Below are 57671 nucleotides of genomic sequence, written 5' to 3'. Positions count from 1 at the left end.
TCGCCCAACGCGCCTTCCTGGAGAAGCCGGCGGACCGTACCCACCTGGTCGTGTTCATCTCGGATCTCACCGACCTGGACGACAAGGTGGTGGCCCGGGTGCATGCGTTAGCCCGGGTCGGCGCGGCCGGCAACGTCCACCTGGTGCTCGCCGGCGCACCCGCGAGTTTCCTGCCGCACGCGACATCCGACGGCTCGCCCGACGGGAACTGCACCACCGCGGTCTACCTGTCCCGCGGTGTGGTCTACGTACACGAGACCGGTTTCCTCACGATGATCAGGTACGACGCCGCACCCGGCGCCGACCTCGTGACCGGGCTCTGCCGCGCGCTCACGCAGAAGTCGGCGTACGGGATCGGTGATCTCGTACCGGCCGCACTGTGGCAGGAGTCCTCGGCGGACCGGCTGGCGGCGCCGATCGGGCGCAGCGGCGGCGACGAGGTCGTGGTGCGATTCGATGATCAGACCCCGCACTGGCTGGTCGGCGGCCGCTCCGGTGCGGGCAAGACGAACTTCATCCTGAACGCCGTGTTGAGTCTGTGTTCCCGCTACTCACCGGACGAACTCGAGCTGTACCTGCTGGACTTCAAGGAGGGCGTCAGCTTCCACGAGTTCGCCCCGACCGGGCCGGACCCGGTCTGGCTGCCGCACGCGCGGGCCGTGGGCATCGAGGCGGACCGCGAGTACGGCCTCGCCGTACTGCGCCACCTCCGCAGCGAGATGAATCGCCGGGCCGACGACATGAAGCGGGCGGGGGTCTCCAGTATCGGGGCGTTGCGGGCGGCTCGACCCACGGTCCGGTGTCCCCGGACGGTGGCGATCGTAGACGAGTTCCAGGTGCTCCTCAGCGGGAACGACGCCGTGGCACGGCGAGCGGTGGAGATGCTGGAGGAGATCGCCCGCAAGGGCCGCTCCTACGGCATCCATCTCGTTCTGGCGTCACAGACCCTCGCCGGCATCGAGGCTCTGTACACGAAGAACGATTCGATCTTCGGGCAGTTCGCGTTGCGGATCGCGCTCGCCGGTGGTGGCGGGGTGCTGGACAAGCTCAACGACGCGGCGAGCACCCTGGTCCTCGGCGAAGCCGTCATCAACCCGCTGGCCGGCATCGCCGAGGCGAACCTCGTCGCCCACGTACCGCACGCCGAACCGTCCGAGGTGACCAGGTACGTGTCGCAGCTGTGGGCCGCGCGTCCCGCCACCCTCGGCCCGCCGCCGGTGTTCCAGGGCTTCGCGGAGCAGCTCCTGGACGACGACCCGACATTCCGCAGGCTCACCCCGGACCGGTCTCCGCCGCTCCTTCTCCTCGGGCGCCGCATCGACGTGCGCGGGTCGACCGCGACGGTTCCGCTACCCGCCGACCCCGGACGCCACCTCGCCGTGGTGGGCACGTGGCGGCAGGGCGGGGAGGTGGTGGCCGCCGCGGTTCGCGGGCTGGCGCGTCAGCACCGGCCCGGCTCCACCCGGTTCCTGCTCGCACCGTTGACGGCCGACACCCGGGCGATCGCCGACGAACTGCACCACGAGCTGGCCCGGGCCGGCCATTCCACCCGGCTGGTCACGGTGGAGCGGGTGACCGCCACCATCGCCGAGCTGGCGGCTGCCGACTCGGCGCCGGCCTACCTGGTGCTGTTCGGCGCGGACGCCGCGGGACCGTCACTCGCCGCGGGCGGCTCGGGCGCTTTCCGTACCGGCCGGGACGCGCTGAAGGCCCTGGTGCAGCAGGGGCCCTCGCACGGCGTCCACCTGATCGGCTGGTGGCGGCTCCTGGGCCGGCTGACACAGGACGTCGGGCCTACCGCACGCGAGGACATCGGGTGCATGGTGGCCCTCAACGTGCCGGAGGAGGATCTCCAGCGGTACTCCGGGGACTTTCACCTGCGGTACACGCCACGCCGCAACCGTGCGTTGGTGCTCGATCGGCACACCCGGACCACCGCACCCGTCGTGCCGTTCGGTTCGCCGGACGGCCGGATGGACGAGGACGACGAATGAGCACCTGGGAAGCCCACGTCACGGCGCATGCCGGGATCGCCGCGGCGCGGCGCGCCAAGGTGGACGCTCTGCGCGATCCGGCCCACCAGGAGGCGCTGGAATCGGTGGCGAGGCGCCGCGCGGAGGTCGCCTCGTGGACGGACTCGGTGGTGTCGCAGGAGGGGGACATCCGCGAGGTGGCGGCTGCCGTCCGCACTCTCGTCCCGCTGAGCGACATTCGTTTCGGTCCGGCGCCGCCGGCCCTGCCGTGGGGGCAGGCCGTCGACCACCTGCGGGCGGAGCTGGCCGCTTCCCGGGACGCCACCGGCGAGGTCTACCGGCTCGGCTACCGCGCTCGCCTCTTCCCCGGGTTGGCACAGACCTCCCGGGCCGTGTTGATCTTCCTGCTCTGCTCGATACCGATGGTCGTGCTCAACGCGATCGTGATGATCCAGGTGCTGGGCAGCGCCATCCAGCGCCCCGGTGAACCAGCACCCGAGCCCTCCTACAACGCCGTGCTCCTGCTGTGCAGCGGCATCGTGCTGCCGGCGCTCACGTCAGCCGTGGCGGCTCTCGTGACGGCCACCGTCGGGCGTCCTCGGATCCGCTTGACGAACAACGTCCTTCCCGGCATGGCGATCGGCACGGTTCTGTGTTTCGTCCTGAGCATCGTGTCTATGTGCCTGAGCCAGCCGCTGTCGCTGCTGTGACGATTTTTTCGCAATTTCGATGCCGGTCTATCATTTGCAGGTGGGACGCGGATTCGGCTCTGATAACGAACTGAGTCCTAAATTCTTTACTCCAGCTTTACACGCATCCGCGTAAGTATTCGACAACCAACTAATGGCGTCCGTAAATGGACGCAAGAAGGGGATGTTGGATGCGCACCCTGCGAGCACTGGCGGCCACCGCCGCCCTGGCAGTAGCCCTCACTTCCGCCTGGCCCGGCAGCGCGGCCGCGGCCGAACCGCCCCGGCCCCCGGTCGCTTCGATCATCGGTGGCACCGAGGTGCCGGACGGCAAGTACCCGTTCATCGGCTCGCTGCAGCTCCAGTGGGAAGAGGGGGTCTGGGTGCACAACTGCGGCGCCACCCTCATCGACGCCCGCGGCCTGGCACTCACCGCGGCACACTGCGTGGCCGGCGCGACGGAGGAGGACCTGGCGAACCTGCGCCTGGTGATCGGGCAGACCACGCAGTCCGCGACGCACGGTCAGGTGCTCGGCATCGCGGAGGTGACCGTCTACGAGAAGGCGGACGCGGCCCTGCTGTGGCTTGACGGAGCGGTGTCCGGCATCACCCCGGTCCAGCTGGTCACGCCGGGCACGGACGCCCTCGAGCGCCCCGGCCGCAACGTCATCACGGCCGGTTGGGGCAGCACCATCCTGGACCCGTTCAACCCGGGCGTGGGCGGCCCCGGTGAGCTTGCGCCGGACCGGATGCAGGAGGTGAGCGTGCCGATCGTGTCCGACGACGAGTGCAAGGTGGCGTACCCGAACCTCAAGCGCAACACCGAGATCTGCGCCGGGCGCCACGGCAAGGACTCGTGTCAGGGCGACAGCGGCGGGCCGCTGTTCACCAAGGTGCCCGGCACGGACCGGTACCTGCAGCTGGGAATCGTGAGCTGGGGCTTCGGCTGCGCCGCGCAGGGTCTGCCCGGCGTGTACACCCAGTTGAGCAACAAGAGGCTCGGCGAGTGGATCGCCAACTTCGGCACGGAGCGGATCGCCACACGGCGCTGACATTCATCGAAACAGATTCCTGGGGGCGTGCCGCGAGGCACGCCCCCAGGGTGCTGAAAAGTGAGCGTTCACCTGGCTCGCGTAACACTTTTGGCCTCGAAGGACCGTTCTGATTTCCGTTCTTGACCCACAAAATGTGAAGGCTAACATCGATCAAATTGAGTACCTGAGCGCCGAGGCCCGCCCCGGCATCTCTGCATAGGAGCGCGTGACATGTCTTCCTCCGCCCTCAGCCGGCGCCGTCTCCTGCAAGCCACCGGGGCCGCTGCCGTGGTCACCGCCACCGGCGCCGCCCTCGACCAGCGTCCGGCCGCCGCCGCGGTGGTGCCGCCGGTCCGTGCGGACATCGGCGCGGCGGCGTTCGCCTTCGAGCCGGGCCAGGTGCGGTTGACCGCCGGCCGGTTCCTGGACAACCAGACCAGGACGCTGAGCTACCTGCGGTTCGTCGACGTCGACCGGCTGCTCTACGTGTTCCGGGCCAACCACCGGCTCTCCACCAACGGCGCCGCGGCCAACGGCGGGTGGGACGCCCCGAACTTCCCGTTCCGCTCCCACATGCAGGGCCACTTCCTGACCGCCTGGGCGTACGCCTACGCCGTGCTCGGCGACACGACCTGCCGGGACAAGGCGAACTACATGGTCGCCGAGCTGGCCCGATGCCAGGCGAACAACGGGGCCGCCGGGTTCGCCAGTGGCTACCTCTCAGGGTTCCCGGAGTCGGACTTCACCGCGCTCGAGGCGCGCACGCTGTCCAACGGCAACGTGCCCTACTACGCGATCCACAAGACCCTCGCCGGCCTGCTCGACGTGTGGCGCTACACCGGCAACACCCAGGCGCGCACCGTGCTGCTCGCCCTGGCCGGCTGGGTCGACACCCGCACCGCCCGGCTGAGCGCGAGCCAGATGCAGTCGATGCTGGGCACCGAGTTCGGCGGCATGAACGAGGTGCTCGCCGACATCTACCAGCAGACCGGGGACGCGCGGTGGTTGCCGGTGGCGCAGCGCTTCGACCACGCGGCCGTGTTCAACCCGCTGGCCGCGAACTCCGATCAGCTCAACGGGCTGCACGCCAACACGCAGGTGCCCAAGTGGATCGGCGCGGCCCGGGAGTACAAGGCCACCGGCACCACCCGTTACCGCGACATCGCCACCAACGCCTGGAACATCACGACCAGGGCGCACACGTACGTGATCGGCGGGAACAGCCAGGCGGAACACTTCCGGCCACCGAACGCCATCGCCGGCTACCTGGCGAACGACACCTGCGAGCACTGCAACTCGTACAACATGGTGAAGCTCACCCGGGAGCTCTGGCTGCTCGACCCGGCCAACGCCGGCTACTTCGACTTCTACGAGCGGGTGCTGCTCAACCACCTGATCGGCGCGCAGAACCCGGCCGACAGCCACGGCGGCGTCACCTACTTCACGCCGCTGCGGCCCGGTGGCCGCCGGGGCGTCGGCCCGGCCTGGGGCGGTGGCACCTACTCCACCGACTACAACTCGTTCTGGTGCTGCCAGGGCACCGGCCTCGAGACCAACGTGCGGCTGATGGACTCGATCTACTTCTACAACGACACCACGCTGACCGTGAACCTCTTCGTGCCCTCGACGCTGACCTGGGCGCAGCGCGGCGTCACCGTCACGCAGACCACCACGTACCCGGTCGGCGACACCACCACCCTGACGCTGTCCGGCACCATGAGCGGAAGCTGGACCATCCGGGTCCGGATCCCGGGCTGGACGGAGAATCCGGTCATCGCGGTCAACGGCACCACCCAGACCGTCACCGCGACACCGGGCAGCTACGCGGCCGTCACCCGTGCCTGGGCGGCCGGCGACACGCTGACGGTCAAGCTGCCGATGCGCGTCGTGATGCGGGCCGCCAACGACAACCCGAACGTCCAGGCGATCACCTACGGGCCCGCGGTGCTCTGCGGCAACTACGGCAACACGGCCCTGTCCGCGCTGCCGTCACTGAACGTATCGTCGATCACCCGGACCAGCACGTCCAGCCTCGCCTTCACCGCGACCGCCAACGGCGCCGCGGTCAGCGTCGGGCCGTTCCACGAGGCCCACGGCTTCAACTACACCGTCTACTGGAGCACCAGCGGCGGCAGCGGCACCGCGACCACCTACAAACTGGTGAACGCCGGCACCGGGCTGGTGCTGGGCGTACAGGACATGTCGACCGCGGACGGCGGCCTCGCCGTGGTCTGGGGCGACACCGGAACGGCAGACCATCAATGGGTACGGGTCACCGACGGTGACGCGGTCCGGTTCCGCAACGTCCACAGCGGCAAGGTCCTCGGCGTCGAGAACATGTCGACCGCCGACAACGCCCGGGTCCTGCAGTGGTCGGACACCGGCACCGCCGACCACCGCTGGACGCTGGCCGCTCTCGGCAACGACACCTACAAGATCCGCAACGTGCACAGCGGCAAGCTTCTCGCCGTCCTGAACGGCGCCGGGACCTGGGGCACCCAGGTCGTGCAGGAGCCCGACAACGGCACCGCCGACAACGTGTGGCGCCTGGTGCGGATCGGCTGAGAAAGGCCGGCGCCGGCCGGCCGACCGCCATGGGTCCTGCCCGTTCCAGACGGGCAGGGCCCGCCGTGCGTCCCGGCCAAAAGTTCCGAAAAGGTTTCCATTCCCCTCCGCGCCGCGGAGGCGACTTGCGCTGCCCGGAAAGCGTCGCGTTCGCAATGATCAATATCTTGACATGTCGATTCATCTCTTCGTAGTTTGAGCGACAAGTTCCGGAAACACAGCGAAACTTTCGAAACCAGAGGTGCACCTTATGGCACTGAATAGAACCCTTGCCGTGGCTACCGTGGTGGCGCTGAGCACCATGGGCCTCGCCGCCTGCGGTGGCGGCGACGACGACGGCAGCTCGGGCGGCAACGTCACCATGCAGTTCTGGCACAACGCCACGTCCGGCCCCGGCAAGGTCTTCTGGGACAAGACCGTGGCGGACTTCCAGACCGCCAACCCGAACGTCAAGATCAAGATTCAACAGGTGCAGAACGAGGACCTCGACGGCAAGCTGCAGACCGCGCTGAACTCCGGCTCCGCGCCCGACATCTTCATGCAGCGCGGTGGCGGGAAGATGGCCGCGATGGTCGAGGCGGGCCAGCTGAAGGACGTCAGCGCCGACCTCACCGCCGAGACCAAGGAGGCGGTGGGCGAGGCGGCGCTGCAGACCGGGCAGGTCGACGGCAAGCAGTACTCCGTGCCGACGTCGATCCTGCTCGGCGGGTTCTGGTACAGCAAGGACCTGTTCACCAAGGCCGGCATCACGGCGCCGCCGACCACGATGGACGAGCTCAACACCGCGGTGACCAAGCTCAAGGCGATCGGTGCGCCGGTCGCGCTCGGCGGCAAGGACGCCTGGCCGGCCGCGCACTGGTACTACTTCTTCGTACTGCGGGCCTGCAACCAGGCGTCGCTGGACGCCGCCGCCAAGAACAAGGACTTCAGCGACCCGTGCTGGACCAAGGCCGGCAACGACCTCAAGGCGTTCGCGGACACCAAGCCGTTCAACAACGGATTCCTGACCACGTCCGCGCAGCAGGGTGCGGCCAGCTCGGCGGGCCTGATCGCCAACCGCAAGGCCAGCATGGAGCTGATGGGGTCCTGGAACCCGGGCGTCATCGCGGACCTGACGAAGGACAAGAAGCCGCTGCCCGACCTCGGCTTCTTCCCGTTCCCCGCGGTGCCCGGCGGGCAGGGTGACCCGGCCGCCGTCATGGGCGGCGCGGACGGCTACTCGTGCTCGGCGAAGGCGCCGAAGGAGTGCACCGACTTCCTCAACTACATCGTGACCAAGGACGTGCAGGAGGCCTCCTACAAGGCGTTCAACTCGCTGCCGGTCAGCAAGGCGGCGCAGGGTGCGGTCACCGAGGACTACCTCAAGGCGGTTCTCGACGCCTACAACAAGGCGCCGTACGTCTCGCAGTGGCTGGACACGGTGTACGGCCAGAACGTGGGCAACGCGCTGAACATCGGCGTCGTGAACCTGCTCGCCGGCAAGGGTGACGTCCCCGGGATCATCAAGTCCGTGAACGACGCCGCCAAGAAGGGTTGAGGGGTAACCCGGCGATGAGCAGCACTGTGGATGCGCCGGGCGATCGGGTACGGAGCGGGGGCGGCGTTCAGGCGCCGCCTCCGCTCCGTCCACGCCGGCGCGGCATCGGCTGGGCCCAGCGCTTGGAGATCGTGGCGCTGTCCGGTCCGGCGATCCTGATGTTCGTCGGCTTCGTGATCTTCCCGGTCGTGATGGCCGCCTACTACGGCTTCTACCGGTGGAAGGGATTCGGAAGGCCGACCGACTTCGTCGGCCTGGACAACTACGTCACCATCCTGCAGGACACCGCCTTCCAGGAAGCGCTCTGGCACAACGGGCTCATCGTGGTGCTGTCGCTGGTCTTCCAGGGCCCGATCGCGATCGTCCTCGCGCTGCTGCTCAACCAGAAGCTGCGGGGCCAGTCGCTCATCCGGGTGCTCATCTTCGTCCCGTACGTGATCGCCGAGGTCATCGTCGGGACGGCCTGGGCCCTTCTGCTGCAGACCGAGGGCGCCGTCAACGGCGTGCTGCGGTCCGTCGGCCTGGGCTGGCTGGCCGAGGACTGGCTGGCGAACCCCAGCCTCGCCATCTGGACCCTGATGCTGATCCTGACGTGGAAGTACATCGGGTTCGCGGTGATCCTGTTCCTGGCCGGGATGCAGAACATCCCGGAGGAGCTCTCCGAGGCGGCCGCGGTGGACGGGGCGTCCTACTGGCAGATCCAGCGGCGGATCACGGTGCCGCTGCTCGGGCCGACCATCCGGATCTGGGCGTTCCTGTCGATCATCGGCGCGCTGCAGCTGTTCGACCTCGTGTACATCATCTGGGGTCAGTACGTGTCGTCGACGGCCGGCACCTCGACCATGGCGACGTACATGGTCACCGAGGGCCGCAACGCCGGCAACTACGGGTACGGCAACGCGGTCGCGGTCGTGCTGTTCGCCATCTCCATGTTCATCGCGCTCGTGTACCAGCGCTTCGTGCTGCGCCGGGACACCGAGGGCGCGCTCACCGAAGGGGGGTAGGGCATGGCCACCACGACCCGTTCCCGGGGAAACCCGATCGTGTACGTCGCCACCATGATGCTGATCGGTCTCATGCTCGGACCGGTCATCTACATCATCATCGGGGGGTTCCGGACCAACTCGCAGATCACCACGGACCCGGCCGGACTGCCGGACCCGTGGGTCGCCGCCAACTACACCGACGTGCTGAGCGGTGAGACGTTCTGGCGCCAGGTCGGCAACTCGACGATCGCGGCCGTGGCCACCACGATCGGCGTCGTCGTGCTGGGTGTGATGGCGAGCTACGTCCTGGCCCGCTACCGGTTCCGCGGTCGCGGCGCGATGTACGCCCTGTTCGCCGCCGGCCTGATGTTCCCGGCGACGGTCGCCATCACGCCGCTGTACATCCTGATCCGGGATCTGGGTCTGGTGAACACGCTGCCCGGCGTCATCCTCCCGCAGATCGCCTTCGGACTGCCCACGACGATCATCATCCTGGTGCCGTTCCTGCGGGCGATCCCCAAGGAGATCGAGGAGGCCGCCGCCATCGACCGGTGCAGCCGGCTCGGCTTCTTCTGGCGGATGGTGCTCCCGCTGTCGGTGCCGGGCCTGATCACCGTCGGGATCCTCGCGTTCATCGGCAGCTGGAACAGTTACCTGCTGCCGCTGTTCATCCTGAACGACCAGGACACGTTCACCCTGCCGCTGGGCGTGCAGGCGTTCTCGTCGCAGTACTCGGTCGACACCGCGAAGGTGCTCGCGTTCACCTCGTTGTCGATGATCCCGGCGCTGGTGTTCTTCAGCCTGTTCGAACGCCGCATCGTCGGCGGCCTCACCGGTGCCGTCAAAGGATGAGCCGATACACCCGAAGTGCGGTCTGTCCCCAGATCAGGTCCTGCTGCTCCTGGTGACATCCGGTCAACAGTTCATGCAGGGTCCGAACCCAGTCGTGGTAGCCGGCGGCCAGCAGGCACACCGGCCAGTCCGAGCCGAACATCAGCCGGTCCGGTCCGAACGTCTCGAGGGCGTGGGACACGGCCACGGCCAGGTCGGCCGGCTGCCATGACGACCAGTTCGCCTCGGTGACCAGGCCGGAGACCTTCGCGGACACGTTCGGCAGGGCCGCCAGCGCCCGCAGGTGACCGGCCCATCCGCGGAGGTCCTGGCCGGCCAGCGGCGGCTTGCCGAGGTGGTCGAGCACGAACCGGGCCTGAGGCAGGCCGGCCGCCAGGTCGGTGGCCGCGGGCAGCTGATGGTGCCGGATCACCAGGTCGAAGGCCAGGCCGGCGTCGGCCACCGCGGCGATCCCGCGGCGGATGTCGGCGCGCTCGAGAAACGCCGGGTCGGGTTCGCTCTGGACGAGATGGCGGACGCCCACCAGCCGGTCGCCGCCGGGCCCGGTCCGCAGGCGGCCGATCCGGTCGGCGACGTCCGGGGCGGTGAGGTCGACCCACCCGACGACGCCTTTGATCAGGTCGCTGCGCGCCGCGGTGCTCAGCAGGTCGACCGTCTCCGCCTCGGAGTGGATCGTCTGGACGGCCACGGTGCCGCGGACTCCCGACGGTCCGGCCTGCGCGGCGAGGTCTCCGGGTCCGAAGTCGGCGTCGATCGCGGCCATCCGCACCGGGTCGATCCAGGGCTGCGGATGGCGTCCGCGGTCCCACAGATGGTGGTGGGCGTCGATGACGCCTCCGGGCACGTTGCGCCATGGCTCCATGACGGCGTCCTCTCGTGGTGGCCGGCGGCCCGGCGCTACTCCTGTGCCTTGCCGCCGGTGATGCGGGAGACGACCAACGCGACGATGATGATCGCGCCGTTCAGTGCGCCGATCCACTGGGCCGGCACTCCGGCGAGGGTCAGCACGTTCTGAATCATGAAGAGCAGCAGGATTCCGGTGAACGCGCCGAACATGGTGCCCTTGCCACCGTTGAGGCTGACCCCGCCGATGACGGCGGCGGCGAAGACCGTGAAGATGGCCCCGTTGCCCTGGGAGGCGGCCACCGAGGCGAGCCGGCCGGAGAGCATGAGCCCGCCGAGCGCGGCGAGGACGCTGGCACCGACCAGGGCGATCCACAGCACGCGGTCGGTACGGATGCCCGCCGCCTTCGCCGCGTCGACGTTGCCGCCGATCGCGTACAGCGCCCGGCCGAAACCGGTGTAGCCGAGCAGCACGATGCCGGCCGCGAGCAGGATCACGCAGATCCAGATCGACGCCGGGACGCCGAGCCAGACCGCGGTGCCCGGGTACATCATCGACTCGGGCAGGTTGAAGAACGTCTGGCCGCCGGAGATGCCGGTGAGCAGGCCCCGGAGGACGATCAGCATGCCCAGCGTGACGATGAACCCGTGCAACCCGAAGCGGACGATCAGGGCCGCGTTCGCGATCCCGATGAGCGCGCCGACGAGCAACGTGATCGGGATCGACCAGGCGCCGGAGAGCAGGCCGGTGCCGTGGCCGGCGCCGACCGCCACGGTCATCCAGGCCGCCACGCCCGGTGCCAGCCCGAAGGTCGACTCCAGCGACAGATCCATCTTGCCGGCGATCAGGACGATCGTCTGGGCCAGCACGAGCAGCGCGATCTCGGCCATGGTCTGACCGATGTTGATCAAGTTGTCGGGTTGGAGGAAGACCGGGTTGACGATCTGCCCGACGATCGCGATCAGCACGATCGCCGGCACCAGGGCCAGGTCGCGCAGCCGGGCGACGGCCAGCCTTCCGGTGGTACGGCGAGGTGGTGGTTCGGCGGCGGCCGTGGCGCTTCCGGTGGCGGTGGTGACGGCCTCAGGCATCGACGGTCAGTCCTTCCATTGCGGCCACCAGATCGTGTTCCCGCCAGCCGCTCGGCAGCTCGGCGACGATCCGGCCCTGGAACATCACCAGAACGCGATCGCAGACGCGCAGGTCGTCGAGTTCGTCGGAGGCCACGACCACGGCAGTGCCGGCGGACGCGACCTGGTCGACCTTGTCCAGCAGGAACTCCTTCGACCGCACGTCCACCCCGGCGGTGGGGGTGATGAGCACCAGCACCCGGGGATCGTTCGCCAGGGCCCGGGCCATGACGACCTTCTGCTGGTTGCCGCCGGAGAGCCCGGAGACGGGCAGATCCGGGCCGGGCGTCTTGATGGCCAGGTCATCGATCAGGGCACCGGCGACGGCGTCGCGGCGGCGGGTGTTCAGGAAGCCCGCCGTGCCGAGCCGGTCCGGGATGGTCAGCGTGGCGTTGTCGGCGATCGACATGCCGGCGACCAGGCCCTGGTGGTGCCGGTCCTGGGGCACGAACCCGACACCGCGGGCGAGGGCGTCACCGACGTGGCCGGCTCGTGGCGTCCGACCGTCCACCGTGATCGTGCCGGCGTCGGCCACCCGGAGACCGACGATGGTCTCCGCCACCTCGGTCCGGCCGCTGCCGCCGGCGCCGGCCAGTCCGACGATCTCGCCGGCACCCACCCGGATCGAGACGTCGTCGAACCGGCCGTCGAGACGCAGGCCGGCGACGTCGAGGACCGCGCCCGCCCGCGCGGCCGGCGCGCTCCGCGACCGCGGGGCGGCGAGCGCGGTGGCCTCGCCGGTCATGGCGGCGACGAGGGCATCCCGCGGAAGGTCGGCGACCGGCGCGGTGACGATGTGCCGGGCGTCGCGGAAGACGGTCACCATGTCGCAGATCTCGTAGATCTCCTGGAGGTGATGGCTGATGAACAGGAAGGTGACGCCCTGGCCCTGCAGATCGCGGATGTGGCCGAACAGCCGGGCGATCGCGCCGGCGTCCAGCTGGGCGGTCGGTTCGTCGAGGATGATGAACCGGGCGCCGAACGACAGTGCCCGGGCGATCTCCACGAACTGGCGCTGTTCGACGCTCAGATCGCCCGCCCTGGCGTCGACGTCCATCCCGATCGACCAGACGGCCAGCAGGTCCCGGGCACGCCGGCGCACCGAGCGCCAGCTGATCAGTCCGCCCCGGTTCCGGTCGTACCGGTTGAGGAGGAGGTTCTCGGCCACGGTCAGCTGCGGGATGATGGTGGACTTCTGGTAGACGCACGCCACGTGTCGCCGCCACCTGTCCCGGTCGGACAGCCGGGGCGCCGGCACGCCGTCGAACTGCACCCGTCCGGTGTCCGGTGCCTGCAGTCCGGTCAGGATCGAGACGAGCGTGGACTTGCCCGCGCCGTTCCGGCCGACCAGGGCATGGGTCTCCCCCGGCAGGACGCGAATTCCGGCCCGGTCGAGGGCCACCGTCGAGCCGTAGCGCTTGCTGATTCCTACCGCCTCGGCCACCGGACGGCCCGATTCCTCCGTGCGGCTCATGCCCGCACCCCTCCTCCCGCGACCGGTCAGCCGATGTTGTTGCCCCACAGGGTCTTGTCGTCCGGTTTCCGGCTCGGCACGCCGCTGTAGTCGCCGCCGTCCGCGGTGACCAGTGGGGCGGAGAGCTGGTCCTCGAGCAGGCCCTCGCGTACCTGGAGGATGGTGCTGTCGTGGTCGGTCGGCCCGGGCTGGAACGTCCTGCCGTCGATGGCCGCCTTGAGGTAGTAGAGCGCGTACTTGGCGTAGAGGTCGGCCGGCTGGGAGACGGTGGCGTCGATGTTGCCGGCGGCGATCTCCTCCAGTTCCTTGGGGATGCCGTCGTTGGAGACCACGAAGACGTGCTTCGGATCGCCCGGCGGGACGAGCAGGTTGCGCTGCTTCAGCAACTGCAACGTCCCGGCCAGGGCGAAGCTCGACTGCATGTAGACGCCCTTGATGTCGGGGTGCTCGGTCAGCCGGATCTGGAGTTTCTGCGACGCGACCGCCCCGTCCCAGTTGGTGGCCTCGCCGAAAATCGTGATCCCCGGGTAGTTCTTCCGCATGCAGTCGTTGAACGCCTCGGTGCGGTCGCGGCCGTTGATCGACGCCAGGTCGCCCTGCAACATGACGACCTTGCCGCTGCCGCTCAGCTTCGTACCGAGGAACCGGCAGGCCTTCTCGCCGTAGGCGCGGTTGTCGGCGCGTACGACCATGAAGACCTCGCCCTGGTCCGGGCGGGTGTCGATGGTGACGACCGGAATCTTCTTGGTGGCCAGCGTCTGCAGGGCCGGTGCGATCGCGGCGGTGTCCTGCGGGGCCATGGCGACGCCCCGGACGCCCTGGCTGATGAACGACTGCACGTTGGAGGTCAGCTTGGCGACGTCGTTCTGCGAGTTGGTGGTCTTGAGATCCAGCCCGAGCTCGGTAGCGAACCGGGGGGTGTACTTGATGTACGAGTTCCAGAAGTCGGTGTCCGACCTCGGATAGTCGACACCGACCACCGCGGCCGCGCTGCCGCCGTCTCCGGTCGCCGGATCGTCGCCGCCGCACGCGCTCAGCAGCGCCGCGGCGGACGTCAGGACCAGGGCGGTCGAGGCGATGCTTCTCGGGTTCATCACGACTCCTCGCTCATCTCCCGGGCTGCCACTGCGGACCGCCGGGGTACGTGTACGCGGTCACCGATTCCGGGCGCATCCGCGCTCCGACGCCGGGGCCCTCTGGGGTGACGTAGCGGCCGTCCCGGATGACAACCGGATCGACGAAGTGCTGGTGCAGGTGGTCGACGTACTCGATGACCCGCCCCTGGGTGGTGCCACTGACCGCCAGGTAGTCGAACATCGCGAGGTGCTGGACCATCTCGCAGAGGCCGACGCCACCGGCGTGCGGGCAGACCGGCACGCCGAACTTGGCGGCCAGGAGCAGGATCGCGATGTTCTCGTTGACCCCGGCGACGCGGGTGGCGTCCAGCTGCAGGATGTCGATCGCCTGGGCCTGCAGGAGCTGCTTGAACATGACCTGGTTGTGGCAGTGCTCGCCGGTGGCGACCTTGATCGGTGCGACGGCCCGGCGGATGGCGGCATGGCCCAGCACGTCGTCCGGTGACGTCGGTTCCTCGATCCAGTACGGCTCGTACGGTGCCAGCGAGGTCAGCCGGCCGACCGCCTGTCCGACGCCCCACGCCTGGTTGGCGTCGATCGCGATCCGGATGTCGGGGCCCACCGCGCTGCGGGCCAGGGCCATCCGCCGGAGGTCCGCCGCCTGGTCGGCGCCGACCTTGAGTTTGATCAGGTCGAAGCCGTCGGCGACCGCCTCCCGGGCCAGGCGGACGAGTTTCTCGTCGGTGTAGCCCAGCCACCCGGGCGTGGTGGTGTACGCGGGGTAGCCGCGCGCCACCAGGTCCCGCTGCCGCTGCTCCCGTCCGGGGCGGGCCCGCCGCAACAGGTCGAGTGCCTCCTCCGGGGTGAGCGCGTCGCGCAGATACCGGAAGTCCACGAGACCGACCAGTTGTTCCGGCGACATGTCGGCCAGCAACCGCCACAGCGGCTTGCCCTCGCGGCGGGCGTACAGATCCCAGGCCGCGTTCAGGACGGCACCGGCGGCCATGTGCATCACGCCCTTGTGCGGACCGAGCCAGCGCAGTTGGCTGTCGCCGGTCAGCCGCTCGGAGAACGCCCGCAGGTCGCCCAGGACGTCGGCGACCGGCAGGCCCACCACCAGCGGCGCCAGCGCGCGGACCGCGGCGACCTGGACGTCGTTGCCGCGCCCGACGGTGAACGCCAGCCCGTAACCCTCGTCGTCACCGCTGGTCCGGATGGTCACGTACGCGGCCGAGTAGTCCGGCTCCGGATTCATCGCGTCCGATCCGTCCAGCTCCCGGGAGGTCGGGAACCGGACGTCGACCGCATCGACCGCGGTGATCACCTCAGACACTACCGGTCCTCCGTCGCCTCGCCGCCGGAACGCACGTCATGGGATGTCTTTATAGACCTCGACCTCCGTCGCGTCTAGACACATCTCTGAAACAAACGTCTCTAGCAGGAAGTTCGCACTCGCAGTGCCGTCCGTCGCGCATCCATGACGAGACGAGCCCTTCCGAGACATGGGATCACGCTGTTAGCGTGGGTCACCGCCGCCCGACCACCCGCACACCGGTCCGGCCAGTCCAGGAAGATCACCAGATGTCGCAGACGGACAAGGCGCTGACCCGCCTCCGCGAGATGATCCAGTCGGCCGAGCTGCCGCCCGGGTCCAAGCTGCCGCCCGAGCAGCAGCTCGCCTCGGAGCTGGGCGTCGGGCGCAACATCATGCGCGAGGCCGTGCGGGCCCTGGTGGCGGCCCAGGTGCTGGAGGTACGTCGCGGCAACGGCACCTTCGTCACCAGCCTCGAGCCACGCCTGTTGCTGCAGGGCATCGGCGGCGCGGTGGAACTGCTGCGGGGCGAGACCATGCTCGAACTCACCGAGGTGCGCCGGCTGTTCGAGAGCGCGGCCACCGGCCTGGCCGCGACCCGCATCTCACCTCGGCAGCTGGCCGAGGTCCGGGGTCATCTCGAGGCGATGCGGGCGGCGGCCGACGACGTGGAGCTGCTGAACCAGCACGACGCCGCCTTCCACCGCGCGGTGGTCGCCGCGACCGGCAACGAGACGCTGCTGACGGTCCTCGAGGGCATCTCCAGCCGCACCCTGCGGGCGCGGGTGTGGCGGGGGCTGGTCGACGCGGACGCGGCCGGCCGGACGCTGCTCGAACACGAGGCGATCTACGCGGCGCTCGCCGCGGGCGACGCCATCCAGGCGCAGGCCGCCGCCCTGATGCACATCACCACCACCGAATCCTGGCTGCGTGCCCACCTGCGCGACGATCCCGGCGCGCCGACCGGCACCTGAGCCGACCGACCGGCCTCCCCCGCCGACCAAAGCGAAGGGTTTCCATGCGTGCAGCCTTGTACACCGGCAACTCGACCATCGTGGTGGAGGAGCGGCCGCCCGTCCCGCCCGGCTCCGGCGAGGTTCAGATCGACGTCGCGTACACCGGCATCTGCGGCACGGACCTGCACATCCTGCACGGCGGCATGGACGGCCGGGTCCGGATTCCCCAGACCATCGGCCACGAGATGTCCGGCCACGTCGCCGCGGTCGGCGCGGACGTCGCCGGCCTCCCGGTCGGCACGCCGGTCACCGTCCTGCCTCTGCGGTGGTGCGGTGCCTGTCCCGCGTGCCTGGCCGGTCACCAGCACATCTGCCATCGGCTCGACTTCATCGGGATCGACTCGCCCGGCGCGATGCAGCAGCGATGGACCGTCCCGGCCGGCGTCGTGATACCCCTGCCGGCCGGCCTCGCGCTCCCCCACGGAGCCCTGGTCGAACCGACCGCGGTGGCCGTGCACGACGTGCGCCGGGCCGCCCTGCACGCCGGGGCGAAGGCGGTCGTCATCGGTGGCGGGCCGATCGGCGTCCTGATCGCCCTGGTGGCCCGTTCCGTCGACGCGGACGTGGTGCTCGTCGAGGTCGACGCCCGGCGGCGGGCGATCGCCGGAGAACTCGGCATCCGCACCCTCGACCCGGCACACGACGACGTCGGCGGCGAGGTGGCGGAGTGGACCGGCGGCGCCGGTGCGGCCGTGGCCTTCGAGGTCTCCGGTTCCGCGGCCGGCGTCACCACCGCCGTCGACCTGCTCGCGGTACGCGGCCGCTTGGTCGTCGTCGGCCTGCACAGCCAGCGGCGCGAGATCGACCTGTTCCGCTTCTTCTGGCGCGAACTGACCATGGTCGGCGCTCGGGTCTACCAGCGCCGCGACTACGCCACCGCCATCGACCTGCTGCGCGCCGGGCGGGTCGGTGCCGAAACCCTGATCACCCACGTGGTACCGCTGAGCGACGCGGCCGGCGCCTTCGACGCCCTGCGCGGTGGCGGTGGCGTCATGAAGGTCCTCGTCGACTGCCGGGACGCGGCATGAACCCGTTCGACCTGTCCGGCCGGCTCGCCGTCGTCACCGGCGCCCGGCGGGGCATCGGCCTGGCCGTCGCGGACGCGCTGGCGGCCGCCGGCGCCGACATCGTCGCGGTCAGCGCGCGGCTGGAAGCCACGGGCAGCGAGGTCGAGGAACGCGTCCGCGACCACGGCCGTGGTTTCACCGGGCACCGGGTGGACTTCACCGACCGCGCCGCCGTCGCCGGTCTCGCCGCCCGGTTGGCGGACGGCGAGCGGCCGGTCGACATCCTGGTCAACAACGCGGGCACGATCAGGCGGGCACCGGCGACCCAGCACACCGACGCGATGTGGGACGAGGTCCTCGCGGTCAACCTGTCCGCGCAGTTCGCCCTGAGCCGGGAGGTCGGCCGCGCCATGGTCGCCCGCCGCCGCGGAAAAATCATCTTCACGGCGTCGCTGCTGAGCTTCCAGGGTGGGGTGAACGTGCCCGGTTACACGGCGGCCAAGTCCGGCCTGCTCGGGCTCACCCGCGCACTCGCCAACGAATGGGCACCGCACGGCGTCAACGTCAACGCCATCGTGCCCGGCTACATCAGCACCGACAACACCCAGGCGCTGCGCGACGACCCGGCCCGCCACACCGCGATCCTGGACCGGATTCCGGCCGGCCGGTGGGGCGTACCCGGCGACCTGGCCGGTGCCGCGGTGTTCCTCGCCTCGGCGGCCGCCGACTATGTCCACGGCGCCGCCATTCCGGTCGACGGCGGCTGGCTGGGACGGTAGGCCACCGATGAGATCTGTGGCCGTTCCGCGCCGGCCCGGCGTCCGCCTCACCGCACTCGGCTTCGGCGCCGCCCAGGGCGGCAACCTGTACCACGCCCGGAGCGAGGAGACGGTCGCCGCCGCGGTCGATGCCGCCTGGGCGGCCGGGATGCGGTACTTCGACACCGCACCCCACTACGGGCTCGGCCTGTCCGAGCGGCGCCTCGGCGCCGCCCTCCGCGCCCGACCACGCGACGAGTACGTGGTCTCCACCAAGGTGGGACGCCTGCTCGTGCCGTCTCCGGAAACCGCACACCTGACCGACGCCGAGGGTTTCGCGGTCCCGGCGGACCACCGCCGCGTCTGGGACTTCAGCCGCGACGGCGTGCTGCGCTCCCTGGAGGCCAGCCTGACCCGCACCGGCCTGGACCGGATCGACGTGGTGTACCTGCACGACCCGGACGAGCACTGGGAGCAGGCCGCCACCGAGGCGGTACCGGCCCTGGTCGAACTGCGGGAGCAGGGCGTCGTCCGCGCCATCGGGGCCGGCATGAACCAGTCGGCGATGCTCACCCGCTTCGTCCGGGAGACCGACATCGACGTGGTGATGTGCGCCGGCCGGTTCACCCTGCTCGAACAGGGTGCGCGACACGACCTGCTGCCGGCCGCCGACCTGGCGGGGGTCGCGGTGGTGATCGCCGGCGTCTACAACTCCGGCCTGCTGGCGCATGACCGGCCACCGGCCGACGCGACCTACGACTACCGGCCGGCCCCGGCCGGCCTCCGCGACCGGGCCATCCGCATCGCCCGGATCTGCGAACGCTTCGGCACCACCCTGCCGGAGGCCGCGCTGGCGTACGTGCGCACCCATCCCGCGGTCGTCAGCACGGTCGTGGGCATGGGCGACGCGGGCCAGGTGACGGAGACCGTCCGGCGGGCGGGTGCGGAGATCCCGGCCGCCCTCTGGCCCGCGCTGGCGTCCGCGGGGCTCCTCGTCCCGTAGGGGGTGTTCCGGCCGAAAGCAGCTGTTGATCAGCCCGGTTGTCCCCGGCGTGCATGATCGACCCCATGCCCGACATCAAGTTGCGCCCGGTCCGGCGGGAAGACCTTCCGCTCCTGCACGTCGATCACACCGAGGATCCGGTCGACTCGTTCGGCTGGACCGCCACGAACGCGCTCGAGCGGGCTTACGCCGCCGACGGACTTCTCGCGTACGACCAGGGCACCTTGATCATCCAAGACGCGGACGGCGCGGCGGCCGGCCGGGTCAGCTGGCGGCCGGTGCCGCATGGGCCGAACCTCCCGTCCCGGGCGCTGAGTATCGGCACCCGGCTGCGCCCGGCCTTCCGCGGCCGCGGGCTCGGCACGGTGGGCAAGCGGTTGGTGGCCGCCTACCTGTTCGAGACCACCACGTTCGAGCGGTTGCAGGCGGAGACCGACGTCGAGAACGTCCCCGCCCAGCGGAGCCTGGAAAAGGCCGGCTTCACCCGTGAGGGCATCGCCCGGCATGCCCAATTCCGTGGCGGCGCGTACCACGACCTGGTCGTGTACAGCCGGCTGCGCGGCGACTCCTGACCACGGCGGCCAGCTCACCAGTCGGCCGAGCGAGCGCGCTGCCCACCTCGCCGGGGCGGCGGGAGATCACCCCTTGACCTTGTCGTAACTGGAGGGCGGACCATGAGGTCATGTTGTCCATCAGCGAATTCAGCTTCATGTGTCAGCTCTCGCCGCAGGCGCTGCGGTTCTATCACGCCGAGGGTCTGCTCGTCCCGGCCGCTGTCGACGAGCAGACCGGCTATCGCTGGTACGAACTCCCGCAGGTCGAGCGGGCCATGCTCATCTCCGTGCTGCGCAGCACGGGCATGAGCGTCAAGCTCGTCCGGCGTGCCGTCGAGGAGCCGGACGCGGCCCGCGACCTGTTGGCGCAGCACGTCACGGAACTGCAGCGCCGGCGGCAGACGCAGGACGCGGCCATCAGCGACGCGCACGCATTCCTCACCTCCTGGCCGGAGGTGCGCAGGGTGCACGCACCCGCGACAACCGTGGTGTCGGCAGCGGTGCCGGGCCTGGCATCCGGGAGCGACCGGTACAGGTGGGCCGCGGTCGATGCCGCCTGCACCGCCGCCGCGGCGGACCTGGTCCGCACCGTGACGTCGTGTGGTGCGGTCGTGTCCGGGACACCGTGGCGATCATGGGCGATGGGGATGCCCGAGCTGATCGCCGGCAGCGAGTCCCCGGGAGGACCGCAACTGCGGGTCACGGTTCCCGTCAGGGCGGCCGAGGGCTCCCTGGCGGAACTTCCGGACGATGTCGAGGTGCGGACGTTCGAAGCCCACGACGAGCTGTCGATCCTCGTCCCGGGGCGGACCTCGATGGCGAAGTTCGGCACCGCGTTGTCACGCCTGCTCGCACATCCCCTCGAGGACGCCGTCCTCGACATCTCCCGCATGCGCCAAGTGCCGCACCCCGACGGCATGGAAACCACCGTGGCGATCGCCGAAGCGGCCCACGACGATCGGGAGCACGAGTTCCCGAACCTGACCAACCGCGCGCACACGGTGCTGGACCTGGCCATCGGTCAGGCCCGGGCAGAGTTCTCACCCCACGTCGGAACGGGGCACCTGCTCGGCGGCATCTTCGCCGAAGGAGCCAACCTGGCGCTCGCCATGCTGCGTGCCGTCGAGATCGACCCCGCACGGGTACGACGGGACCTGGCGCAACGCACGGAGCCCGAGCCCGGCGGTTCGCAAGAGGCGGCGTCACCATCGTTGAGCACCGCGGCCGCCCGAGCGTTGGCGTTGGCCACCTCCGAGGCGGCGGCGCAGGGGTCCACGTACGTCGGGTGCGAACACCTGTTGCTCGGGCTGCTCGGCGAGACAACCGGCAGCGCCGGACACGTACTGCGGGCGTTGGGCGCCGAGATCGGATCGGCCCGCCGGGTCCTGGCCGCGGCGCTGGCCGGCGTAGCCACTCGAACGGCAGGGCGAGCTGCCGTCAGCGACCTGGCCGGGCCGGACCAGCCGGGGCACGGGCCGGCGCGGCAGTCGCGCAGTCCACCGTGATGTCGGAGCTGCCGCTGCTGTGGTAGCCCTCGGTCGCCATCACCATGAAGTTGGGGGTGCCCGGGTTCCTGCCGGCCCGGAGCCCCTACTCCGAAAACACGCCCTGACTCAGGCCCGGGCCCAGCGCTGGTTGGCTCCGCCGTGGCAGCTCCACACGATCACCGCGGAGCCGTTGGCGGTGCTGCCGCCGTTGACGTCGAGGCACAACCCGCTCTGCGCGTTGCTGATGGTGCCGTTGCCGTTGACGGCCCACTGCTGATTCGCCCCACCGCCACAGTCCCAGACCCGCACCGCGGTGCCGGCGGCGGCGTTGGCCGGCGCCTCCAGGCACTTGCCCAGCACCTGCAACGCCGGTCCGTTCTGAGTGAACTGCTGGTTCGTGCCGCCGTGGCAGTCCCAGACGATCGACGGTGTGCCGTTGCCGGCGTTCCCGCCGTTGACGTCCAGGCACCGGCCGGCGGCCTCGTTACGCAGCCGGTTCCCGGTGGGGTTCGGGCTCGTGCCGCCGTTGAGGGCGTCGAGGACCGCGGTGTAGGCGGCCTTCTTGTTGCCGGCGCAGTCGAACAGCAGCGGGTTCGCGCCGGTGCGCCAGGAGTCGCAGTCGCGCACGCCCCACACCGTGATGCCGGTGCAGCGCGGCACCGCCAGGCAGGCCCGGGTCACGGTGGCGAAGATGTTCGCCTGGTTGCCGCCCTGCTGGACGTCGAGCTCGGTGATCTGCACGTCGACGCCGAGGTCGGCGAAGCGCTGGATGTTGGCCTGGTAGGTGGAGTCGATGGTGGTGCCCAGGTGGGACTGCAGGCCGACGCAGTCGATCGGCACGCCGCGGGCCTTGAAGTCGCGGACCATGTTGTAGATGCCGGTGGACTTCGCGTTGATGCCGTCGGTGTTGTAGTCGTTGTAGCAGAGCTTCGCAGCGGGGTCGGCGGCCCGCGCGGCGCGGAACGCGGCCTCGATCCATTCGTTGCCGGTGCGCTGCAGGTTGGAGTCGCGGCGGCCGCCGGAGTTGCCGTCGGCGAACGCCTCGTTGACCACGTCCCAGGAGTGGATCTGGCCCCGGAAGTGGGTGGCCACCTGGGTGACGTGGTTGATCGCCGCGTTGCGCAGGTCGCTGCCGGACAGGCCCTCGGTCCACCGTGGCTGCTGCGCATGCCAGAGCAGGGCATGGCCGCGCACGCTCATGCCGTTGGCCCGGGCGTGGCTGACGATGCGGTCGCCGCCGGCGTAGTTGAAACCGCCCCGCTGCGGCTCGGTGGCGTCCCACTTCATCTCGTTCTCGGCGACGAGGCTGTTGAACTCCCGGTTCAGGACGGACATGTACGTGCTGTCGGAGAACTTGTACGTCCCCACCGCGGCGCCGAAGTAGCGGCCCTTCTCCGCCGCCGAGGCGCCCAATGTGGTCGCGGCCTGAGCGGCGCCGGCGAACACCAGCCCCGTACCGGCGGTGAGCAATGCGGACAGCAGCACCAGCAATGGCACTCTGGTCCTTCGCCGCCGCCGGGACAGGCTGTTCGAATGCACGATGCCTCTCATCGATCAGTACCTTCCGGAAAGGGGCGACATCGCTGCGGGAGCGCTGAAGATGCTGGCCAGCATGGGATCCGCCCGGACCACAATTGACTGACGCAATGGTTTACGTCTATGTCTGTGACATTGCCAGATTGTTTCGCGGCATTCAAGGGCGCACGTCGATGCGTACCGGAAATCTGTGCAGGGAAGGCGCTGGACCGGCGCCCGGCATCCTGGATAACACATTCTTACATTGATTTTCAGAATGGCGCGATCGTTCGGGCGAATGGCGCGGGAAACGCTCGTCCGGTGCCGGCTTCCCGGAGCGGGCCGGCGGCGCGACCGGCGCGCGCAGCGGAGCGACACCGGGAGCGAGCCGTTCCAGCGGGACCAGGTCACGGGCGGCCCGACCGCAGACCGGACACGACCGGGTGTGCCGGGTGATCCGCTTCCGCCACAACGGACTCGGCACGCCGTCCCAGCCGGCCACCGCCGCGGTCAGGTCCGGGCACCGCGGACGGGCCTCCAGCGCGGCCACGAGCGACCGGCTCAGCTCCAGGTGGTGCCGCATCCGCTGGACGCGCACACCGGAATGCGCGACGTTCCGGCCCAGCGCCGCCGCGAGTTCGGCCCGGGTGAGCCGGCCGGCGGTCTCCAGCCACCACAGCGACAGCAGCGCGCGGTCGTCCGGATCGAGCCACCGGCCGGCGCGTGCCGCCTGCCGGCGATGCCCGGACAGCTCCACCTCGGCCAGGGCCAGGCTCTCCGTCCCGGTGTCCGGCAGGTCGGGCACCTCGTCCGGGGACGCCGCCCGCCGGAGTTCGATCTCCCGCCGGTGCAGGTACGTGCTGACCTGACGGGTGGCGATCGTGGTCAGCCAGGGCCGGAAACTCTCCGGGATGCGCAGCGTGCGCAGGTCCCGCAGGACCCGCAGCATGGTCTCCTGCACCACGTCGTCGACGTCCGGAAGCCCGCCCAGCGCCCGGCGCACGATCGTGTACACCAGCGGCAGGCACGCCGCGACTAGCGTGTCGAGCGCCCGCCGGTCCCCCGCCTGCGCGGCGCCGACCAGCTCCGGCCCGTCCATCCGGCCGGCTCGTGTCACGTGGTCCGCACCGCCTCTTCGGGCCGGCGAGGGGCGCACCGCGACCTCCCTTCGGCGAACGCGGTCGCCGGCCGCCCTAGGGCGTGCCGACGTCCAGGGGATCCGGCTGAGGTACGACGCCGTTGGTGACGGCGAGCAACTGCCGGCCGGCCCGCTCGGGCCGTACGTGCGGACCGTCGGGTGCGGGCGCGGCCCGGCGGTGCACTGCGGTGATCGCTTCCTGGTGGACCCGGATGCCGAGACCCGGCGAGCCGCCGAGGACGTAGGCACCGTCCGCCACGTGCAGGTCCAGGGCCACGCCGACCGGCGGCCGGAGATCCTGCAGTTCGCTCACCAGGTGGTTGGGCACCGAGGTGGCGGCGTGCAGCAGGGCGATCGGGGTGGTGCCGATCGGGCTGACCGGCAGGTCGTGGGCGTGCGCCAGGGCGGACACCCGCAGGAAGTGGGTGACGCCCCAGACCGCGGCCGTCTGCACGATGTCGAGGCCGCCCGCGGCGAGCAGCGGACGGAACTGTTCGAGCCCGGTCAGGTTCTCGCCGCTCGCGACCGAGGTGCGTACGCCGCGGCTGACCGCGGCGAGCCCGTCGGCGTCCCAGCGCCGGACCGGCTCCTCGATCCAGGTCAGATCCAGGGTGCGTTCGAGCTCGCTGACATGCCGGACCGCCTGCTTGCGGGTCCACGACTCGTTGGCGTCCAGCATCAGTCCCGGCCGGGTCCCGTGTGCCGCGCCGGCCAGCACCTCCCGGACCAGGGTCAGGCGGTGCCGGTCCCGCTCGACGTCCAGGCCGCCCTTGAGCTTCGCCGCCCGGAGCCCGAGTTGGGCGTACACCTGGTAGAGGGCGACGAGTTCCTCGTCGGTCAGGCCGATGTCGAGGCCGGAGGCGTAGGCGTGGACCCGGGGGTCCCGGCCGCCCAGCAGCCGCCACAGCGGCTCCCCGGCGGCCTGCGCCTTGATGTCCCACAGCGCCGTGTCGAACGCCCCGATCGTGCCGAACACCACGCCGTTGTGGCCGGCCTTGAAGGTCTGCCGCAGCATCCGGTCGTACAGCGCCGGCACCGCTCGTGGATCCTCGCCGTCGATGGCGGCGAAGATGGCGCCGGCCTCGACGTGCGGTCCCAGGCCGACTCCGGTGATCCCCTCGTCCGTGTCGACCAGGATGATCGGCACGGGCATGACGCCGTCGGCGTAGACGCCGTTGGCGTCCCCGACGGGACGGCCCCACTCCTGCACTGTCGTCAAGGTCCGGTATCCGGTGATCCGCATGTCAGCCCTTCGTCGCACCGGCGGTCACGCCGTCGGCAATCTGGCGCTGGAGGAACAGGTAGGTCACCAACACCGGCACCGCGGCGATCAGCACCCCGGCCGCGAAGGTGGGGATGTCGTCGGAGTACTGACCGCGCAGGGAGGTGACACCCACCATCAGCGTGCGATGGTCAGCCGACGGCATCATCAACAGCGAGATGAGTACGTCGTTCCAGCAGAACAGCGCGTTGAGGATGCCGACCGACAGCAACGCCGGGGCGCCCATCGGGAGCATGATCCGCCGGTAGACGCCGTACACGGTGTTGCCGTCGATCCGGGCCGCGTCGATGATCTCGGACGGCACCGCCCGGTAGTAGCTCGTCATCAGGAAGACGGTGAACGGCAGGAACTGCGCCACGTACGCCAGGATCAGGCCCGGATAGGTGTCGATCAGCCCGAGGTCGGCCATGGTCCGGGCCAACGGCACCATGATCACCTGGAACGGGATGAACAGCGCCGCGAGGCAGATCAGGAACAGCGCGGTCGAGCCGCGGAACCGCAGCTGGCTGAGGGCGAACCCGGCCATCGAGCCGATGATCAGCAACAGCGCCACCGCACCGGCCACGACGACGAGGGAGTTGACGAAGTACCGCGCCATGCCGACGCTGTTCCAGGCGATGCCGAGGTTCTCCCAGTGCAGGGTGCCGGTCAGCGAGAACCGGTCGAGGATGTACTCCCTGCGGGTCTTCATCGCGACGTTGGCGGCGAACAACAGCGGATAGACCGTCGCCAGGGCGAGCACCGCCATCGGCACCGCGACCAGCCACCGGCCCAGACGGCGCGACATCAGTCCTCCCGTCCCACGCGGCGCAGCAGATGGATCTGCACCAGGCCGACGACCAGCATGATCAGGAACAGCACCGTGGACGCGGCCGAGGCGAGGGCGGGACGGTTCATCTGTCCCTGCTGGACCCAGATGTAGTACTCGGGCAGGTAGGTCGACCCCTCCGGGCCCCCGCCGGTCATCACGTAGAGCAACCCGAACATCGAGGTCAGCATCCCGATCATGGTGGTCACGAAGACGAACTGGATGGTGCGGGCCAGGCCGGGGATGATGACGTGCCGGATGGACTGCGGCAGGGATGCGCCGTCGACCCGGGCCGCGTCCAGAAGCGCGGGGTCCAGGGTGGCGAAGCCGGCGAGGAAGACGACCAGCGCCATCCCGAACGTCGCCCAGACGTGCACGCCGACGACGGCGAAGACGGCCACCCGTGGATCGCCGAGCCAGTCCACCGGGCCGGCGCCGGCACCGCCGAGGACGGCGTTCAGCGGGCCGTCGTAGGCCAGCAGCAGGTTGAAGATCGCGCCGACGATCACCGGGGAGAGTACGGCCGGGAAGAAGTACACGCTGCGGAACAGCCGGTGCCCGGGCACCCGCAGGTAGATGAAGGTGGCGAGCAGCCCGGGCAGCGCGACGGCGACCGGGAGCAGCAGCACCAGCAGCCCCACGTTGCGCAACGCGGTGCGGAACAGCGGGTCGTCGAACAGGTCCGCGTAGTTGTCGAGTCCGACCGACGTGCCGTTGCGTTCGCCGTCGCCGGTGAGGGAGAAGTTGACGCCCAGCATCAGCGGCCACAGCCGTAGCCCCACGATGATCAGGAGGGCCGGCGCGATCAGCACGTAGGGCGCGAGGCGTTCGGCGCGCCGGCCGTCCCGGGCCTTCCGGGAGCCGCTCGTCGCGGCGCCCGCCACCGGCTCGCCGGCCCCGGTACGGTCCGCCGGCCTCGGCTCGGCGGGGCGCACCGGCGAGGAACTTCCGGCCGGCACGATCAGCCCGGCTGGTCGGAATCGGCGAGCTGCTGCACCGCCCGGTCGACCGTGACCGACCCGCTGAGCAGTTGCTGGGAGAGCCGTCCCATCAGGTCCACGGTCTTGGACGACAGGGCGACGTGCAGCGCCGGCTTGCCGTCGTCGATCGCCGCGACGATGGTGGCGACCGCGGGACCGGCGCCGGACACCTCGATGGTCCGGTCGGCCGCGATCGCCCCGGCGTCGGCGTAGAACGCGGTCAGCGCCTCGGCCGAGGTGAGCGACCGCACCAGGTCGGCGGCGACCTTCGGGTCCTTCGTCCACTTCGCCACCGCGTAGCCGATGCCGCCGTCGTACGGCAGGCTCGGCGTGGTTCCGGCCGTCACCACCGGCGACTTCATGACCCCGACGTTGCCGGCGTCCAGGAACTCGGCGAAGTCCTGCCAGTGCCCGACGTCCGACATCAGCCCGATGACGTGTGCGGCCTTGCCGGACTGGAACACCGCGAATGCGTCGTTGAACATCGCCGTCGAGTTCGCGCCGGGGTTGTTCAGGCCCTTGTCGTTGACCTCTTTCCAGAGCGCGAAGACCCGCTTGACGTTCGGCGAGGTCCAGTTCCGTTTGCCGGCGATCCAGTCGTCGTACTCCTGCGGGGTGAGGATGCCGGAGCCGAGACCGGACAGGAAGAACTGGATGCCGATGCCTTCCTTGTTGCCCTGCGCGAAGCACTTCGCCCCGGTCGTCCGGGTGATGGCCGCGCAGTTGGCGACGAAGGTGTTCCAGTCGGCGGGCGGTCGCTCCGGGTCGAGCCCGGCCTTCCGGTAGAGCGACTTGTTGTAGTAGACGGGGTGGCCCTGCAAGGTCACCGGGGCGGCGTAGGTCTTGCCGCCCGAGGTGAAGGCCTCCCACCCGGCCAGCCGCTGCCGGTCCGCGCCGACGTACTCGTCCAGCGGCAGCAGCGCGTCCGCCCGGTCGCGGATCTGCCCGCCGCCGTTGAACAACATGACGTCCGGACCCTTGCCGGCCTGGATGGCCGCTCCGAGCAGCGTGTAGTACTGCTCGAACGGCTGCGCCACGAACTCGACGGTCACGCCGCCGTGCTTCTTGGCGAAGTCCGCCTTCGCCTTCTCGACGTACGAGGCCGCGGACGCGTCCCCGGACTTCCAGTCCCAGACGACGAGCTTGCCGCCGGAACCGCCGGACCCGGAATCGGGCTCCGCGGCGCTGCCACAGCCGGACAGGACCAGCCCGGCCACCAGGATCGCGCCCCACACCGCTCGCTGCTTCATTGCCGCTCACACTCCAGGTTGCCGGCGGGCCGGATGTTGACCAAGAGGACGCGAAACATAACTCGTATGACGTATGATGTCAAGGCGGTGCTCTATAGTACGGGGGTGCGCGCAGTCACGGCGGGCTACGGAGGGTGAAATGACGGCAGCAGCGAAGTCGGCCGCCAGCGTCGCCGGGCCTCCCGCCTGGTCCCGGCGACCGGCGAACCTCGCCACGGCGGTTACGGCCGAGCTGGCGGAGCGCATCATCCGCGGCGTCCACCCGCCGGGCTCACCGCTGCCGCCCGAGCCGGTGCTCTGCGCGACCTTCTCGGTCAGCCGCACCGTGGTGCGGGAGGCGGTGAAGATCCTCCAGGAGAAGGGGCTGGTGCAGGTGCGTCAGGGCACCGGCACCATGGTCACCCCGCCGGCCATGTGGAACATGCTGGACGAACTCGTCCTGGGCGCCACCATCGCCGAGGACGCCAGCCTGGCCATCCTGGACGACCTGGTGGTCACCCGGCGCGTGCTGGAGTCCGACATGGCCAACGTCGCCGCCCGGCTGGCGGACGACGCGACCCTCGACCGGCTGCGCACGCTGGTCGACGAGATGGACGACCTGGTCGACGACCACGTCACCTACCACGACCACGACCGCGCCTTCCACGACACGGTCATGCAGGCGTCCGGCAACCGCATCGCCCGCGCCGTGGTCCGCGCGCTGGAGAGCCAGGTGAGCAACACCGCCCGCTACATGGGACGCACCGAGCGGGCCCTGTGCGTGGCCTCCAACCGCGGCCACCGGCACATCTACGAGCGGATCGCGGCCCGTGATCCCGAGGGTGCGGCCGACGCGATGTTCACCCACATCACCGAGGCGTGGGTGGTACGCCGCAGCGGGCCGGACGAGCCCACCCGCCTGCGGCGCTGACCCGCCGCACCCGTCCCCGCGCCTCATCGGAGCGCCCACTGCTGGTTGGCGCCGCCGTGGCAGGACCAGAGATTGATGGTGGTGCCGTTGGCGGTACCCGCTCCGGTGGCGTCCAGGCACAGTCCCGACAGGACCCCGACGATCGTCCCGTCGGCGCGGACGTTCCACTGCTGGTTGGCCTGACCGTTGCAGTCCCAGATGATCACGGCGGTGCCGTTGGTGGCGCCCTGCCCGCTGGCGTCCAGGCACTTGGTGCCGCCGTACACGGTCAGCTGCCGGGCGGAGGTGTGCGTCCAGGTCTGATGTGCGGCCCCGGTGCAGTCCCCCAGTTGCGTCCGGGTGCCGTTGCCGGTGGCCGCGCCCGGTACCTCGACGCACCGGCCGGACTGGGTACCCACCAGCCGGGCGCCCTGCGGGCTGCTCCCGCCCTGCGGTCCGGCCGACGCCTTTACGGCCTGGGCGCCGGACGGCCAGTTCCCGTTGGTCACCGTGACGTTGGTGTGCACGACGTTGCCGCGGTCGCCGTTGGTCACGTTGCTGTTGCCGTTGCTCGCCCAGTTGTTGGTGACCGTGAACGTGCCCATGTTCTCGCCGCCCCAGTAGTTGGCGGTGGCCCAGGTGCCGACGGCGTCGAAGACGTTGCCGGTGGCGGTGTAGTACTTGGAGCCTTCGTCGAAGTACAGACCGAACCAGCCATTGGTACGCAGGCAGTGGTTCCCGCTGATCTGGGCGCCCGGGTTCCACCCCAGCGTGTAGATGCATCCGCCGTCGGTCATCTGCTGCATCACGTCGTGGATGTAGTTGCCGACCAGCCGGTTGTTCGCGGCGGTCGTCGGCGTGGTGTACCGCGGCTGGTAGTTGTACAGGCCCCGGTTGGCGTAGTGGTTGCTGCCGCCGGCGTCGTTGGAGCCCCAGCCGTACCCGATCGACATGCCGGAGTACGGCAGGTTGTAGACCTCGTTGTGCGACACGGTGGTGTTGGTGACGTAGGTGGTGAGGACCGAGACGCTGCCCCGGTACTCGATGCCGAGGTCGTGGATGCGGTTGTTGCTGACCGTGATGTCGCGGTTGACCATCCGCTGGTCGCCGGGATGGTGCGCGTCGGCGCGCACGCCGCCCACCACGATGCCGCCGGCCGAGTTGCGGGCGATCTCCGATCCGGTGACCGTGATCCGGCTGGCACCCAGCCCGACGCCGCTGGCGTGGGCGTTCGCGTCGTTGCCGATGCCGACGGCCGTCTGCCCGAGGTTGACGAACCGCGAGCCGCTGAACGTGATCGAGTCGGCGGCGGAGACCTGTACCGCCGCGGGCATCTGGTTCCAGTGCGGCCGGGCCGCCTCGAACTGGGCACAGCCCTGCTGGCAGGCGGACAGCGCCGGCCAGTTCCAGTTGCCGGTGAGGTACGCGCCGGTCTGCTGGTCCGCGAAGCCCTGGTTGCTGCTCGGCGCCAGCCAGCTCGTGCCGGTGAAGGTGATCCCGCCGAACGTGATGTGGTGCGCGGGCGCGTCGTAGGTGCCGCCCAGGTGCACCAGCGACGGCAACGTCGGTAGCTCCACCGCGGCCGTGCTCAGGTTCTGGCCGGGTAGCGGGGCGTAGTAGAGCACCCCGGTGGCCCGGTTGAGATACCACTCGCCGGCCGCGTCCAGGAACTCGTACGCGTTGGTGAGATACAGCGGGCCGGCCCGGTGCGGGCTGGAGAACGTGTCGTACCCGAAGATGTTGTTGCTCCAGCCGGGCTGCTGCATCGTGATGACGTTGCCGGCGATGCTCTGCACCGACACGTACCGGTCGGTGAACGAGTTGACGCTCTCCATCTGGATCCGGTTCTGGTCGGCCAGGTTGTTGAGGTAGCTCAGAGCACCGTTGCCGAACCGGAGGCCGGTGCTGGTGGCCGTGAAGTCCGCCCGGTTCACCTGGGTACGCGCCCGGGTGGCGATCGCGCCGTCCACGTAGAGCTGCCGGGTGTCGAGGCCGGCTCCGACGTCGGCCCGCCAGATGTTGCGTCCGGCGTCGGCCAGGGTCCACCCGGTGACGGCCCGGGCGCCGCTGATCACCGGGCGGGCCGACGGAGCCGCCTGCCACACCACGGTGTGGCCGTTGGTGCCGGAGTCCTCGGCGGTCAGCCGGAGCGGCGCCGACAGCCGGTACACGCCGTCGGACAGCTGCACCACGATGTCGTCGGACATCGCGTCGTTCAGCGACCGGACGGCGGCCTGCGCACCGGTCAGCGAGCACGGTTGGGCGCTGGAGCAGGTGGTGCCGCTGCCGGACGGCGCGGCGTAGAGCATCGTGGGCGCCGCCCAGGCCGGGGACGCCCCGGCCACCACCCCGGCCGCGGCGATCGCCGCCGCCGCGGCGGCGCCGGCGAGCACCTGCCTTCGCAGCGTGGACAACGCGGGTACCGGCACGGGCCTCTCCTCGTCGTGGGGTGGTGTACGGGGGCGCGCCCCTCCGGGCGGGTCGGCGAAACCGACCGGAGGGCCGCGCCAGGCGGTATGACGTATGACGTATGACACGACCAAATTAAGCGCATGTCGCGGGCAAGTCAAGTGACGTCCGTCGATATCAATGGGCCACCCCGCGCAGGTACGCCAGACCGTCCGTCGCCAGCCGGTCCTGCGACTCGGCGAGGGGCCGCCAGATCGAGGCGGCGGTGGCGATGGCCTCGTTCCGGGCGGTGAACGACTCGATGCAGACCGCACCGCGGTAGCCGGTGGTCCGCAGCGCGCCGAAGAAGCCGGGCCAGTCGAAGTGGTCCCGGCCGGGTGTGCCCCGGTCCGTGCCGCTGACCTGGACGTGCTTGATCCGGGAACCGGCGAGGCGCACGGCCGCGCAGGGGTCGGACTCCTCGATGTTCATGTGGTACGTGTCGATCATCAGGCCGACGTTCCGGGGCAGGCCGTCGATCAGGTCGAGCGCCTGCGACACGGTGTTGACGACGCTGGTCTCGTACCGGTTGAGCGCCTCCACCCCGATGCTCACGCCCCGCTCGCCGGCGTGGTCGGCCACCGGCCCCAGGGCCTCGCGGAACTCCGCGTGGCAGGCCGCCCGGGCCGCCGGCGACAGGTGCCAGGTCCGGCCCACCGAGGCGTAGACCGGGCCGCCGACGCACGGCGCCCCGAGCACGGCCGCACTGTCCACACAGGTCCGCAGATACGCCGCGGTGGACGCGACCACGGCGGCCGGAGCGGCCACCAGCTCCCGCCCCGGCGGCGTCACCGCGCAGACGCTCGCGGCAGCCAGGCGGTACGACGCCAGCAGATCCCGGGTACGGACCGGGTCCCAGTCGCCGGGCTGCTCGAGCGGCAGTTCGACCGCGTCGAAGCCGAACGCGGCGATCCGCGGGATCAGCTCGGCCAGCGCCGCGTCGTCGACGGGCGAGGTCCACACCCACGGGCTGACCCCGATCGCGAACACGGACTACTTCCAGCGCTGCGGGTAGCCGGGCAGGTCCGCGCAGCCGCACATGGCGTAGTGCAGCGGAGGCATGCCGGGATCGAGATACCGGTCCAGGTTGTCCTGGGTGATGGTCGGCTGCGGCAGCTTCCACGGGCTGGACACCGGTTCGCCGTTCAGGATGCGCAGGGCGGCGATGATCGGCGTACGCCACTGGTAGGTGGGATACGTCGGGGCGATCGCGGTGAGCTTCTTCTCCTTCCACAGCTTCAGGAAGTCCAGCTGGTCCTCGCCGTTGATCGGTGGCACCGGGCGGCCCGCGTCGAGGAACGCTTCGACCGCGGCGACCGCGACCGCACCCGCGTCCATCCAGACGCCGTCGATCGTGCCGTACCGCTGGATGTAGTCGTTGACGATCTTCTTGGTCTTGGCCGGGTCGCCGTCGGTGAACTCGACACCGACCAGGTCGACGCCGGCCTTGTCGAACGCGACCTTCGCGGCCGCCCAGCGCGTCTCCAGCACGTCGACGCCGGGCAGGATGCGCAGCGCGAGGACCTTGCCTCCCGGCTTCATCCGCCGGCCGACGAACTCGGCCGAGACGTGGCCGAAGCCGTACCCGCCGATCGGGTTGATGAAGGTGACCGGGCAGGTCGAGTCGACGCCGCGGTCGAAGACGATGACCGGCAGCCCCTTGCGGCAGGCCGCCTCCACGGCCGGGGTGAGCGTGGCGGTGGTGTTCGGCGACACGATGAGCGCGTGGCATCCCTTGCCGAGCAGGTCGTTGATGTCCGCGATCTGCTTCTGGTCCTTGCCCTCCGCGTCGACGTGCAGGAACTGCCTGATGTGGCTCCCGTGCGTCTCGACCTCGGCCTGCATGGTCTTGAAGCCGACCTGCCGCCACGGGTTGTTCAGGCCCGCGTTCGAGAAGCAGATCTTGTACGGGCCGGGCTTCTTGAACTTCGCGGTCTCCACCATCGCCGGGTTGAGCACCTGTTCCCACGGCTTGTCGGACGGCCCGGCCGGCGTGGCGCCGAGGAGCGCGAGTTCGGCGTCGTACGCGGCCTGTTCGAAGAACGTCGACTGTTCCCCGGTGCCCGGCGCGGCGGTCCCGGCCGAGGCGCTCGGCGTGGTGCCGGTGGGTTCGTCGGTGGCGCAGCCGGCGAGCGCCACCAGCGCACCGACCGCCAGGGCGGCTATCGAAGATCGCACGGAATCCCCTTACCTGGAAACGGAACGCACGGACGAGACCGCCAGGGCCAGCAAGATGATCGCGCCCTGGACGGTCGATCGAAGGGCGCCGGAGACGCCGTAGAAGTTCATCAGCGTGAAGAGCGTCTCGAGGGTCAGCGCGCCGAGCATCGCGCCCACGACCGAGCCGCGTCCGCCGCCCAGGGCCACCCCACCGAGCACCACCGCGGTGATGGCGCCGAACTCCAGGCCGGCGCCGGCCTGGAAGGAGACACCGCTGTAACCACCGATGAGGATCGCCGCGACCGCCGCGGACAGTCCACTCAGGACGAACGCCGCGGTCTTGACGGACCGGACCCGCACGCCGCTCAGTTCGGCCGTCCGCGGGTTGCCGCCGACCGCGACCAGGGTCTGGCCGAAGTCGGAGCGGGTCAGCAGCGCGGCCAGCCCGGCCACGACCAGCAGGACGAGCAACGCGTACGGTATCCGGCCCAGCAGGGGTACGTCCTCGAACGCCCGGCGGCCGAACCGGCGGAACTCCTCGGCGAGCCCGCCCTTGGGAGCGCCGTCCGACCACAGGTAGACGGCGCCGACCAGGATCAGGTACATGCCCAGGGTGGTGATGAAGGAGGGCACCCGCAGCCGGGTGGTGATCAGCCCGTTGGCGAGGCCGACGGCGGCACCGAAGGCGAGCAGTAGCAGGATGACCGGCCAGGTGCGGGACGGTTCGCTGTCGATGAGCCGGGCGGCGACGACGACCTGCGCGGTGACCAGGGACCCGACGGAGAGGTCGAACTCGCCCGCGACGATCACGAAGTACTGACCGGCGGCGAGCAGGATGATCGGTGCGGAACGGCCGAGGAACGACATCAGCGACGGCGGCGAGAGGAAGTCGGGTTGGCGGAGCGTGAGCGCCACCAGCAGCGCCACGAGGATCGCGAGGATCGGCAGGAGGCTGCCGGATCGGCTCCGCCCGGGCCGCACCGGAAGCCTTCGGCGTTCGGCGATCCGCATGGTCAGGCCGCCTTTCGGAGCGCGCGGCGGGCGTACACGGCGACGGCCGCGATGATGATCACGCCGCGGATCACCTGCTTGACGAACGCGTCGACCTCCAGCTGGTTGAAGATGGCGTCGATGCTGGCGAGCAGCAGCACGCCGCCGACGGTGCCCGCGACGCCGCCGCGCCCGCCGGCCAGGGCGGCGCCGCCGAGCACCACCGCGGCGATCGACTCGAGGTCGTAGAGTCCCTCGGTGCCCACTCGCGGCGCACCGGCGCCGAGCCGGGCGGCGAGGTAGATCCCGGCGAGGCCGGCGCAGAGCGAACACAGCACGTGGGCGGTGACCAGTATCCGGTCGTTGCGGACCCCGGAGAGCCGGGCGACCTCCGGGTCACCGCCGACGGCGATCAGGTGGTGGCCGAAGCGGGTGCGGGTGAGCGCGAACCAGGCCGCCGCGGCGACCGCGAGCAGCAGCAGGAAGGAGACGGGTACCGGGCCGATGCGCTGGTATCCGAGCGTCCGCACCAGCGCCGGTGCGGCCTTGCCGGCCGGGCCGTCGTAGCCGTTCTCGAGGTATCCCTTCAGCAGCAGGCCGACGCCCACGGTGGCGATGAACGCGTTGATCCGGACCTTGGTGACCAGCACGCCGTTGAGCAACCCGATCGCCGCGCTGACCGCGAGCGCCAGGCCGGCACCGGGCAGCAGCGCGCCGTCCCGGCCGTTCATGGCCTCCGCCGCGACCAGGGTGCTGAGGCTGAGCACGTACGCCACGGACAGGTCGAGCGAGCCGCCGATGATCACCATGGTCTGCCCGACCGCGACGAGCCCGAGGCCGGCGGCGACGTGCAGCAGGCTGACCGTGGTGGACTGGCTGAACAGCTGGCCGCCGTCGATCGTGACCAGCAGCCAGCCGACGGCCAGGGTGAGGGCCAGGGCGACGAACACGCCCGGTGCGGCGGACCGGGCCGGGCGGCTCAGCGCGAGGCTCATCGGGCCGCCTCCGGCGCGGTGCCGAGGGCGAGCGCGAGGACGTTCTCCTCGGTCGCGCCCGCGGGCAGTTCGCCGGCGATCCGGCCGTCGCGCATGACGATGATCCGGTCGCTCATGCCGAGCAGCTCGGGAAGTTCGGAGGAGATCATCAGCACGGCCGCGCCGTCGCGGGCGAGGCGGCGGACGAGGTCGTGGATGGCCGACTTGGCGCCCACGTCGATGCCCCGGGTCGGCTCGTCGAACAGCAGGACCCGGGGTCCGAGCGCGAGCCACCGGGCCAGCACGACCTTCTGCTGGTTGCCGCCGGACAGGAAGCGGATCTCCTGGTCCTCCCCGGCGGCACGCACGTCGACGGCGGCGAGCAGCTCCCGGATCCGGGCGGTACGGGCACCGCGACCGCGCCACGCGGGGGCGACCGCGCGGCTGGCCAGGAGCGCGTTGTCGAGCACCGACCGCCCGCCGACGATGCCCTCGCCCTTGCGGTCCTCGGTGACGTACGCGATGCCGGCCCGCATCGCGGCGCGGGGCGAGCGCAGCCGGACCGGTGCGCCGTCGAGCGTGACCTCGCCCGTGGTGAACGGGACCGCGCCGAACAGGGCGCGGGCCAGGGCCGACCGCCCGGAACCCTGCAGGCCGCCGACGCCGAGCACCTCGCCGGCGCGCAGCCGCAGGTCGACGCCGCGCAACGTCCGGTTGCCCCCGTCGCGGACGGCGAGCCGGACCGCGCCGGATTCGCCCGGCGCCGCCCGGCCCGGGTAGTAGCTGGACAGGTCCCGGCCGACCATGTGCCGCACCAGTTGACCGGCGCCGACGTCGCCGGCGTCCACCGTGGTCACCAGCCGGCCGTCCTTGAGCACGGTGATCCGGCTGGCCAGGTCGAAGACCTCCCGGATGCGGTGCGAGACGTACAGCACGCCGATCCCCCGCCGCTGAAGCCGCCGGACGAGCGTGTACAGCTGCTCCACCTCGTGATCGGCGAGGGCGGCGGTGGGCTCGTCCATGATCAGCAAGCGCGCGTCCAGGGCGAGCGCCTTGACGATCTCGACGACCTGCTGCCGCGCCACGCCGAGATCGCCGACCCGGGCACCGGGCGGCAACGCGCCCTCACCGATCGAGGCCAGCAACTCCGCGGTGCGGCCGAGCATCGTGGCGCGGTCGACGAGCCCGCGGCGCACCGGCTCGTGGCCCAGATACACGTTCTCCGCCACGCTGCGCTCGGGCAGCAGGTTGAACTCCTGGTGCACGATGCCGATCCCGGCCCGTTGCGCGTCGCGCGGGCCGCGGAAGGTCCGCGGTACGCCGGCGAACTCCATCGTGCCCTCGTCGGGCGCGTACCCACCGGACACGACCTTCATCAGCGTGGACTTGCCGGCACCGTTCTCGCCGACGACCGCGTGCACCTCGCCCGGCACCACGTCGAGGTCCACTCCGCCGAGCACCCGCACGCCGAGGAACGACTTGCCGATGCCCCGGAGCGTGAGCAGCGGAGACGGCGGAGGGTCAGACATCAGCGGCCCCTACGATGCGCGATCGGCGAATGGCATGGTCGATAATCGAATCGTTTGCATACGCTTCCACCTGCGGTTCCCGCGAGCAGCGTGGGCCGGATTACCAGGCGATTCCGACCGCGTCGATCAAGCCTCGCGTTCGACGGAAGCGTAGATGCCCCGAGAATTGCTGACAACGCCGCGAATCTCGAACGGATTGATGAAGATTCAGCGCTGGAAATGTGTAATCGAATCGGTTCCGCCAAGGTCGTATTGACTTCCGACGATTCATCACCGCATGCTGGCCGGGCAGACCACGGGACCGCACGACGCTTGCTCCGGCGCGGCGTCCTCCCGGAGGGACCTGACTGCCCGTCGCGGCGGACGGCATGACGATCTGACCGGCACACGCACGCCTTCGGTACGCCCGCGTACCGAAGGCGCGGCGCCGCGTGCCCGTGGTCTCAGCCCTTTCCCCCGCCAGCACAGGAGACGGCATGCGTCGCAACATATTGATCATCGGAGCGATCGCGGGGCTGCTGTTGTCGCTCGCGTTCGCCGTTCCACCGGCATCGGCGGCGCCCGCGTTCCGCGCCCTGCTGTTCACCAAGACCACCGGCTACCGCCACGACTCGATCCCGGCCGGCGTCGCCATGGTCAAAGAGCAGGCCGCGGCCAACAACTTCGAAGTCGTGCACACCGAGGACGCCAGCGTCTTCACCCCGGCCAACCTGGCCACCTACGACGTACTCGTGATGCTCCAGACCTCGGGCATGGTGTGGACCACGACGGCCCAGCGCCAGGCGGTGGAGGGATTCCTCGCCTCCGGCAAGGGCATCGTGGCCATCCACAACGCCACGGACATGGGTATCGAGAACGAGTACCCGTGGTGGGACCAGACCATCAACGCCGGCGCGCACATGCCGGAGCACTCCCCCGGCGTGCTGGCCGGGACCGCCGTCGTCGCCGACACCAAGCACCCCTCGACGGCCGGGCTGCCGGCCCGCTGGAACCGCAGCGAGGAGTGGTACAACTTCGACCGCAACCCGCGCGGCGACGTCCACGTCCTGGTCACCGCGGACGAGCGCACCTACAACCCGGGCTCCCGGGCGATGGGTCCCGACCACCCGATCTCCTGGTGCCGCAACACCGGCGGCGGCCGGGTGTGGGCCACCGGGATGGGCCACGCGATCGCGTCCTACAGCGAGACCAACTTCCGCAATCACGTGCTGGGCGGCGTCAAGTGGGCGGCCGGCAGCGAACCCGGGGACTGCGGCGGAACCGTCTGGAGCAACTTCGAGAAGCGCACGCTCGACGACAACACCGCCGACCCGATGGCGCTCGCGGTCGCCCCGGACGGGCGCGTGCTCTACGTCCAGCGCGGCGGCCAGGTGAAGATCTTCCGGCCGGCCACCAACAGCACGGTCACCGCCGGCACGCTGAGCGTGTACACCGGCGGCGAGGACGGACTCACCGGGCTGGCGCTCGACCCCAACTTCGCCAGCAACGGCTACGTGTACCTGTACCACTCGCCGGCGGCCAGCACGACGGACGTCAACCGGGTCTCCCGCTTCACGCTCACCGGTGACACGCTCTCCATGTCCAGCCAGGTCACCGTCATCGACATCCCGGCCTACCGGGACCGCACCTTCCCCGAGCCGGGCCACACCGGCGGATACCTCGAGTTCGGACCGGACGGGAACCTCTACATCGGCACCGGCGACGACACCCCGCCCAACCTCGACCCCGCCTGGCAGGGCTACGCACCGCTGGACTGGCGGCCGGGCAAGGCCAACCTCGACGCGGCCCGGACCGCCGGCAACACCAACGACCTGCGCGGCAAGCTGCTGCGCATCCGGCCCTCCGCGAACGGCGGATACACCGTCCCGGCCGGCAACCTCTATCCGCAGGGAACGGCGCAGACCAGACCCGAGGTCTACGCGATGGGTTTCCGCAACCCGTTCCGGTTCTCCATCGACCCCTCGACCGGGTGGGTCTACGTGGCGGACTACGGCCCCGACCGGAACCCGCCGACGACCAACCGCGGCCCGGAGGGGCTCGTCGAACTCAACGTCATCAAGACGCCGGGCAACTACGGCTGGCCGTTCTGCCACGGCGACAACCAGCCGTACGCGCCCTACAACCCGGACAACGGCTCCGTCGGCGCGAAGTTCAACTGCGCCGCGCCGGTCAACAACTCCCCCAACAACACCGGCCTGACCAGTCTCAAGCCGGTCGTCGCACCGAACATGTGGTACGGCTACGGCACCTCGCCGAACTTCCCGGAACTCGGCTCCAGCGGCTCGGGGCCGATGGGCGGACCGGTCTACCGCTACGACGCGGCGAACCCGTCGGCGACGAAGTTCCCGCCGTACTACGACGGCGTCCACTTCTTCTACGAGTGGACCCGCAACTACATCAAGGAAGTGCACTTCGACTCGGCGTCCGCGGTCACCCGGACGAACGCGTTCCTGCCCGGGCAACGCTTCGTCAAGCCGATGGACCTGGAGTTCGGCCCGGACGGCTCGCTGTACCTGCTGGAATGGGGCTCGAACTTCGGCGGCGGCAACAACGACTCCGGCCTGTACCGGATCGACTACGTCCAGGGTGGACGGTCTCCGGTCGTCAAGGCGGCCGGCACACCCACGAGTGGGAACGCGCCGCTGACCGTGCAGTTCAGCAGCGCCGGCACGACCGACCCGGACGCCGGCGACGCGCTCAGTTACCAGTGGACCTTCGGCGACGGCGGCACGTCCACGGCGGCCAACCCGGCACACACCTACACCGCCAACGGCAACTACACGGCGCAGCTGAGGGTCACCGACAACACCGGCAAGGCGGCGTTCGCCAACGTGCAGATCACCGTCGGCAACACCGCACCGGTGGTCACCATCACCGTCCCGCCCAACGGCGGCATGCTGACCTTCGGTGACCGCGTCGCGTACTCGGTCACCGTGTCCGATCCGGGCGGCGCACCCGTCGACTGCACGAAGGTCCTCGTCAACCCGGCCCTCGGCCACGACGACCACCAGCACGAGACGACCGACTATCCGGGCTGCTCCGGCACCATCGCCACGGAGCTGCTCGGCGGGCACCCCGACGGCGCCAACCTGTACTACGTCCTGCGGGCCCGCTACACCGACGACGGCGGCGCGGGCGGCGCGGCCCCGCTCACCGGTTACGCCCAGGCGGTCCTGCAACCGAAGCACAAGCAGGCGGAGTACTACACCAACCAGTCCGGCGTACGGGTCGTCGACCAGGCCGCCGCGCAGAGCGGCAAACGGGTCGGCGACATCTCGAACAACGACTGGCTGGCGTTCAACCCGATGAGCCTGTCCGGCATCACCAACGTCAGCTACCGGGTGTCGTCACCGAACAGCGGCGGATCGATCGAGTTGCGCGCCGACTCGCCGACCGGCACGCTGCTGGCCACCACACCGGTGCCCAACACCGGCGGCTGGGACACCTACCAGTCCACGCCGGCGGTGAACACCGCCGCGCTGTCCGGGACGCACACGCTGTACATGGTGTTCAAGGGTTCCGGCACCAGTCTGTTCGACCTCGACTCGTTCGTCTTCGGCGGAAGCGGCGTGGGGGTGGGCGGGTCCGATCCGGGCGGTGTGGCCGGGCGTACCTGGACCGTCACGGCCCAGCACAGCGGCAAGCTGGTCGACGTCAGCGCCGCGTCCACCGCCGACGGTGCGCAGATCGTCCAGTGGGCGGCCACCGGCGGCACCAACCAGAAGTGGCAGGCCGTCGACGCGGGCGGTGGCGCGGTCTACCTGAAGGCCGGGCACAGCGGCAAGTGTCTCGACGTGGTCGGCGGCTCCACCGCTCAGGGCGCGTTCCTTCAGCAGCTCACCTGCAACGACAGCAACCAGCAGAAGTTCCAGGTCATCCCGGCCGGCACCACCGGCGTGTACCAGGTCAAGAGCGTGCCGAGCGGACTCTGCGTCGACGTCAACGGCGGCGCGGCCACCGACGGCGCACGCCTCGTGCAATGGGGCTGCCACACCGGAACCAACCAGCAATGGCGGTTCGCGCAGGCCTGATTCCGGAGCGGGACCGGCCCGGAGACCCGGGCCGGTCCCCCTTCCCCCCGTCTCGACACCATCGAGGACATGCCATGACCGTTTCGAAACGCCGGCGCAGCCGTTACCGGCGGCTGTGCACCGCGGGCGCCGCGCTCGTCCTCACGCTCGTCGCCGGCGCCGCGGTGGCGGCACCCCTCCAGCCGGGGCAGAGCGCCCCGATCCTGGGCAGCCAGTCCGGACGCTGCCTGACCGTCCCCCAGTCCGGCACGAGCAACGGCACACCGACCCAGTTGTGGGACTGCACCGGGGCGGCCGGCCAGGCGTGGACCTACACGCCGGCGAAACAGCTCATGGTGTACGGCACCATGTGCCTGGACGCCTCCGGGCAGGGCACCGCCAACGGCACCGCGGTGATCATCTGGGACTGCAACGGGCAGGCGAACCAGCAGTGGAACGTCGACTCCGGTGGAACCATCACCGGCGCGCACTCCGGTCGCTGCCTGGACGCCGACCGGCAGGGCACGGCCAACGGCACGAACGTCATCCTCTGGGACTGCCACGGCCAGAGCAACCAGCGGTGGGACTCCCCGGTCCCGCCGACCACGCCACCGACGACCCCACCGGCCGACGGCGGCCCGTGCGACATCTACGCCGCCGGCGGCACGCCCTGCATCGCCGCCCACAGCACGGTGCGCTCGCTCTACCGCGCCTACCGCGGCGACCTCTACCAGGTCCGGCGCTCGTCCGACAGCACGACCCGCAACGTCGGCGTCCGGAGCGACGGCGGCAGCGCCGACGCGGCGGCCCAGGACTCGTTCTGTGCCGGGACCAGCTGTGTCATCACCGTCGTCTACGACCAGTCCGGCCGCGGTAACGACCTCTGGTACCAGGGATCGAGCGTCGTGCCCGGCTCCACCCAGAGCCGCCCGGCGATCGCGACGTCCGAGTCGCTGACGGTCGGCGGCAACAAGGCGTACTCGCTCTACATCAACCCGGGCAACAGCTACTGGCGGGACGGCCACCTGACCGGCGTGCCGACCGGCAGCGCACCCGAGGGGATGTACGCGGTGGTCAGCGGTACCCACGTCAACAACGGCTGCTGCTTCGACTACGGCAACAGCGAGACCACCCGGGCCGCCGATGCCGCCGGCGCCATGGACGCCATCAACTTCAGCACCCAGTGCTGGTTCGGCGGCTGCGCCGGCACCGGGCCGTGGGTCCAGGCGGATCTCGAATGGGGGCTCTATCCCGGCGGAAGCCAGTCCTGGAACCCGAACCAGCGCGCCTTCACCAGCAAGTTCGTCACGGCGACGCTGAAGAACAACGGCACGTCCCGCTTCGCCATCAAGGGCAGCAACGCACAGTCCGGCAGCCTCTACACGCTCTGGGACGGCGCCCTGCCGCCCGGATACAGCCCGATGAAGAAGCAGGGCGCCATCATCCTGGGCAGCGGTGGGGACTGCTGCAAGCCCGGCGGTGGCGCCAACCTCAGCGCCGGCACCTTCTACGAGGGGGCCATGGTCGCCGGCTACCCGTCCGACGCGACCGAGAACGCGGTTCAGGCCAGCGTCGTCGCCGCCGGCTATCGCTGATCCGCCACACCACGAGGAACGGAGCACCCATGCCCAGAGGCACTCGCCGCCATCAATGGCGGACGCTGCTGGTGGTCGCCGCGACGGCCGCCCTCACCTCGGCCGGCGTCACCGGCGTCCGGCCGGCTCCCGCGGCGGCGGAAGAGGCGACCCTCGCGGCGACCGCCGGATGCGGCAAGGCACCGACGCTGGCCAGCGGCACCCGGACCATCCAGACCAGCGGCCGGAGCCGCAGCTACATTCTGCGGGTCCCGGACAACTACGACAGCAACCGCCCGTACCGCCTGATCTTCGGGTTCCACTGGAACGGCGGCACCGCGAACGACGTCGACTCGGGTGGCACCAGCGGCTACCCCTGGTCGTACTACGGGCTCCGGGCCCTGTCCAACGACAGCGCCATCTTCGTGGCGCCGCAGGGACTGAACAACGGGTGGGCGAACTCCGGCGGGCAGGACGTGGTCTTCGTCGACGACATGATCAGAGAAATCGACGCCGGCCTGTGTGTAGACACGACCCAGCGCTTCGCCGGAGGGTTCAGCTACGGCGGCGGGATGAGCTACGCGCTCGCGTGTGCCCGTCCGACGGTGTTCCGCGCGGTCGCCGTCTACGCCGGCGGGCAACTCAGCGGATGCAGCGGCGGCACCGAGCCGATCGCGTACATCGGGTTGCACGGTCTCCGCGATCCGGTGCTCAACATCTCCCAGGGCCGGTCGCTGCGCGACCGGTTCGTCCGCAACAACGGCTGCACACCGCAGAACCCGCCGGAGCCCGCGCAGGGCAGCCTCACCCACACCGTCACCACCTACTCCGGCTGCCGCGCCGGATATCCGGTGGTCTGGGCGGCGTACGACGCCGGTCACACCCCCGGTCCGGTGGACGGGTCGGCCGGCGACTTCGAACCCGGCGAACGGTCCTGGACCAGGCCGGTGGTGTGGAACTTCTTCGCCCAGTTCCAGACCTCGGATCCCGGCCCGGACCCCGGCCCGGACCCCGTTCCGACCACGTTCCGGCTGCGCAGCGAGTCCGCCGGCCGGTGCCTGGACGTCAACGGCGCCAGCTCGGCGAACGGTGCGCAAATGATCCTCTGGGACTGCCACGGCAACGCGAACCAGCAGTTCAGCCAGAGCGGGCAGGAACTCCGGGTGCTGGGCAAGTGCCTGGACGTGCCGGGCAACGCCGCCGGCACCCGGGTGCAGATCTCGGACTGCGGCGGCGCCAACCAGAAGTGGAACCTGAACAGCAACGGCACGGTCAGCAACGCGCAGAACGGGCTGTGCCTGGACGTCAACGGCGCGGCCACCGCCAACGGCACCGCCGTGGTCGCCTGGACCTGCCACACCGGCGCGAACCAACGCTGGGCCCGCGCCTGACCCGCGGCCGGCATGGCGCTCGAGCCCGCTCCCGGAGGGGAGCGGGCTCGAGCTCGGCGGGGTGGGGCCGTCCGGTCAGACGCGCTGGAGCCGGAACCGCTGGTGGGTGCTTCCGGTGACCGTCCACTGGGAGATCCGGGCACCGTCGCCGGTCGACGCCTGCCAGACGTCCATCGCCAGGCCGCTCTGCCGGTTGACCAGGCTGCCCACCTCGCCACCGTGGTCGACGAACCGCCACTGCTGGCCGGTGGCGTCGGACTCGGGCTGCTGGGTGATGTCGGCGCCGGTGCCGGTGCCGGCGGCCTGGAGGACCAGACCGCTGTGCCGGGCCCGGATCCGGTAGTGGCCGCCGTCGGCCGGCAGGAATTCGAACTGCTGGTTGGTTCCCCCGCCGGTCTGCCACTGGACCAGTGCGGCGCCGGCGGCGGTGGACGCACCGTTGATGTCGGCGGCCTTGCCGCTGTGCTGCGCCACCAGCCGGTAGTGGACGCCGGCCTGCACCGGCCCCGACCCGGTCCGGAGTGCGGACGCACGGTAGGTGTGCCCGGCCAGACCGGCGAACTCGATGAGTCCGGCCTCGGGCCGGGCCGGCTGGATCGCGGCGCCGGTCGTCTCGTCCAGCACCTCGACGTCGCCGGCCAGGATCTGGCTCCGGACCCGCACCGCACCCGCGCGGTCGGGGGTGACGACGAACTCGGCCCGGTCGCTGTTCCAGGTGGCGCCGACCGTGTATCCGCCGCGGCCGCGCAGACCGGTGAAGCTGCCGGCCGGCCAGGCCGGCGGGAGCGCCGGCAGCACGTGCAGCTCACCGTTGTGGCTCTGGAGCAGCATCTCGGCGATGCCGGAGGTGGCACCGAAGTTGCCGTCGATCTGGAACGGCGGGTGCAGGTCGAACATGTTCGGTGCCAGGCGGTCGGTGCGTACCAGGTCGCGGAGGAGCTTGTGGGCGCGTGCGCCGTCCTCCAGCCGGGCCCAGAAGTTGATCTTCCAGGCGAGGGACCAGCCGGTCCCGTCGTCGCCGCGCAACTCCAGGGTCCGGCGCGCGGCCTCGTGCAACTGGGGTGTCCCCCGCCGGGTGATCTGGTTGCTCGGATGCAGCCCGTACAGGTGGGAGACGTGCCGGTGGGCCCGCTCGGTCTCGACCCAGTCGGCGAGCCATTCCTGGATGTTGCCGCGCGAGCCGACCCGCATCGGCGCCAGCCGGTCGCGGGCCGCCAGGACCTGGGTGCGGAAGGCGGCGTCCACGCCAAGGACCTCGCTGGCCCGTGCGCAGCCGTTGAACAGGTCGCGCAGGATCTGGTTGTCCATGGTGGGGCCGGCGCACACCGAGGCGTCGGGGTGGTGCGCGAGTTCCGGCGAGTTCGACGGGTTGGTGACCAGGTGTCCCAGCGTCGGGTGGGTGACCAGGGTGTCGAGGAAGAACTGCGCGGCGCCGCGCATCGCCGGGAAGTTGGCGCGGAGGAACTCGACGTCGCCGGTGAACAGGTAGTGCTCCCAGATGAGGGTGGCCAGCCAGGCGCCGCCGGTCTGCCACATGCCCCAGAACGCGCCGTCGACGACCGACGAGCCGCGCCACGCGTCGGTGTTGTGGTGGGTGACCCAGCCGCCCGCGCCGTACTGCGCCTGGGCCGTGCGGGCACCGGTCACGGTCAGGTCCCTGATCAGGTCGAAGACCGGCAGGAAGCACTCGGCGAGGTTCGTGGTGTCGGCCGGCCAGTAGTTCATCGGCAGGTTCGCGTTGACGGTGTACTTCGAGTCCCACGACGGCGCCATCTGGTCGTTCCAGATGCCCTGCAGATTCGCCGGCTGGGTGCCCGGCCGCGAGGACGAGATCAGCAGATATCTGCCGTACTGGAACAGCAGCGCGGAGAACTGCGGATCGGTGGTGCCGGCGTGCTGCGCGATCCGGACGTCGGTGGTCTGGTCCGCCGCGGCGGTGCGGCCCAGGTCGATCGTCACCCGGTTGAACAGCGCCTGGTAGTCGGCCAGGTGCCGGGCGCGGAGCTGGTCGTGGGCGAGGTTGCCGGCGGCGCTCAGACGGGTACGCGCGATGCCCTGGTAGTCGCCGTTGACGGTACGGAAGTTGACGTAGCTGGAGCCGATCGACACCAGCAACGTGACGGCGGTGGCGCCGGACACCCGTAACGTGCCGCCGGAGCTGCTGACCGTACCGCCGGTGACGGTGGCCCTGGCCAGGGCGAGGAACCGGACCGTGCCGTTGATGCCCTCCATGTTGCCGGAGATGCCGTCCAGCGCGACCGTCGCGGAGTCCGGGCTGGACACGGTGGTCCGCTGCGGGCTGTCGAAGGTGGCGCTGAAGGTGATCGCGTTGGCGCGGTCCGCGGTCAGCCGGACCACGATGACCTGGTCGGGGCTGCTCGCGAACACGTCCCGCTGATACCTGACCCCGTTCAGCAGGTACGTGGTGGTGACGGTCGCGGTGGTCAGGTCCAGGGTCCGGTAGTACTGCGTCGCACCGCCGGCACTGCCGAACGCCAGCCGCAGGTTGCCGACCGGCTGGTACGCCAGTTGCCCGGCCGGGCTGCCGAGCATCGTCTGGTTGATCAGGTCCTGCGCCTGGGTCCACTGGTCGGCGAACACCCGCCGCCGGATCTCCGCCAGGTTGGCCGCGCCCCGGGTGTTCGCCGAGTCGTACGGGCCGCCGGCCCACACGGTGTCCTCGTTGAGCTGCAACCGGTCGGTGTCCAGGTTGCCGAACACCATCGCGCCGAGCCGCCCGTTGCCGACCGGCAACGCCCGCAGCCAGTCGGTGCCGGCCGGCTCGTCGTACCAGAGCGCCAGGTCGCCGGCCGCCCGCACCTGCGGTGGCGCCGCCGCACCGGCCCGGGCGGCGGCCGTCCATCCGGTGGGCAGCAGCGCGGCCCCGGCTCCGGCCGCCCCGGCCGCGAGGAGTTTCCTTCGGGTCACTTCCGACATGGTGCCTCTCCAAGCAGTCTTTACGGGAGGGTCCAGCGTTGGTTGGTGCCGCCGTGGCAGGACCAGACGATGAGTGCGGTGCCGTCGGCGGAGCTGCCCCCGTTGGCGTCCAGGCACCGGCCGGACTGCTGGTTGACCAGCGAGCCGCCGGTTCCGGGGGTCCAGGCCTGCGCGCCGCTGCCGGTGCAGGCCGACAGCTGCACCGCGCTGCCGTTGGCGGTGCCGCCGTTGGCGACGGTCATGCACTTGTCGAGCGCGCGCAACGTGTTCCCGCTGACCGTCCAGCGCTGACCGGTGCCGCCGTTGCAGGTCCACAGCTGGATCTTCGTGCCGTCGGCGGAGTTGGCCCCGCTGACGTCGGCGCATCGGCCGGCGACGCCGGTGATCGGGCCGACCCGGGTCGCCGGGCCGCCCAACTCCTTGATCCGGATGTTGCGGAACGACACGTCGTCACCGGTGCCGTGGTTCTGGATGCCGACGTGGCCGGAACTCAACGACCGCACCGGATCGGTGTTGGTGAAATCGTTGATCTTGACACCGTTCAGGAGGACCTGCAGCCGTTCCCCCTCCACCAGCAGCTCGTACGTGTTCCACTCGCCGGGCGGGTTGAGCGCGGCGTCCCGGGCGCCGACGTCGGCCGACTGGAACCCGTACACCGCTCCGGTGGTCCGGTCCGCGGTGTCGGTGGCGTCGATCTGCACCTCGTACCCGTTGGTCAGCGCCGCGTTCGGGTCGTCGCCCGCCGGGAAGCCGATGAGCACACCGGAGTTGTCGTCACCCGGCACCATCCAGTCCAGCTTCAGGGAGTACGAACGGAACTCCTTGGTGCGGTACCAGAGCATGCCCATTCCGCCGGACGACGTCAGGGTGCCGTTGCTGTTGGTGAAGGCCCCCGGGCCGGCCTGGGACCAGCCGGTGGTGGCACCGTCGTAGAGGGTGGTGTAGCCGGTCTCCGGCCGGCAGTCCGCCCGGGTCCGGTTGGCCGCGTACCGGATGCCGCCCAACACCTGCGACCGGAAGCCCGGCTCGGCGTAACTGGCCTGGGTGTGGCCGCTTCCGGTGTAGAAGGACCGGCCGCCCTGGAGGGTCTTGCACCAGGTGTGCGGGTGATCGGCGCCCATCGTCCCGCCGGAGTAGGTCGACTCGTCCAGCACGGACAGCACGCGCGCCGACGCACGGGGGTTGGAGCGGAAGTTGTACCACTCGTCGGTGCGTACCAGGGTGGGGTTCAGCCCGGCCGTCGCCGCGTGCGCCCGGTTCTGCACCCGGACGGTGGCCTGCTGGATCGCCGGGTGTGAGGCGAAGTACGCGCCGACCAGCTCGCCGTAGAACGGCCAGTCGTACTCGGTGTCCGAGGCCGAGTGCACGCCCACGTAGCCGCCGCCGGCCCGGATGTAGTTCTCGAAGGCGGTCTGCTGGGTGTTGTTCAGCACGTCACCGGTGGTGTTGAGGAAGACCACCGCCTCGAACCGGGCCAGGTTGTCCGCGGTGAACTGGGCCGAGTCCTCCGTCGCGGTGACCGTGAAGCTGTTGGCCGCGCCCAGATCCCGGATCATCTGGATGCCGACCGGGATCGTGTCGTGCCGGAAGCCCGCGGTCTTCGAGAAGACCAGCACGTCGTACGGCGAATCCGCGGCGTTCGCCGGGGTGCCGGCGGAGCCGGCCAGGAGCACCGACGCCGCCGCGACGCCGAGAAGCCTACGAACGAGATGGCGCATGGCCGATTCCTCTCAGGGCAAGGTCCAGCGTTGATTGGTGCCGCCGTGGCAGGACCAGATGATCAGTTGGGTGCCGTCCGCGGAGTTGCCGCCGTTGGCGTCGAGGCATTTGCCGGACGACGGATTGACCAGGGATCCGTTGGATCCCACCGTCCAGGCCTGCCCGCCGGTGCCGGTGCAGGTGGACAGCTGCACCAGGCCGCCGTCGGCGGTGGCACCGCCGGCCACGCCCATGCACTTGCCGAGCGCCCGCAGGGTGTCGCCGTTGCGGGACCACTGCTGGTTGGCGCCGCCGTTGCAGGACCACAGCTGGATCTTGGTACCGTCCGCGGTGCCGGCGCCGTTCACGTCGACGCACTTGCCGCCGGCGCCGGTGATCGGACCGGCCGTGCCGCCCGCCGCCGCGGCGAAACCGAACGCGTCCACTTCGAACAGCGTGCCGGTCCCGCCGTGGAAGGTCAGGTACAGCGTGGTGGTGCCGGCCGGGACCCCGGACAGCGCGGTGGACACCTCGGTGAAGGTCTCCCAGCCACCCGTGACCGGAATGGTGACCGTGCCGAGCACGGTGCCGGTGGGTGAGCCGGCGCGGACCGAGAGCGTGCCGCCGGAGCCGGCCGAGGACGCCCGTACCGTGAATCGACCCTGGCCGGCCAGCGCGTAGGGCTCGAACGCGATCCAGTCGCCGTTGCTGATGTCGCCGACGGTCTGCCCGCCCTCGGCGGCGGCCTTGCTGACCACCGTGGTGCCGGACTGGGTGTCGTGGTGCTCGGCCTGCCGGTGCCGTGGCTGCAGGACGCTCTGCGTGTGGGTGGTCAGCGGCGCCTCACCGCCGCCGCCGTTGTCGGTGTACTCGGCGTCGAACACCGCGAACAGGTTGGCCGCCGTGTCGTGCTCGCCGTCCACCGGAATCTGCAGGGTGCCCGAGCACCCGGTACGCGAGGTGATCGCGTGGCCGTGGTCGTCGTGGCCGAGCAGGTAGGTCAGCTTCACCCGGGAGCAGTCGACCGTGCCGTCCTCCGGGTCGGAAACCGTGATCGTGTACGGCACGTTGTCGCCGAAGCTGAACAGGGTCCCGTTGGTCGGCGCGCTCAGGGTCACCTTGGGTGCGGTATTGCCCACGGTGATCGTCACCGTCGCGGCGGCGCTGCGGCCGGCCGGATCGGTCACGGTCAGCGTGACCGCGCGCTGGCCGTTTCCGGTGAAGGTGTGGCTCGGGTTCGGCTGCGTGGAGGTGCTGCCGTCGCCGAAGTTCCACGAGTAGCTCAGCGCGCCGCCCTCCGGGTCCGAGGACCCCGCGGAGGAGAAGTTGACGGTCAGCGGTGCGGAACCGGAGGTACGGTCGGCGCCGGCCCGGGCGACCGGTGCCTGGTTGCCGGCCGGGTTGTACTCGATCCGGTACAGCGCGGAGCTGGCGTCGCCGCTGCCCCACCCGGTGCCGTAGTCCAGCACGTACAGCGCGCCGTCCGGACCGAAGGCGCTGTCCATGACCTGCGTGCCGCGCCACGGGAAGTCGCTGATCTGCCCGGGCGACCCGTCCGCGTTGACGTCGATCGTCTTGATCCAGCGCCGGCCGAACTCGGTGGCGAAGTAGTGCCCGTCCAGGGCGGGCGGGAACTTGACCGAGGACGGGTTGGCCGCGTCGTAGCGGTACACCGGGCCGCCCATCGGCGATTCGGAGCCGCAGCCGAACGCGGCCAGCGAGCAACCGTCGTACTTGATCCACGCCGGACGGGCGGCCGGCAGGGTGGTCAGCCCGGTGTTGCGCGGGGAGTTGTTGACCGGCGCGGCGCAGTTGAACCGGCTCCCCGACGGCCCGGACGGGAACACGTAGTCCACGTACGTCTCCGAGGTGGTGTTCGATCCGGTGCAGTACGGCCAGCCGTAGTTGCCGGCCGACGTGATCCGGTTGAACTCGACCTGGCCGCCGGGTCCGCGGGTCGCGCTGGTGGTGCCGGCGTCGGGTCCGTAGTCGGCGACGTAGACCGCGCCGCTCGCCTTGTCCACGTTGAGCCGGAACGGGTTGCGCAGGCCCATGGCGTAGATCTCCGGCCGGGTCCGGTCGGTGCCGGGCGGGAACAGGTTGCCGGCCGGAATCGAGTAGGACCCGTCCGGGTTGACCTTGATCCGCAGCACCTTGCCGCGCAGGTCGTTGGTGTTGCCCGCGCTGCGCTGGGCGTCGTAGACCGGGTTGCGGTTGCTCCGCTCGTCGATCGGGGTGTAACCGGCCGAGTCGAACGGGTTCGAGTCGTCGCCGGTGGACAGGTACAGGTTGCCGGCCGCGTCGAAGTCGATGTCGCCGCCGACGTGGCAGCACATGCCGCGGTTCGTCGCCGTCTCCAGGACGGTCACCTGGCTGGACATGTTGAGCGTGAAGTCGGCGTTCAGGGTGAACCGGGACAGCCGGTTCACGCCGTTCCACGCGGAGAAGTCCGTTCCGTTGGCGGGGGCGTCACCGCCCGGGGTGGACAGCGGCGGCGCGTAGTACAGGTAGATGAACCGGTTGCCGGAGAAGCCCGGGTCCACGCCGACGCCCTGCAGGCCCTCTTCGTCGTGCGTGTAGACCGGCAGCGTCCCGATCACCGCGGTGACCCCGGCGGCGGTGGTGCGGCGGAGCACCCCGTTGCGGGCCGTGTGCAGGACCGAGCGGTCCGGCAACACCGCCATCGACATCGGCTCACCGAGCTCGGCCACCCCCCGCGCGAGCTCCACCTGCTGGAAGTCGGCCGCGTTCACCGGATGCGCGGCGGCCGGCGACGCGGGGCTGATGACGGCTGTCGCCGTGCCGGCGGCCAGGAGGACTGCGACCGCCATCGCGGTCGTTGCGCGGGTTGCCATAGAGGGATCACCTTCGGGTCGTCGGCTGCGGGACGGGGACGGGTCGGCGACTCTCCATGGCGGTTGCCGAGCGTCGTAAGACGTCATACGTTATAAGCGCCATTGGTAGTGGTCAATATCAAGCGGTCGGCGGCACGCGACGGACAAAACGGCCCTGACCAGACGTGGAATGCCTGGTCAGGGCCGTGCAGTCAGGGCGTGGCGGCCAACCGCCGAATCTGCGAACGGGCGGTTCAGAAATGCGCTGGCCGAAACCGTTGCGGGGCGGGCGATGGTCGGGCCGCGCCCTCGGTCAGTCCGCCCGGTCGTAGGCCGCCTGTGACGCCGACACGTCGCCCAGGTGGGCGATCGACCACTCCTGGAGCGCGCGGAGCGGTTCCAGCAACGTCCGGCCGGCTTCGGTGAGCCCGTACACCACCCGAACCGGCACCTCGGGATAGACCGTGCGGCGCACGAGTCCGTCGCGCTCCAGCCCGCGCAGCGTCTGGGTCAGCATCTTCTGCGAGACGCCGTCGATGCGCCGCCGAAGCTCCGAGAAACGGGCGTCGCCGTCGCCCAGGACACCGACGATGAGGACGGTCCACCGATCACCGATGCGGTCGAGGATGCGACGGGTCGCGCAGCCGGCGTCATAGGGGTCTCCGATGAGCTTCGCGCCTGCCTGGGTGGTTACCACGAAGTGCCTTCTTCCCGACGGAGATCTGCTCTCCTACGGTAACTGAAACGGCCCGGTCACCAGCCTCGGCCGAACCTTGAAGGAAGGCACCACATGTCCCGCATCACCGTCATCGGCGGCACCGGTTACGCCGGCTCGGCCATCGTCGCGGAGGCCGCCGGCCGCGGTCACGAGGTCACCGCGTTCAGCCGCTCCCGTCCCACCGAGCCCGTACCGGGCGTGACCTACGTCCAGGGCGACGCCACCGACGAGACCGCGCTGTCGTCGGTCGTCACCGGTGCCGACGTCGTGGTGGCCGCACTCGCGCCGCGCGGCACGCTCGCCGGCTCGTTTCGCGACGTGTACCGCACGACCGCACGTCTCGCCGACGCCGCGGGGGCCCGGCTGTTCGTCGTCGGCGGCTTCTCGTCGCTGCGGCCGGCGGCCGGGGCGCCGCGCTTCGTGGCGGACCTCGGCCACGCCCCCGCCGAGTTCCACGACGAGATCCGCGCCGGGGCCGCACTGGTGATCGAGGACCTCCCGGCCACTCCCGAGTCGCTCAACTGGGTGTTCGTCAGCCCGGCGGCCAACTTCGGCTCGTACGTGCCCGGCGAGCGACTGGGCCGGTACCGGCTCGGCGACGACGTCGCCGTCCAGCCCGACGGTGGTGGAGCGATCTCCGGCGTGGACTACGCGCTCGGGCTCGTCGACCTGATCGAGAAGGACAGCCACCACCGGGCGCACGTCAACCTCGGGTACTGAGAGCGCACCCGGTCCGGAGCCCTCGGGCGCCCGCTCAGCCGAGAGACTCGATCCCGAACAGCGAGAGCTGTCCCGGAATCGGCGCCCGCGGGGCGGCCAGGCCACGCCGGAAGACCCAGCGTGGCAGCTCCGGCGTCGGGTCGGTCTCGTCCGCCGGGGGCGTACCGCCGGTCAGCGCCCACAGCGACGGCCCCAAGGTGATCGCGCGGGCACGCAGCGCCCGGCGCATGACCGCCATGCTCAACGGGAGCCGGGCCGCTTCGAGCGCCGGCAACTCCAGGTCGGCGCGCATCCGCATCAGCCGCCGGTTGCGGGCCACCACCTCGCGGGCCGCCGGATCGCTCAGGTGCCTGGTCGCCAGGTCCCCGACCGCCTCCCGGACCAGGTGGGTCCCGTGGAAGTCGAGCGCGGACCAGACGGCGTCCACCGACCCGAACGACGCCAACAGCCGGGCCGCCGTGGTGGCTCCGAACCGGGGCACCCCGGGCAGATTGTCGGACGGGTCGCCGCGCAGGGCGGCGAAGTCGCGGTACTGCCCCGGGGTCACCCCGCACACCCCGGGCAGTGCCGCCTCGTCGATCAGGACCGCCTCGGCGAAGCCGCCGTTGCGGACCCGCAGCACCGACGTCGACGAGTCGATCAACGCGAACGCGTCCCGGTCACTGGTCATCAGCACCGACCGCCAGCCGTCCCGCCGGGCCGCCGCGGCCGCGCTGGCCAGCACGTCGTCCGCCTCGTACGCGGGTGGCACCACGACGCACACCCCCGCCGCGCGCAGCAACTCCGGGGCATCCGCGATCTGCTCGGCCAGGTCGGCGGGTTTCGCCGGGCGGTGCGCCTTGTAACCCGGATAGTCGCGTTTACGGGCCGAGTCCTCGGGACAGTCGAAGCCCACCAGCACCGCGGCCGGGCGCAGGTGGGCGGCGGCCCGGGCGATGAAGCCGACCAAACCGTGCAGCGCCCACATCGGGCGCCCGTCGGTGTCGAGCCAGCCGTCCCCGGAACCGGCGTGGTAGGCGCGGTGCAGCAGGCTGTTGCCGTCGACGGCGAGCAGCAGCGGCGGGGCGGCGGGGGCCATCCGGCCAGTCTGCCACCCGGTGTCGGAGGTGAGGCCACGCGAGTAGCCGGGGGGCGGACGCGGGCGCGTTCGCGGCGCCATGCCGGCGCCTCGGCAATGCCCGTGATCCCCCGTGAGCGGGATGGCCGGGCCCCCGCGGCGGGTGACTACGTCCGCCCCTCCGCGTCCCTACGGTGAAGCCGTCAACGAGCCACCGCGACGAAAGGACCGAGCCATGACCAGCACCTCACCGGAGGTGTCCCGGCGGACCCTGCTCCGCGGTGCCCTCGTGGGCGCCGCGGCCGTCACCCCGGCCCTGTCCGGCTGCCAGACCTCGCCGCCGCCGCGGACGGCGCCGGTCGCGGCGCGACGCCGCCTGCTCGACGGCCTGCCCGAGATCCACTCCTTCCCCACCGTCGACGGCATGCGGGCGTTCGGCGCCCGCACGGCGAACCGGTACCCGGACCGGGCCACGCTGACCGACGTCGGCCGGTCCCGGTCCGGCGACCCGATCCAGATGCTCACCGCGCGCGCCGGCCGGCCCCGCGGCCGGGTGCTGGTCGTCGGCCAGCCGCATCCCAACGAGCCGATCGGCATGGCCACCGTCGTCGCGCTCGCCGAACGGCTGCTGGCCGACCCCGCCGCCCTCGACGCCACCGGAGCGGACTGGCACTTCGTGCTGTGCGCCGACCCGGACGGGACCCGGCTGAACGAGGGCTGGTTCCACGGACCCCGGACCCGCGAACGCTATGCCCGCAACTTCTTCCGGCCCGGCGGGGACCAGCAGGTCGAGTGGACGTTCCCGTTCCGGGCCGGCGACTTCGCCGTGGACGCCCCGATGCCGGAGACCAGGGCGCTGATGACCGCCATCGACCAGGTACGGCCGACGGTGCTGGCCTCCCTGCACAACAGCGAGACCGGCGGCGCGTACTACTACGCGACCCCGGGGGCGCCCTCGCTGTACCCCCGCCTCACCGACCTGTGCGGCGCGCACGACATCCCGCTGCACCGGGGCGAGCCGGAGATCCCGGTCGCCGCCGAGCTGAGCCCGGCGGTGTACACGCTGCCCACCGGCCGCATGATCTACGACTACGCCACGGCGGCCGGTGCCGACCCCGCGGACTACGTGACCGGCGGCAACTCCCTGGACTACGCGAGCCGGCACGGCACGGTGTCCGGACTGGCGATCGAGTTGCCGTACTGGCGCGACGCCCGGGCCGCCGACACGTCGCCCGCGCCCCGTCGGCTCAGCCGCCGCGACGCCGCGCTGCGCGGTCTGGACATTCAGGCCCAGGCGGCACGCCAACTGCACGTCTTGCGCGCCGCCGCGGAGCCGTTGCGGCCCACGCCGTTCCGGGACGCGCTCGACTCGTTCCTCACCCCCATGTCACCGGAGGCGCTGCGGGCACAGCGCCGGCAGATCGAGACCGGTCCGGAGTACCAGCGGCCGGCGACGGTGGCCGAGGCGTTCAGCGCGGTCGCCGACGCGCACTCCCTGCGGCTCCGGCTCGGCGGCATGCTGCTGCGGGCGATGCCGCGCGGAGCCCGGGCACGCCGCCGGGCCGACACGCTGCTGACCCGTTGGTGCGCCGAGGCGGACGCCTACAGTCCGGCGGATCCGATCGCCATCCGCGACCTGGTCACGGTGCAGGGTGAGGCGGTCCTCGCCGCCGCCGCGCACCATCTGCGGTGACCGCGACGCACACCCGCGGCACCGCCGTCACCGCCGGCTGAGCCCGGCCGGACCATACTGACCGGCATGGAGTTCCTGTGCCTGCACCGCGACCGGCCCGGCTCCGCGACGCTGCGCGACGAGCTGGTCCAGGACCACTGGTCCTACATGGACCGGTACGCCACGGCGATGATCGCGCGCGGGCCGACCCTCGCGGACGACGGCGACACGGCCACCGGCAGCCTGCACATCGTCGACCTGCCCGATCCCGCAGCCGCCCGCGCGTTCGCGTTCGACGAGCCCAACTACCAGGCCGGCGTGTACCGCGACGTGCTGCTGCGGCGGTGGCGCAACACACTGGGACGCACCATGTGGGACTTCCCGGGCGGCCCGGCCGGCGGAAACCGCTACCTGGTGGTGGCGCTCGGCGCGGAGCCGGCCGCCGACCTGGCCGTGCCGCCGCGTCCGGACCGGCTGATCGCGTACGGGCCGCTGCTGTCCGACGACGGCGGCACCTGGCTGGGCACCGCCATGCTGGTCCAGGCGCCGGACCCGGACGCGGCCCGCGCCCTGTTGTCCCCCGATCGGTACGCCGCCGTCGAGGTGCATCCCTGGCAGTTCGGCGGGCGGCGATGAACCGGGCGGCCGGGCGGCGCGACACGGCCGGCGGATCAGGCGCGGAGGCGCGTCACGCCGACCAGACGAACCGGACGTCGGGCGCCTTCTCCTCGTTGCCCGAACCGTCCGTCGTCTCGGCCACCACGAATCCGTGGCGCCGGTAGAACCGCTGCGCCCCGGTGTTGGTGGCGAACGTCCAGAGCTGCAGTCCGTCCGGCAAAGGGACATCGGCACCTCGGTGACCGTCCACTGTCTGCCGGCCGGCCGATGCTCGGTGCTGCCCCGAAGGCTGCCCTCGGGACCTTGTCCGCATGCCCACGGCCCCGGACCATGGTGGACATGCCAGGCCCGGAGCGTTCGAGGGGTGCTCAGCCCGTGGTCGACCCCGCCCTGGTGACGGCCGTGCAGGAGGCCGCCAAGGGGGCGCCGAACACGAACGCGGCGCTCGCCCGCCTGATGTCCATGGCGAATTCCACCAGCGGCCCGGTGTACGCCACCGGCGCGGTCTTCCGGCTCCCGCTCGATCCGACCGGGTTGCCGCCGGAGTGGACACACGACCCGGGCCACCGCGATCCGAACGGATCACGGTGGCGGCACCCGAGCGGCGAATACCTCGACTTCCACAACGGGCGGCCGGGCCAGCCGGGCTGGCGCGGCCGGGATCACTGGCACCACAACGGCGGGGATGACCATCTCACCCCCGGACAGGACGAGATCCCTGATCCGGAGCCGGTGAGTCGCCCGGAGCGCCAGCCGGAACGGACCCCGGTGGAGGGTGGCGAACCCGTCGTCGTGCCGGTTCCGGCACCGGAGCCGACCGGGGAACCGGCGGTCGACCCGGATGAGCCGAGCCTGCGCGAACGCATTTCGGAGATCACCGGACTGACCGGCATCGCCCTGACCATTTACCTCATCGTCTCCGAGGGCTCCCGGATCGTGTTCCCGCCACGGAATATCATTCCCGTACCATGAGCGCTAACCCGGACACCCGGCCAGTTCACGTCGAGCTGCACGATGCGCGGCTCGCTGCCGCCGCGACCACCTTCCACCTCGGCGGTGCGGTGGTACTGCAAATCGCGCACCTGGTCACCTATCACGAGATCGAGCCCGAGCGCTTCGCGTTGTACTCGCGAGCAGCCGAGCTGACGTTTCTCGGATGCCGCGCCGCTCATCTGGACGGCG

Annotated in this window: 45 protein-coding genes (2 of these 45 running past the window's edge); 22 read left to right on the top strand and 23 right to left on the bottom strand. The window is 70.8% G+C overall.

Annotated elements, in window-relative coordinates:
* The 7 genes from LDL48_RS21925 to LDL48_RS21895 all read left to right on the top strand — a co-directional run.
* Positions 1-1994, top strand: partial view of an FtsK/SpoIIIE domain-containing protein gene (locus LDL48_RS21925; protein ID WP_225257059.1) — the 3' portion only. The gene continues 577 nt to the left of window position 1, outside the view; 1994 of the gene's 2571 nt are visible here — the last part of the coding sequence; its start codon lies off the left edge, out of view; its stop codon occupies positions 1992-1994.
* Positions 1991-2683: a hypothetical protein gene (locus LDL48_RS21920; protein WP_225257058.1), complete on the top strand. Its 693-nt coding sequence runs from the start codon at positions 1991-1993 to the stop codon at positions 2681-2683. Before LDL48_RS21925 ends, LDL48_RS21920 begins: the two co-directional genes overlap by 4 nt.
* Before the next feature lie 170 nt (positions 2684-2853).
* A complete protein-coding gene (locus tag LDL48_RS21915) occupies positions 2854-3714 on the top strand; it encodes a S1 family peptidase (RefSeq protein WP_225257057.1) in 861 nt (286 codons plus the stop codon).
* A 213-nt stretch (positions 3715-3927) separates the two neighbouring features.
* Positions 3928-6261, top strand: coding sequence for a beta-L-arabinofuranosidase domain-containing protein (locus tag LDL48_RS21910; protein WP_225257056.1), 2334 nt, complete (start codon positions 3928-3930; stop codon positions 6259-6261).
* A gap of 274 nt (positions 6262-6535) precedes the next feature.
* Positions 6536-7798, top strand: coding sequence for an ABC transporter substrate-binding protein (locus LDL48_RS21905; protein ID WP_225257055.1), 1263 nt, complete (start codon positions 6536-6538; stop codon positions 7796-7798).
* 14 nt (positions 7799-7812) lie between these two features.
* Positions 7813-8802: a carbohydrate ABC transporter permease gene (locus LDL48_RS21900; RefSeq protein ID WP_225257054.1), complete on the top strand. Its 990-nt coding sequence runs from the start codon at positions 7813-7815 to the stop codon at positions 8800-8802.
* Positions 8803-8805: 3 nt separating this feature from the next.
* Complete coding sequence (locus LDL48_RS21895; RefSeq protein ID WP_225257053.1) at positions 8806-9636, top strand: carbohydrate ABC transporter permease; 831 nt, start codon at positions 8806-8808, stop codon at positions 9634-9636.
* On the opposite strand, the gene LDL48_RS21890 is transcribed toward LDL48_RS21895, so the two are convergent.
* Genes LDL48_RS21890 through LDL48_RS21870 form a run of 5 tightly spaced genes read right to left on the bottom strand, consistent with a single transcriptional unit; the run spans position 9626 to position 15493 of the window.
* Positions 9626-10498 carry an amidohydrolase family protein gene (locus LDL48_RS21890; protein ID WP_225257052.1) on the bottom strand — a complete coding sequence of 291 codons (873 nt, stop codon included), beginning with the start codon at positions 10496-10498 and terminating at the stop codon, positions 9626-9628. The genes LDL48_RS21895 and LDL48_RS21890 overlap by 11 nt on opposite strands.
* A 35-nt stretch (positions 10499-10533) precedes the next feature.
* Entirely contained in the window at positions 10534-11571 is a 1038-nt protein-coding gene (locus tag LDL48_RS21885) for an ABC transporter permease (RefSeq protein ID WP_225257051.1), read from the bottom strand.
* Positions 11564-13084: a sugar ABC transporter ATP-binding protein gene (locus LDL48_RS21880; RefSeq protein WP_225257050.1), complete on the bottom strand. Its 1521-nt coding sequence runs from the start codon at positions 13082-13084 to the stop codon at positions 11564-11566. Before LDL48_RS21880 ends, LDL48_RS21885 begins: the two co-directional genes overlap by 8 nt.
* A gap of 26 nt (positions 13085-13110) precedes the next feature.
* Positions 13111-14178, bottom strand: a complete 1068-nt coding sequence (locus tag LDL48_RS21875) for a sugar ABC transporter substrate-binding protein (RefSeq protein ID WP_225257049.1) — start codon at positions 14176-14178, stop codon at positions 13111-13113.
* Positions 14179-14191: 13 nt separating this feature from the next.
* Positions 14192-15493 (bottom strand): enolase C-terminal domain-like protein, encoded by a 1302-nt coding sequence (locus tag LDL48_RS21870; RefSeq protein ID WP_225257048.1) that lies wholly within the window; start codon positions 15491-15493, stop codon positions 14192-14194.
* Between the two features lie 248 nt (positions 15494-15741).
* On the opposite strand from LDL48_RS21870, the gene LDL48_RS21865 reads away from it, so the two are divergent.
* From LDL48_RS21865 to LDL48_RS21840, 6 genes are all read left to right on the top strand, one after another.
* Entirely contained in the window at positions 15742-16446 is a 705-nt protein-coding gene (locus tag LDL48_RS21865) for a FadR/GntR family transcriptional regulator (protein ID WP_225257047.1), read from the top strand.
* Between the two features lie 44 nt (positions 16447-16490).
* Positions 16491-17516 (top strand): zinc-dependent alcohol dehydrogenase, encoded by a 1026-nt coding sequence (locus LDL48_RS21860; protein WP_225257046.1) that lies wholly within the window; start codon positions 16491-16493, stop codon positions 17514-17516.
* Positions 17513-18274 (top strand): SDR family oxidoreductase, encoded by a 762-nt coding sequence (locus tag LDL48_RS21855; protein ID WP_225257045.1) that lies wholly within the window; start codon positions 17513-17515, stop codon positions 18272-18274. The genes LDL48_RS21860 and LDL48_RS21855 overlap by 4 nt, the downstream gene beginning before the upstream one ends.
* A 7-nt stretch (positions 18275-18281) precedes the next feature.
* A complete protein-coding gene (locus LDL48_RS21850; protein WP_225257044.1) occupies positions 18282-19256 on the top strand; it encodes an aldo/keto reductase in 975 nt (324 codons plus the stop codon).
* Positions 19257-19321: 65 nt separating this feature from the next.
* Entirely contained in the window at positions 19322-19828 is a 507-nt protein-coding gene (locus LDL48_RS21845; protein WP_225257043.1) for a GNAT family N-acetyltransferase, read from the top strand.
* A 110-nt stretch (positions 19829-19938) separates the two neighbouring features.
* Positions 19939-21315, top strand: coding sequence for a Clp protease N-terminal domain-containing protein (locus tag LDL48_RS21840; protein WP_225257042.1), 1377 nt, complete (start codon positions 19939-19941; stop codon positions 21313-21315).
* A gap of 108 nt (positions 21316-21423) precedes the next feature.
* On the opposite strand, the gene LDL48_RS21835 is transcribed toward LDL48_RS21840, so the two are convergent.
* The 6 genes from LDL48_RS21835 to LDL48_RS21810 all read right to left on the bottom strand — a co-directional run bounded on the left by LDL48_RS21835 (position 21424) and on the right by LDL48_RS21810 (position 28270).
* A complete protein-coding gene (locus tag LDL48_RS21835; protein ID WP_372472165.1) occupies positions 21424-22848 on the bottom strand; it encodes an endo-1,4-beta-xylanase in 1425 nt (474 codons plus the stop codon).
* Between the two features lie 142 nt (positions 22849-22990).
* Entirely contained in the window at positions 22991-23929 is a 939-nt protein-coding gene (locus tag LDL48_RS21830) for an RNA polymerase sigma factor (protein WP_225257040.1), read from the bottom strand.
* A gap of 76 nt (positions 23930-24005) precedes the next feature.
* On the bottom strand, positions 24006-25193 hold the full coding sequence (locus LDL48_RS21825; protein ID WP_225257039.1) for a mandelate racemase/muconate lactonizing enzyme family protein: 1188 nt from the start codon (positions 25191-25193) through the stop codon (positions 24006-24008).
* 1 nt (position 25194) lies between these two features.
* Entirely contained in the window at positions 25195-26019 is an 825-nt protein-coding gene (locus LDL48_RS21820) for a carbohydrate ABC transporter permease (protein ID WP_225257038.1), read from the bottom strand.
* The gene (locus LDL48_RS21815; protein ID WP_225257037.1) at positions 26019-26975 is read right to left on the bottom strand and encodes a carbohydrate ABC transporter permease; all 957 of its coding nucleotides are present in this window, start codon (positions 26973-26975) and stop codon (positions 26019-26021) included. Before LDL48_RS21815 ends, LDL48_RS21820 begins: the two co-directional genes overlap by 1 nt.
* A 26-nt stretch (positions 26976-27001) precedes the next feature.
* The gene (locus LDL48_RS21810) at positions 27002-28270 is read right to left on the bottom strand and encodes an ABC transporter substrate-binding protein (protein ID WP_225257036.1); all 1269 of its coding nucleotides are present in this window, start codon (positions 28268-28270) and stop codon (positions 27002-27004) included.
* Positions 28271-28409: 139 nt separating this feature from the next.
* On the opposite strand from LDL48_RS21810, the gene LDL48_RS21805 reads away from it, so the two are divergent.
* Entirely contained in the window at positions 28410-29180 is a 771-nt protein-coding gene (locus LDL48_RS21805) for a FadR/GntR family transcriptional regulator (RefSeq protein WP_225257035.1), read from the top strand.
* A 23-nt stretch (positions 29181-29203) separates the two neighbouring features.
* Here the strand turns inward: LDL48_RS21805 and LDL48_RS21800 are convergent, their stop codons facing one another.
* The 6 genes from LDL48_RS21800 to LDL48_RS21775 all read right to left on the bottom strand — a co-directional run bounded on the left by LDL48_RS21800 (position 29204) and on the right by LDL48_RS21775 (position 37260).
* Complete coding sequence (locus LDL48_RS21800) at positions 29204-31588, bottom strand: ricin-type beta-trefoil lectin domain protein (protein ID WP_225257034.1); 2385 nt, start codon at positions 31586-31588, stop codon at positions 29204-29206.
* A gap of 157 nt (positions 31589-31745) precedes the next feature.
* Complete coding sequence (locus LDL48_RS21795; protein ID WP_225257033.1) at positions 31746-32597, bottom strand: sugar phosphate isomerase/epimerase family protein; 852 nt, start codon at positions 32595-32597, stop codon at positions 31746-31748.
* A 3-nt stretch (positions 32598-32600) separates the two neighbouring features.
* Entirely contained in the window at positions 32601-33785 is a 1185-nt protein-coding gene (locus tag LDL48_RS21790) for a substrate-binding domain-containing protein (protein WP_225257032.1), read from the bottom strand.
* Between the two features lie 9 nt (positions 33786-33794).
* A complete protein-coding gene (locus LDL48_RS21785; protein WP_225257031.1) occupies positions 33795-34778 on the bottom strand; it encodes an ABC transporter permease in 984 nt (327 codons plus the stop codon).
* 2 nt (positions 34779-34780) lie between these two features.
* On the bottom strand, positions 34781-35752 hold the full coding sequence (locus LDL48_RS21780; RefSeq protein WP_225257030.1) for an ABC transporter permease: 972 nt from the start codon (positions 35750-35752) through the stop codon (positions 34781-34783).
* Positions 35749-37260, bottom strand: coding sequence for a sugar ABC transporter ATP-binding protein (locus LDL48_RS21775; protein WP_225257029.1), 1512 nt, complete (start codon positions 37258-37260; stop codon positions 35749-35751). The genes LDL48_RS21780 and LDL48_RS21775 overlap by 4 nt, the downstream gene beginning before the upstream one ends.
* A 476-nt stretch (positions 37261-37736) precedes the next feature.
* On the opposite strand from LDL48_RS21775, the gene LDL48_RS21770 reads away from it, so the two are divergent.
* The 3 genes from LDL48_RS21770 to LDL48_RS21760 all read left to right on the top strand — a co-directional run bounded on the left by LDL48_RS21770 (position 37737) and on the right by LDL48_RS21760 (position 44235).
* Entirely contained in the window at positions 37737-41291 is a 3555-nt protein-coding gene (locus LDL48_RS21770; protein WP_225257028.1) for a ThuA domain-containing protein, read from the top strand.
* A 74-nt stretch (positions 41292-41365) separates the two neighbouring features.
* A complete protein-coding gene (locus LDL48_RS21765) occupies positions 41366-42865 on the top strand; it encodes an arabinofuranosidase catalytic domain-containing protein (RefSeq protein ID WP_225257027.1) in 1500 nt (499 codons plus the stop codon).
* Positions 42866-42894: 29 nt separating this feature from the next.
* Positions 42895-44235 carry a ricin-type beta-trefoil lectin domain protein gene (locus LDL48_RS21760; protein ID WP_225257026.1) on the top strand — a complete coding sequence of 447 codons (1341 nt, stop codon included), beginning with the start codon at positions 42895-42897 and terminating at the stop codon, positions 44233-44235.
* A 75-nt stretch (positions 44236-44310) separates the two neighbouring features.
* On the opposite strand, the gene LDL48_RS21755 is transcribed toward LDL48_RS21760, so the two are convergent.
* From LDL48_RS21755 to LDL48_RS21740, 4 genes are all read right to left on the bottom strand, one after another.
* Positions 44311-47172, bottom strand: a complete 2862-nt coding sequence (locus tag LDL48_RS21755; RefSeq protein WP_225257025.1) for a glycosyl hydrolase family 95 catalytic domain-containing protein — start codon at positions 47170-47172, stop codon at positions 44311-44313.
* Positions 47173-47192: 20 nt separating this feature from the next.
* The gene (locus tag LDL48_RS21750; protein ID WP_225257024.1) at positions 47193-48890 is read right to left on the bottom strand and encodes a ThuA domain-containing protein; all 1698 of its coding nucleotides are present in this window, start codon (positions 48888-48890) and stop codon (positions 47193-47195) included.
* A 12-nt stretch (positions 48891-48902) separates the two neighbouring features.
* Positions 48903-51725, bottom strand: coding sequence for a PQQ-dependent sugar dehydrogenase (locus LDL48_RS21745; protein ID WP_225257023.1), 2823 nt, complete (start codon positions 51723-51725; stop codon positions 48903-48905).
* Between the two features lie 292 nt (positions 51726-52017).
* Positions 52018-52401: a winged helix-turn-helix transcriptional regulator gene (locus LDL48_RS21740; RefSeq protein ID WP_225257022.1), complete on the bottom strand. Its 384-nt coding sequence runs from the start codon at positions 52399-52401 to the stop codon at positions 52018-52020.
* A 93-nt stretch (positions 52402-52494) separates the two neighbouring features.
* Here LDL48_RS21740 and LDL48_RS21735 point away from each other — a divergent pair, with 93 nt between their 5' ends.
* On the top strand, positions 52495-53142 hold the full coding sequence (locus LDL48_RS21735) for an NAD(P)-dependent oxidoreductase (RefSeq protein ID WP_225257021.1): 648 nt from the start codon (positions 52495-52497) through the stop codon (positions 53140-53142).
* Positions 53143-53176: 34 nt separating this feature from the next.
* On the opposite strand, the gene LDL48_RS21730 is transcribed toward LDL48_RS21735, so the two are convergent.
* Positions 53177-54220: a 5'-3' exonuclease gene (locus LDL48_RS21730; protein WP_225257020.1), complete on the bottom strand. Its 1044-nt coding sequence runs from the start codon at positions 54218-54220 to the stop codon at positions 53177-53179.
* Positions 54221-54434: 214 nt separating this feature from the next.
* On the opposite strand from LDL48_RS21730, the gene LDL48_RS21725 reads away from it, so the two are divergent.
* Together LDL48_RS21725 and LDL48_RS21720 are read left to right on the top strand one after the other, a co-directional pair.
* On the top strand, positions 54435-55892 hold the full coding sequence (locus LDL48_RS21725) for a M14 family zinc carboxypeptidase (RefSeq protein WP_225257019.1): 1458 nt from the start codon (positions 54435-54437) through the stop codon (positions 55890-55892).
* A gap of 66 nt (positions 55893-55958) precedes the next feature.
* Positions 55959-56507 (top strand): YciI family protein, encoded by a 549-nt coding sequence (locus tag LDL48_RS21720; protein WP_225257018.1) that lies wholly within the window; start codon positions 55959-55961, stop codon positions 56505-56507.
* Between the two features lie 52 nt (positions 56508-56559).
* Here the strand turns inward: LDL48_RS21720 and LDL48_RS21715 are convergent, their stop codons facing one another.
* On the bottom strand, positions 56560-56709 hold the full coding sequence (locus LDL48_RS21715; RefSeq protein WP_225257017.1) for an N-acetyltransferase: 150 nt from the start codon (positions 56707-56709) through the stop codon (positions 56560-56562).
* Between the two features lie 155 nt (positions 56710-56864).
* Between LDL48_RS21715 and LDL48_RS21710 the strand changes: the two genes are divergently transcribed.
* Both LDL48_RS21710 and LDL48_RS21705 read left to right on the top strand, forming a co-directional pair.
* Positions 56865-57461 (top strand): hypothetical protein, encoded by a 597-nt coding sequence (locus LDL48_RS21710; protein WP_225257016.1) that lies wholly within the window; start codon positions 56865-56867, stop codon positions 57459-57461.
* Positions 57458-57671: the 5' portion of a hypothetical protein gene (locus LDL48_RS21705; protein ID WP_225257015.1), read on the top strand. 224 nt of this gene lie beyond the right edge of the window; only the first 214 of its 438 coding nucleotides appear in the window; it begins with the start codon at positions 57458-57460; its stop codon lies beyond the right edge, outside the window. Before LDL48_RS21710 ends, LDL48_RS21705 begins: the two co-directional genes overlap by 4 nt.

The sequence above is a fragment of the Jidongwangia harbinensis genome (assembly GCF_020216025.1).
Classification (GTDB): domain Bacteria; phylum Actinomycetota; class Actinomycetes; order Mycobacteriales; family Micromonosporaceae; genus Actinoplanes; species Actinoplanes harbinensis.
This window is presented reverse-complemented; position numbering and strand designations above follow the sequence as displayed.

Coding starts and splice junctions, on each gene's coding strand:
- LDL48_RS21920 (WP_225257058.1), top strand. CDS start 1,991: ATGAGCACCTGGGAAGCCCACGTCACGGCGCATGCCGGGATCGCCGCG.
- LDL48_RS21915 (WP_225257057.1), top strand. CDS start 2,854: ATGCGCACCCTGCGAGCACTGGCGGCCACCGCCGCCCTGGCAGTAGCC.
- LDL48_RS21910 (WP_225257056.1), top strand. CDS start 3,928: ATGTCTTCCTCCGCCCTCAGCCGGCGCCGTCTCCTGCAAGCCACCGGG.
- LDL48_RS21900 (WP_225257054.1), top strand. CDS start 7,813: ATGAGCAGCACTGTGGATGCGCCGGGCGATCGGGTACGGAGCGGGGGC.
- LDL48_RS21895 (WP_225257053.1), top strand. CDS start 8,806: ATGGCCACCACGACCCGTTCCCGGGGAAACCCGATCGTGTACGTCGCC.
- LDL48_RS21890 (WP_225257052.1), bottom strand. CDS start 10,498: ATGGAGCCATGGCGCAACGTGCCCGGAGGCGTCATCGACGCCCACCAC.
- LDL48_RS21885 (WP_225257051.1), bottom strand. CDS start 11,571: ATGCCTGAGGCCGTCACCACCGCCACCGGAAGCGCCACGGCCGCCGCC.
- LDL48_RS21880 (WP_225257050.1), bottom strand. CDS start 13,084: ATGAGCCGCACGGAGGAATCGGGCCGTCCGGTGGCCGAGGCGGTAGGA.
- LDL48_RS21875 (WP_225257049.1), bottom strand. CDS start 14,178: ATGAACCCGAGAAGCATCGCCTCGACCGCCCTGGTCCTGACGTCCGCC.
- LDL48_RS21865 (WP_225257047.1), top strand. CDS start 15,742: ATGTCGCAGACGGACAAGGCGCTGACCCGCCTCCGCGAGATGATCCAG.
- LDL48_RS21860 (WP_225257046.1), top strand. CDS start 16,491: ATGCGTGCAGCCTTGTACACCGGCAACTCGACCATCGTGGTGGAGGAG.
- LDL48_RS21855 (WP_225257045.1), top strand. CDS start 17,513: ATGAACCCGTTCGACCTGTCCGGCCGGCTCGCCGTCGTCACCGGCGCC.
- LDL48_RS21850 (WP_225257044.1), top strand. CDS start 18,282: ATGAGATCTGTGGCCGTTCCGCGCCGGCCCGGCGTCCGCCTCACCGCA.
- LDL48_RS21845 (WP_225257043.1), top strand. CDS start 19,322: ATGCCCGACATCAAGTTGCGCCCGGTCCGGCGGGAAGACCTTCCGCTC.
- LDL48_RS21840 (WP_225257042.1), top strand. CDS start 19,939: ATGTTGTCCATCAGCGAATTCAGCTTCATGTGTCAGCTCTCGCCGCAG.
- LDL48_RS21835 (WP_372472165.1), bottom strand. CDS start 22,848: ATGAGAGGCATCGTGCATTCGAACAGCCTGTCCCGGCGGCGGCGAAGG.
- LDL48_RS21825 (WP_225257039.1), bottom strand. CDS start 25,193: ATGCGGATCACCGGATACCGGACCTTGACGACAGTGCAGGAGTGGGGC.
- LDL48_RS21820 (WP_225257038.1), bottom strand. CDS start 26,019: ATGTCGCGCCGTCTGGGCCGGTGGCTGGTCGCGGTGCCGATGGCGGTG.
- LDL48_RS21810 (WP_225257036.1), bottom strand. CDS start 28,270: ATGAAGCAGCGAGCGGTGTGGGGCGCGATCCTGGTGGCCGGGCTGGTC.
- LDL48_RS21805 (WP_225257035.1), top strand. CDS start 28,410: ATGACGGCAGCAGCGAAGTCGGCCGCCAGCGTCGCCGGGCCTCCCGCC.
- LDL48_RS21785 (WP_225257031.1), bottom strand. CDS start 34,778: ATGCGGATCGCCGAACGCCGAAGGCTTCCGGTGCGGCCCGGGCGGAGC.
- LDL48_RS21780 (WP_225257030.1), bottom strand. CDS start 35,752: ATGAGCCTCGCGCTGAGCCGCCCGGCCCGGTCCGCCGCACCGGGCGTG.
- LDL48_RS21775 (WP_225257029.1), bottom strand. CDS start 37,260: ATGTCTGACCCTCCGCCGTCTCCGCTGCTCACGCTCCGGGGCATCGGC.
- LDL48_RS21770 (WP_225257028.1), top strand. CDS start 37,737: ATGCGTCGCAACATATTGATCATCGGAGCGATCGCGGGGCTGCTGTTG.
- LDL48_RS21765 (WP_225257027.1), top strand. CDS start 41,366: ATGACCGTTTCGAAACGCCGGCGCAGCCGTTACCGGCGGCTGTGCACC.
- LDL48_RS21760 (WP_225257026.1), top strand. CDS start 42,895: ATGCCCAGAGGCACTCGCCGCCATCAATGGCGGACGCTGCTGGTGGTC.
- LDL48_RS21755 (WP_225257025.1), bottom strand. CDS start 47,172: ATGTCGGAAGTGACCCGAAGGAAACTCCTCGCGGCCGGGGCGGCCGGA.
- LDL48_RS21750 (WP_225257024.1), bottom strand. CDS start 48,890: ATGCGCCATCTCGTTCGTAGGCTTCTCGGCGTCGCGGCGGCGTCGGTG.
- LDL48_RS21745 (WP_225257023.1), bottom strand. CDS start 51,725: ATGGCAACCCGCGCAACGACCGCGATGGCGGTCGCAGTCCTCCTGGCC.
- LDL48_RS21735 (WP_225257021.1), top strand. CDS start 52,495: ATGTCCCGCATCACCGTCATCGGCGGCACCGGTTACGCCGGCTCGGCC.
- LDL48_RS21730 (WP_225257020.1), bottom strand. CDS start 54,220: ATGGCCCCCGCCGCCCCGCCGCTGCTGCTCGCCGTCGACGGCAACAGC.
- LDL48_RS21725 (WP_225257019.1), top strand. CDS start 54,435: ATGACCAGCACCTCACCGGAGGTGTCCCGGCGGACCCTGCTCCGCGGT.
- LDL48_RS21720 (WP_225257018.1), top strand. CDS start 55,959: ATGGAGTTCCTGTGCCTGCACCGCGACCGGCCCGGCTCCGCGACGCTG.